The organism is Acidobacteriota bacterium (assembly GCA_019347945.1).
Classification (GTDB): domain Bacteria; phylum Acidobacteriota; class Thermoanaerobaculia; order Gp7-AA8; family JAHWKK01; genus JAHWKK01.
Genome location: JAHWKK010000026.1, coordinates 1 through 55,265 on the forward strand (window position 1 = coordinate 1; position 55,265 = coordinate 55,265).

At 60.6% G+C, this 55,265-nt stretch carries 47 protein-coding genes, 1 tRNA gene and 1 pseudogene; 12 read left to right on the plus strand and 37 right to left on the minus strand.

What is annotated here, in order from left to right:
• Positions 1–89: 89 nt before the first annotated feature.
• From KY459_14090 to pseB, 6 genes and pseudogenes are all read right to left on the minus strand, one after another.
• Positions 90–1,155: pseudogene (locus tag KY459_14090) on the minus strand (ATP-grasp domain-containing protein).
• Positions 1,137–2,192, minus strand: a complete 1,056-nt coding sequence (locus tag KY459_14095; protein MBW3565839.1) for an N-acetylneuraminate synthase family protein — start codon at positions 2,190–2,192, stop codon at positions 1,137–1,139. Before KY459_14095 ends, KY459_14090 begins: the two are co-directional and overlap by 19 nt.
• 51 nt (positions 2,193–2,243) lie before the next feature.
• The gene (gene pseG, locus KY459_14100) at positions 2,244–4,367 is read right to left on the minus strand and encodes a UDP-2,4-diacetamido-2,4,6-trideoxy-beta-L-altropyranose hydrolase (protein ID MBW3565840.1); all 2,124 of its coding nucleotides are present in this window, start codon (positions 4,365–4,367) and stop codon (positions 2,244–2,246) included.
• A complete protein-coding gene (locus KY459_14105; protein MBW3565841.1) occupies positions 4,301–4,984 on the minus strand; it encodes a PIG-L family deacetylase in 684 nt (227 codons plus the stop codon). Before KY459_14105 ends, pseG begins: the two co-directional genes overlap by 67 nt.
• A gap of 12 nt (positions 4,985–4,996) precedes the next feature.
• Entirely contained in the window at positions 4,997–6,181 is a 1,185-nt protein-coding gene (gene pseC / locus KY459_14110; GenBank protein MBW3565842.1) for a UDP-4-amino-4,6-dideoxy-N-acetyl-beta-L-altrosamine transaminase, read from the minus strand.
• Between the two features lie 11 nt (positions 6,182–6,192).
• The gene (pseB, locus tag KY459_14115) at positions 6,193–7,212 is read right to left on the minus strand and encodes a UDP-N-acetylglucosamine 4,6-dehydratase (inverting) (protein ID MBW3565843.1); all 1,020 of its coding nucleotides are present in this window, start codon (positions 7,210–7,212) and stop codon (positions 6,193–6,195) included.
• A 607-nt stretch (positions 7,213–7,819) separates the two neighbouring features.
• Here pseB and KY459_14120 point away from each other — a divergent pair.
• The gene (locus KY459_14120) at positions 7,820–8,746 is read left to right on the plus strand and encodes an NAD-dependent epimerase/dehydratase family protein (protein MBW3565844.1); all 927 of its coding nucleotides are present in this window, start codon (positions 7,820–7,822) and stop codon (positions 8,744–8,746) included.
• Here the strand turns inward: KY459_14120 and KY459_14125 are convergent.
• The 16 genes from KY459_14125 to KY459_14200 all read right to left on the minus strand — a co-directional run bounded on the left by KY459_14125 (position 8,733) and on the right by KY459_14200 (position 26,419).
• Complete coding sequence (locus KY459_14125; protein ID MBW3565845.1) at positions 8,733–9,263, minus strand: hypothetical protein; 531 nt, start codon at positions 9,261–9,263, stop codon at positions 8,733–8,735. The two genes, KY459_14120 and KY459_14125, sit on opposite strands and share 14 nt — an antisense overlap.
• The gene (locus tag KY459_14130; GenBank protein MBW3565846.1) at positions 9,235–10,608 is read right to left on the minus strand and encodes an O-antigen ligase family protein; all 1,374 of its coding nucleotides are present in this window, start codon (positions 10,606–10,608) and stop codon (positions 9,235–9,237) included. Before KY459_14130 ends, KY459_14125 begins: the two co-directional genes overlap by 29 nt.
• A gap of 213 nt (positions 10,609–10,821) precedes the next feature.
• The gene (locus KY459_14135; protein ID MBW3565847.1) at positions 10,822–11,364 is read right to left on the minus strand and encodes a KOW motif-containing protein; all 543 of its coding nucleotides are present in this window, start codon (positions 11,362–11,364) and stop codon (positions 10,822–10,824) included.
• A complete protein-coding gene (locus KY459_14140; protein ID MBW3565848.1) occupies positions 11,364–11,696 on the minus strand; it encodes a MarR family EPS-associated transcriptional regulator in 333 nt (110 codons plus the stop codon). The genes KY459_14135 and KY459_14140 overlap by 1 nt, the downstream gene beginning before the upstream one ends.
• 93 nt (positions 11,697–11,789) lie before the next feature.
• Entirely contained in the window at positions 11,790–12,836 is a 1,047-nt protein-coding gene (gene rfbB / locus KY459_14145) for a dTDP-glucose 4,6-dehydratase (GenBank protein MBW3565849.1), read from the minus strand.
• Positions 12,837–13,124: 288 nt separating this feature from the next.
• Positions 13,125–14,282 (minus strand): molybdopterin-synthase adenylyltransferase MoeB, encoded by a 1,158-nt coding sequence (gene moeB, locus KY459_14150; protein MBW3565850.1) that lies wholly within the window; start codon positions 14,280–14,282, stop codon positions 13,125–13,127.
• The gene (locus tag KY459_14155) at positions 14,279–14,713 is read right to left on the minus strand and encodes an acyl-CoA thioesterase (GenBank protein MBW3565851.1); all 435 of its coding nucleotides are present in this window, start codon (positions 14,711–14,713) and stop codon (positions 14,279–14,281) included. Before KY459_14155 ends, moeB begins: the two co-directional genes overlap by 4 nt.
• Positions 14,714–14,761: 48 nt before the next feature.
• On the minus strand, positions 14,762–15,331 hold the full coding sequence (locus tag KY459_14160; protein ID MBW3565852.1) for a hypothetical protein: 570 nt from the start codon (positions 15,329–15,331) through the stop codon (positions 14,762–14,764).
• 646 nt (positions 15,332–15,977) lie between these two features.
• Positions 15,978–16,481, minus strand: coding sequence for a hypothetical protein (locus KY459_14165; GenBank protein ID MBW3565853.1), 504 nt, complete (start codon positions 16,479–16,481; stop codon positions 15,978–15,980).
• Positions 16,478–17,443 (minus strand): SDR family oxidoreductase, encoded by a 966-nt coding sequence (locus KY459_14170; GenBank protein MBW3565854.1) that lies wholly within the window; start codon positions 17,441–17,443, stop codon positions 16,478–16,480. Before KY459_14170 ends, KY459_14165 begins: the two co-directional genes overlap by 4 nt.
• Positions 17,443–18,765, minus strand: a complete 1,323-nt coding sequence (locus KY459_14175; GenBank protein MBW3565855.1) for a UDP-glucose/GDP-mannose dehydrogenase family protein — start codon at positions 18,763–18,765, stop codon at positions 17,443–17,445. Before KY459_14175 ends, KY459_14170 begins: the two co-directional genes overlap by 1 nt.
• 1,091 nt (positions 18,766–19,856) lie before the next feature.
• The gene (locus tag KY459_14180) at positions 19,857–21,038 is read right to left on the minus strand and encodes an MCE family protein (protein ID MBW3565856.1); all 1,182 of its coding nucleotides are present in this window, start codon (positions 21,036–21,038) and stop codon (positions 19,857–19,859) included.
• A gap of 27 nt (positions 21,039–21,065) precedes the next feature.
• Positions 21,066–21,872, minus strand: coding sequence for an ABC transporter ATP-binding protein (locus tag KY459_14185; GenBank protein MBW3565857.1), 807 nt, complete (start codon positions 21,870–21,872; stop codon positions 21,066–21,068).
• Positions 21,872–22,648: an ABC transporter permease gene (locus KY459_14190; GenBank protein MBW3565858.1), complete on the minus strand. Its 777-nt coding sequence runs from the start codon at positions 22,646–22,648 to the stop codon at positions 21,872–21,874. Before KY459_14190 ends, KY459_14185 begins: the two co-directional genes overlap by 1 nt.
• Before the next feature lie 38 nt (positions 22,649–22,686).
• On the minus strand, positions 22,687–25,062 hold the full coding sequence (locus tag KY459_14195) for a PBP1A family penicillin-binding protein (protein ID MBW3565859.1): 2,376 nt from the start codon (positions 25,060–25,062) through the stop codon (positions 22,687–22,689).
• A 91-nt stretch (positions 25,063–25,153) separates the two neighbouring features.
• The gene (locus KY459_14200) at positions 25,154–26,419 is read right to left on the minus strand and encodes an amidohydrolase (GenBank protein ID MBW3565860.1); all 1,266 of its coding nucleotides are present in this window, start codon (positions 26,417–26,419) and stop codon (positions 25,154–25,156) included.
• A 374-nt stretch (positions 26,420–26,793) separates the two neighbouring features.
• Between KY459_14200 and cysS the strand changes: the two genes are divergently transcribed.
• Both cysS and KY459_14210 read left to right on the plus strand, forming a co-directional pair.
• Positions 26,794–28,188 carry a cysteine--tRNA ligase gene (gene cysS, locus KY459_14205; protein MBW3565861.1) on the plus strand — a complete coding sequence of 465 codons (1,395 nt, stop codon included), beginning with the start codon at positions 26,794–26,796 and terminating at the stop codon, positions 28,186–28,188.
• A 45-nt stretch (positions 28,189–28,233) separates the two neighbouring features.
• A complete protein-coding gene (locus KY459_14210; GenBank protein ID MBW3565862.1) occupies positions 28,234–28,824 on the plus strand; it encodes a hypothetical protein in 591 nt (196 codons plus the stop codon).
• Positions 28,825–28,856: 32 nt separating this feature from the next.
• Here KY459_14210 and KY459_14215 read toward each other — a convergent pair whose 3' ends face one another.
• From KY459_14215 to KY459_14240, 6 genes are all read right to left on the minus strand, one after another.
• Positions 28,857–29,192 (minus strand): STAS domain-containing protein, encoded by a 336-nt coding sequence (locus KY459_14215; protein MBW3565863.1) that lies wholly within the window; start codon positions 29,190–29,192, stop codon positions 28,857–28,859.
• Positions 29,189–29,659 carry an ATP-binding protein gene (locus KY459_14220; protein MBW3565864.1) on the minus strand — a complete coding sequence of 157 codons (471 nt, stop codon included), beginning with the start codon at positions 29,657–29,659 and terminating at the stop codon, positions 29,189–29,191. Before KY459_14220 ends, KY459_14215 begins: the two co-directional genes overlap by 4 nt.
• A gap of 61 nt (positions 29,660–29,720) precedes the next feature.
• A complete protein-coding gene (locus KY459_14225) occupies positions 29,721–31,700 on the minus strand; it encodes a DUF3488 and transglutaminase-like domain-containing protein (GenBank protein MBW3565865.1) in 1,980 nt (659 codons plus the stop codon).
• A complete protein-coding gene (locus KY459_14230) occupies positions 31,687–32,658 on the minus strand; it encodes a DUF58 domain-containing protein (GenBank protein ID MBW3565866.1) in 972 nt (323 codons plus the stop codon). Before KY459_14230 ends, KY459_14225 begins: the two co-directional genes overlap by 14 nt.
• A complete protein-coding gene (locus KY459_14235) occupies positions 32,655–33,620 on the minus strand; it encodes a MoxR family ATPase (protein MBW3565867.1) in 966 nt (321 codons plus the stop codon). Before KY459_14235 ends, KY459_14230 begins: the two co-directional genes overlap by 4 nt.
• Positions 33,621–33,666: 46 nt before the next feature.
• Entirely contained in the window at positions 33,667–35,361 is a 1,695-nt protein-coding gene (locus tag KY459_14240; protein MBW3565868.1) for an electron transfer flavoprotein-ubiquinone oxidoreductase, read from the minus strand.
• 208 nt (positions 35,362–35,569) lie between these two features.
• Here KY459_14240 and KY459_14245 point away from each other — a divergent pair, with 208 nt between their 5' ends.
• Both KY459_14245 and KY459_14250 read left to right on the plus strand, forming a co-directional pair.
• Positions 35,570–36,703 carry an EAL domain-containing response regulator gene (locus KY459_14245; protein MBW3565869.1) on the plus strand — a complete coding sequence of 378 codons (1,134 nt, stop codon included), beginning with the start codon at positions 35,570–35,572 and terminating at the stop codon, positions 36,701–36,703.
• Between the two features lie 11 nt (positions 36,704–36,714).
• A complete protein-coding gene (locus tag KY459_14250) occupies positions 36,715–37,146 on the plus strand; it encodes a response regulator (GenBank protein ID MBW3565870.1) in 432 nt (143 codons plus the stop codon).
• A gap of 3 nt (positions 37,147–37,149) precedes the next feature.
• Here KY459_14250 and KY459_14255 read toward each other — a convergent pair whose 3' ends face one another.
• The 4 genes from KY459_14255 to moaA form a co-directional block, all read right to left on the minus strand.
• Positions 37,150–37,587, minus strand: coding sequence for a CoA-binding protein (locus KY459_14255; protein ID MBW3565871.1), 438 nt, complete (start codon positions 37,585–37,587; stop codon positions 37,150–37,152).
• Between the two features lie 448 nt (positions 37,588–38,035).
• Complete coding sequence (ald, locus tag KY459_14260; protein MBW3565872.1) at positions 38,036–39,148, minus strand: alanine dehydrogenase; 1,113 nt, start codon at positions 39,146–39,148, stop codon at positions 38,036–38,038.
• Between the two features lie 73 nt (positions 39,149–39,221).
• Positions 39,222–40,871 carry a S8 family serine peptidase gene (locus KY459_14265; GenBank protein MBW3565873.1) on the minus strand — a complete coding sequence of 550 codons (1,650 nt, stop codon included), beginning with the start codon at positions 40,869–40,871 and terminating at the stop codon, positions 39,222–39,224.
• A gap of 107 nt (positions 40,872–40,978) precedes the next feature.
• The gene (gene moaA / locus KY459_14270; protein MBW3565874.1) at positions 40,979–41,977 is read right to left on the minus strand and encodes a GTP 3',8-cyclase MoaA; all 999 of its coding nucleotides are present in this window, start codon (positions 41,975–41,977) and stop codon (positions 40,979–40,981) included.
• Between the two features lie 153 nt (positions 41,978–42,130).
• Here moaA and KY459_14275 point away from each other — a divergent pair, with 153 nt between their 5' ends.
• The 5 genes from KY459_14275 (at position 42,131) to KY459_14295 (ending at position 46,130) form a co-directional block, all read left to right on the plus strand.
• Positions 42,131–44,014, plus strand: a complete 1,884-nt coding sequence (locus KY459_14275) for a M1 family metallopeptidase (GenBank protein MBW3565875.1) — start codon at positions 42,131–42,133, stop codon at positions 44,012–44,014.
• Between the two features lie 250 nt (positions 44,015–44,264).
• Positions 44,265–44,543, plus strand: coding sequence for a hypothetical protein (locus tag KY459_14280; protein ID MBW3565876.1), 279 nt, complete (start codon positions 44,265–44,267; stop codon positions 44,541–44,543).
• Positions 44,536–45,708 carry a patatin-like phospholipase family protein gene (locus KY459_14285; protein ID MBW3565877.1) on the plus strand — a complete coding sequence of 391 codons (1,173 nt, stop codon included), beginning with the start codon at positions 44,536–44,538 and terminating at the stop codon, positions 45,706–45,708. Before KY459_14280 ends, KY459_14285 begins: the two co-directional genes overlap by 8 nt.
• A gap of 13 nt (positions 45,709–45,721) precedes the next feature.
• Positions 45,722–45,796: transfer RNA gene (locus KY459_14290), tRNA-Gln, on the plus strand.
• Positions 45,797–45,944: 148 nt separating this feature from the next.
• Positions 45,945–46,130 carry a hypothetical protein gene (locus tag KY459_14295; GenBank protein MBW3565878.1) on the plus strand — a complete coding sequence of 62 codons (186 nt, stop codon included), beginning with the start codon at positions 45,945–45,947 and terminating at the stop codon, positions 46,128–46,130.
• Between the two features lie 26 nt (positions 46,131–46,156).
• Here KY459_14295 and KY459_14300 read toward each other — a convergent pair whose 3' ends face one another.
• A complete protein-coding gene (locus KY459_14300) occupies positions 46,157–48,853 on the minus strand; it encodes a DUF4214 domain-containing protein (protein ID MBW3565879.1) in 2,697 nt (898 codons plus the stop codon).
• Positions 48,854–49,043: 190 nt separating this feature from the next.
• Between KY459_14300 and KY459_14305 the strand changes: the two genes are divergently transcribed.
• A complete protein-coding gene (locus KY459_14305) occupies positions 49,044–49,265 on the plus strand; it encodes a type II toxin-antitoxin system Phd/YefM family antitoxin (protein ID MBW3565880.1) in 222 nt (73 codons plus the stop codon).
• Between the two features lie 4 nt (positions 49,266–49,269).
• A complete protein-coding gene (locus tag KY459_14310; GenBank protein MBW3565881.1) occupies positions 49,270–49,677 on the plus strand; it encodes a type II toxin-antitoxin system VapC family toxin in 408 nt (135 codons plus the stop codon).
• Positions 49,678–49,714: 37 nt separating this feature from the next.
• On the opposite strand, the gene KY459_14315 is transcribed toward KY459_14310, so the two are convergent.
• From KY459_14315 to KY459_14330, 4 genes are all read right to left on the minus strand, one after another.
• Positions 49,715–51,865 carry an enoyl-CoA hydratase/isomerase family protein gene (locus KY459_14315; GenBank protein ID MBW3565882.1) on the minus strand — a complete coding sequence of 717 codons (2,151 nt, stop codon included), beginning with the start codon at positions 51,863–51,865 and terminating at the stop codon, positions 49,715–49,717.
• 14 nt (positions 51,866–51,879) lie between these two features.
• The gene (locus tag KY459_14320) at positions 51,880–53,682 is read right to left on the minus strand and encodes a long-chain fatty acid--CoA ligase (protein ID MBW3565883.1); all 1,803 of its coding nucleotides are present in this window, start codon (positions 53,680–53,682) and stop codon (positions 51,880–51,882) included.
• A gap of 292 nt (positions 53,683–53,974) precedes the next feature.
• A complete protein-coding gene (locus tag KY459_14325) occupies positions 53,975–54,463 on the minus strand; it encodes a thioredoxin family protein (GenBank protein MBW3565884.1) in 489 nt (162 codons plus the stop codon).
• Positions 54,464–54,612: 149 nt separating this feature from the next.
• Positions 54,613–55,173, minus strand: a complete 561-nt coding sequence (locus KY459_14330) for a YqgE/AlgH family protein (GenBank protein MBW3565885.1) — start codon at positions 55,171–55,173, stop codon at positions 54,613–54,615.
• Between the last annotated feature and the right edge of the window lie 92 nt (positions 55,174–55,265).

Below are 55,265 nucleotides of genomic sequence, written 5' to 3' on the forward strand. Positions count from 1 at the left end.
CCGCTCCACGCACACTGGCACACCCGTGACGCGGCCCCTCCCCTCCCCGCGAAGCAGTCGCAACGCAACCTCCGTCCGCAGTAAGGCGTTCAACGAGAGCGCTGCCCAGAAGCCCGCTCTCTCCAGTCACAAGAATCATATCGACCCCCGCAGGGATGTACGCCGATAGTTGAACTCCTCCTCGTCCACGAATACGTCCAGATTACGACGGCTCAGAACTACTCCCTCGCGCCAGTCCCCAAACTGCCACGACCCCCGGCCCCAAATCGCCTGGCGCACAAGACCACCGATTTCATCAATTCCTGCAGCGATCGTCAGAGAGGCTGTGGTGGAAAATCGGGGGTTGATCTCGAAAACCATGGGACTCTTCGTTTTCACGTCGATCTTCAACTGCACGTTGAATGGCCCGTCAGCTCGCAATTCCTTCTGTATCCGGTGGCACAACTCCCTGATACCTTCATGATGGCGAGTGACGGCAAGCTGAGTGATTCCCTTCTTTCTAATGATCTCCTTCGGCACGACCGCCTGAACCTCTCCGTCCCGCCACACCACTACCGAGACGGTGAACTCCGTTCCGTCAATATAGTCCTGCACGAGTAACTGATCAGGCTCATAGTCACTGGATTCGAGGATTCGGTCGAGCGTACTGGCGTCCTCAGCGGTCGCGATACCTCGACTTCCGCGACCGCGGCGCGGCTTCACGAACGCCGGGTATTGCACGTCGACGAGCGTATCACTTGCCAGCCGAGTTGCTGGGCAAGGGATCCCTGCGCTGGAAAGACGATGCATCAGCTCGAGTTTATCCAATGCGACCTCTACGAAAGCCGTGTCTGGCATCATTACTTGCAAATTTCCATCGTCAAGTGATCTAGCCGTGATCAGCTCTTCATCCACCAAAGGAATTAGCACGTCCACCTTCTCCCGCTGACATATCTCGAAAACACGAGCACGGAAATCGCTTGCCGTACCGGCGGGAAGAACAAACCCTCGATCCGCGAAGTAAAGACCGGGTGCCAACTCGTCCATATCTCCTGCGATAACTCGAAACCCCTGCGCTCGTATATGCTCAATCAGCCCCGGAACCGCCACCCCACCAGCTCCTGTCACGAAAACCGTACCGGAGACTCTCTCGCTACTCACTTTAGGGCGTCCCATCTCACCCAGTGATCAGCCGGAAGATCTTTCTTTAGAGTCAATCCAACAATAGAATCGATGAAACGTGGGGCGATGCCATAACCCGGGCGCTTTACGCAGAGTGCATCATGCGTGATGACCTCCCCCGCCCTAAGATCTCGCGTCGTATGAATACTTCGTCGTCCCTTCTCGAACATTTCCTGTTCTGCCGGGCGCGGCCCATCCTTCATCCCGTCCCCAAATGAGGACTCAACGTCTCTGATGCGACGGATCATGAGTTCCAGATCCTGTGGCTCAATTGCAAAAGAGTGATCGGGGCCAACCATTCGTCTGTCGAGCGTAAAGTGCTTCTCGACTATACTGGCGCCAAGTGCTACAGCCGCCAAGCAAATATGATCTCCCTCGGTATGATCGGAGTAACCCACCGGACCGCCAAAAGCGCGCTTCATAGTGTCCATTGCACGCAGATTCGATAACTCCGGTGGAGCCGGGTATAGCGAGGTGCACTGCAGAAGAATCACCTGATCGTTACCTTCCTCTGCCGCAGCGCGAACGGCTGATTGGATATCGACGAAATCCGCCAGGCCAGTAGACATGATGATCGGCCTTCCGTACCGAGCTATACTGCGAATCAAACCTAGATCTGGAAGATCGAACGAGGCCACTTTAAAGGCGGGCATCCCGAGTCCCGCCAACTGATCGACGGCGTCCTTGTCGCAAGGAGAAGAGAGGAAGGTAATTCCCTTCTGCCTGCAGTACTCAACCAGTTCTGGATGCCATTCCCGATCTATCTCAAGCGATCGAATCAGATCAAAAGTTGTCTGATCAGAGCCCGCCTCCTCGAGATATGTGAAGTTCGGGGTGAACTTCGAGTAATGCTGCGATGCCTTGAAAGCCTGAAACTTGATAGCATCAGCTCTGGCCTCTACGGCTCGATCGACCAACTCTTTCGCCGTATCGAGACTTCCATTGTGATTCGAGCCCGCCTCGGCGATCACGTAACAAGGATTACCAGGACCAATTTGTCGTCCGGCGATTTCCAGCGTTTTCAAAGACAAGATCTCCTCCCACCAATATTCATCCCGCCGAACCAGAACTGGCGGGTGAAGCTATTCAATCTTGTTGATCCTTAGCGTATATCTGAATCCGTTCAGTTCGAAGAAGGCCGGATATCGCTCGTTGTCCACCACACGCAGGAGACTAAATTGCTGCTGCAAAGTTTGATCCGCGTGCAACCTGCTGTCCCGTGGGCGACGCCGCGGATAAAAACTCTCTTCGCCACTTTGTTCGCACGCATTACGAACAATAGAGGGGTAATCATTGAGAAACGTCTTGCACAATTCAAAGGTAGCGGCAGCCTGAACTTCACGAAGCTCGTGCACAAGCTCATGTCCTTCGAAATCGATCCACCGCTGCGCATATATGACGCCGCTATCGACCTTATCGGCAGCCTCGATCAATGTGACGGCGACCTTATCCCTGCCCTCCAGAATACTCCACGTCAGGGGCGACCATCCCTTACCGTGGGGGAGATCACTCTCATGAACGACCAGGGTGTGGGAAAAGAGATCCCGCACACCGATGGGAACAATCTGGCTAAAGCTCAAACAGAAGCAGACATCTGCACTCCGCACCCTCTGAACATCATGGACCCACAGAACCCGATGTCCTTCATCGATCCATGAACGGATCAGGCGTGGCAACATTTTGTTGATCCAACTATTGTTGTCGGAAAGTATGACTATGGAAAACTGCCGCTCAGACTTCTGGTTCCATACAGAAAGTGACCGCAAAAAGGGCGGAGCCGCCTGAATAAGGCCATCCTTTGTCTCAGGATCCAGAACGATAGGCTGCCGCGCATTGAAGGCTCGAATCCCTAGCTCCAGCAAGCGATCGGACCAGCTTTGCTCTTGAACCAGCGCATCGATTGCGCAATCTACCTCTACCTCTTCATTCCCGGTCTTTTGAGTGAACGAAATCTGACCAACTGCGAGATTTCCGGCCTCCAGCTCGAACGTCGAAACGTCGGAGCAAAACAATTGCGTCTTATGCTCCTCCCTTTCCACTGCCGGACGTATTCGCAAGTCAACAACCGAACTGGGGAAAAGGGCTTCTGCCATGCGCATCGTTCCCAGGCCGTCCACGAGTAGTCGGGATCGTTCACTCTGCTTCTCCCGACCCTCAGGATTTCCGCACATCCTCCTGAGACTCTCCGCCAGACTCGTATCAGTCACGCTCTCTGCGGACCCTAGGTACTCGATGAGCCCGTCGGTTGCTAGCGCTTCACAAGATCGCTCTTGGTTCTCGGCCAGACTGATAACTATAGAAGGCACGCCGAGGCACATCCGCTCCCAAGTCGTGGCTCCGCCAGCTCCAATCGCAATATCAGCGGTCGCCATTAAATCTGCGAGATGCGGACGTGGCCCATGAAGTCGAACGTTTGGTCTCCGTGCAATGAGTCGCCGAGTCTGATCGAAAAAGGCATAATTCGCACCTACCACGACATCGACGTCAAGATGCCTGAATTCTTCACTGTCAAGGGCATTCAACGCCATTGCTGTGAAATCTGCGATGTCGGACCCTCCGAAATACACAAGTACGCGGCGAACCTCTTCTTGTCGATGCTGAGCCGAAAAGCGGCATGCCGAATACTGTGACTGCAGCAAGGCGTAGCGAGGCCCCAGAAACAGCCTGCATTCTGAGGAAACGAGATCTGCGTAACGTGCGGAGCCATCCGCTGAATAGTTTTGATCTAAAAGAATGTCGGATGTGTGCTGCCGGTTAGCCAAATCGTCGATCGCCATGATCCTGTTCGCACTCGACCGTACGGCATTTTCCCATTCGGAATCGATCCCGTAATGGTCCACGACCAGCCAATCGAGCTTTTGCCGTCCTATGGCAGCGATAGTCTCTGTCGCGTCCTGCTGCTGCGACACACCAAGCCAATCTGCATAGTCGTCACCCACATCGCTTCGAGAGCTCGGTGGAGGCAGCAACGTCACCGGGATGCCGTCGCGGGCTACGAGTTCCGGAAGCGCTCCCGGGTGTGCACGACAGATGAACTGCACCTCGGCACCCCGCCGTCGCAGCTGCTGCGCCAGTGTGCGGCAGCGTACGAGGTGTCCAGTTCCCATCCCGATAGATGCATCGACCCGAAAACCTATCCTCACGCCTTGAGCCTTCCCAGCATCAGAGCTTCCGCCGCCTCTACTCCGACCGTTGCTCCGCGCCATCGGGCGAGCATCTCAACGGCCTGCAATGAGCGGGGATGGGGCCACTCGCGCAACTCGGCCCCATACTCCTGAAGCGCGCGCAGCTTCCTCTCAAGAGTACTCGAGATATCTTCGAACCAGTTCGGCAGAAAGGGAGGCGCCGTCCCGGCTGTCTGCCACTCCGTACTCGACGGTACTTCGAAGAAGAGCAGCGTCTTCACCGGATGGTCCGACTGAGGCCTACATGCCGTGACTACCGCCTGATGGACGACCCTGTGATCGATATTAAGATCTCCGGCATGGTGGGTCAATACCGTCTCAGGCTCGTGCTCTTTGATCAGCCGCTCAATGATCTTGGTCACTTGAAGGAGTGGAACTCGATCCAGTTGGTTGTCAGGTAAGTCGCTGAACGTCGGCCGTTCAGTGCCCAGGATGGCGCATGCGGCCTCAGCGGCCTCGTGCCTGGCCTGTCGCTCGTCCTCCATTAGTACGCCATCGTCAGCCCGCGCGCTGACTCCATCGGCAAGAAAGGAAACTCGGACCTCCATACCGCTATCCACGTACTTCGCCATGGCCCCTCCACAACCCAGAATGTCATCGTCGGGATGTGCGGCTACAACTAGCACACTTCCTGCTATCAATCCCATGGATCACCGAACCTCGATTGAATTGATGCTTCGACCATCTCCTGTTCCGATCGAGCTCTGCGACAGTACGTCTTCGACGGTGTCGATGACCCTTTGGACCTCCTCATCTTTCATAGTCGGGAATAGTGGCAAAGTGAGAAGCTTGTGGTACGAGTCTTCTGTGACTGGACAGTAGACCTGCTGATTACAAAGCTTCTCATAGTACGGATGCCAATATACAGGAATGTAGTGGACATTTACGCCGAGGCCAGCCTCGCGGAGGCGAGAAAATATTGCAGACCTGTCCACGCTCAGAGTGTCGAGCTGGAGTTGAACTACGTACAGATGCCAGGCACTCTCACGGTCATGAAGCATTGTCAGAGGCTTTAAATGAGGGCTTTCGCTGAACGCCGACGTATATCTCGCGGCGATCTCCCGTCGGCGGGTTAGCCATTCCGGCAGCCGTTCCATTTGAGCCAGCCCCAAGGCGCACTGGAAGTCTGTGATCCGGTAATTGAATCCAAGCTCGATCATTTCATAAAAAAACGAGCCCTGCTCCTCGCGTTGACGGTGATCGGTCGTGATCCCGTGGTTTCGGAACAACCGAAGCTTCGAATCAAGTCGCAGATCATTCGTCGTGACCATTCCTCCTTCGCCGGTGGTCATCTGCTTCACTGGATGAAAACTGAAGGTTGTCATATCGGCAATCGAACCGACTGGTCGGCCGCGATACTCAGCACCAACAGAGTGAGCCGCGTCTTCGACAATTATGAGGTCATACTGCCTCGCGAGACTCAGGATTTCGTCCAAATCCGCTGGCTGCCCAGCGTAATCCACGACTACGATCGCACGTGTCCGGCCGCTAATCTTCCGGGCAACGTCCTCCACATCAATAGTGAGCGTGTCCGAGCGTACGTCAGCAAATACCACGTCTCCACCGACATAGCGTACGCAGTTGGCGCTTGCGACGAAGGTAAGCGCGGGAACAATCACTTCGTCGCCCGCACCCACGCCGGCAGCGAGCATTGCCAAATGAAGCGCTGCAGTTCCGCTGGAAACAGCCACCGCTTGCCCGGCCCCCGTTGATTGAGCGAACTTCTGCTCGAACTCGCTCACCATAGGGCCGGTCGTCAGCCAATCTGAACGCAACACCTTCACCACGGCCTCAATATCGCCGTCGCCGATAGTTTGGCGGCCATAGGGTAGCATCTTCGCCGGCGTCATGACGAGAAGCTCTCTACTGAATCGTCCCCTGAATACTCCTCGGCAAGCTTCTGCAGGTCCGAGATTGACAACCATTCAGTATTGGTATCGCTACTGTAGCAGAAGCCATCGGGACAGGGGCGCCCGCCGTTCTTTTCGCCGTAACCTCTGCTCTCCCACTCCTGGACTACAGGTAGTATCGCGTAGTAGCTGTCGTACTCGTACGTATGCCTCGCGTCGTCCTCCGATACCATGACTTCATGAAGCTTCTCTCCTGGCCGAATCCCCACATGCTCATGTCGACATTCCGGAGCGATCGCTTCCGCAAGATCCATAATATTCATGCTCGGTATCTTCGGTACGAAAATCTCTCCACCTTCCATTCGCTCAAGAGATTCCAGTACGAACGCGACACCCCGTTGAAGGGTGATCCAGAACCGAGTCATACGCTTGTCTGTGATAGGAAGAACACCAGTCTTGCGCTGCTGGCAGAAGAATGGGATTACGCTGCCGCGGCTTCCGACGACGTTGCCGTATCTCACGACGCTGAATCTGGTGTCGTGGTAACCGGAGTAATGATTCGCAGCCACGAATAACTTATCGGAGCATAGCTTCGTAGCTCCATAAAGATTCACCGGGTTAGCTGCCTTGTCCGTACTAAGCGCGATGACCTGTTTCACGTTCTTGTCAATGGCAGCGTCGATGGTGTTTGCAGCGCCTATTACATTCGTCTTTACCGCCTCGAGCGGATTGTATTCGGCTGCCGGCACCTGCTTCAACGCCGCGGCATGAACAACCACGTCGACCCCGTCGAATGCGCGATATAGACGGTCACGATCCCGCACGTCACCCAGAAAGTACCTAATGCAGGGAAAATCCTTCTCGCTGAAACGCTGACGCATCTCGAACTGCTTCAGCTCATCACGACTGAAAATAATAAGCCTATGCGGTGTAAACTGCCTCAAAACTGTTTCAGTCAGTTTCTGGCCGAAGGAACCAGTCCCGCCGGTAATCAGGATCGTTTTGTCATTTAACATAGCTCGTAATCTCCACCGAAGAAGGAACTCGGTCACCTTAACGCCAACAATTTTACGAACTGCCACAAAACACTGCAGTCACAAATTTTTAAATCAAGAAGCCACCAACATCTTTTGACCGTGATTCCATCGGAAATTCAACCGTTCAGCTGGAACGGCTCAGGCAGAAGTTGTCCGAGAAACATCTCACACGACCACCAGCGGGCAGCAGAGAAAATGACCGAGGAAAAGGCCTATTTGACACGTCAGCATCGAACAGTACTGCAGGCTCCGCTATTTCGCGACCAATCCTCATTTCGATAAACCAGCGACAGCGCGGAGCTCGTGCTAGACTGTACACGAACGCAGTCGGGGCGAGGCCAATCGTTCCGACTGCAGCAAGCCGTTCCTGACTTCACAAGTCTCTATGCCCATACCTGGTGAATCACTGCAGTCGGCAGCGGAAAGCCATGCCGCATTTCACCATCCAAATCAATCGTAGTGAGATACCTGAGACCGTGAGACGGCATGAGATGACCAGACGGTGGTTCGGGCTGCTGCGAGAGGGCCGCGTTGGGACAGTCGCGAGTAATTCGCCGTCTCCGACACAGGCGGCCGGACCGCCACGATGAATGTCGCCGTCACAGGCTATTCCGGTTTCGTCGGACAACATCTGATGAGGGTCCTCACCGCCGCCGGCCATCACACGCGTGCGATCGGTCGATCGAAGCCTTCGCCGATTGCTGATTGGCATCAGATCGATGATCTGAGGAACGCGCCGTGGGATCGTCATCTCAGAGGCACCGACATCCTTTTTCATCTCGCTGCCAAAGCTCACGCGGCTGACACCACCGAATCGGAAGTTCGAAGCATTAACGTAGAGGCTACGGAATTCATCGTTCGTGAAGCTGTCAGGCAGGGTGTGGAAAAGGTCATCTTCCTGAGCTCTGTGAAGGCGCAGGCCAGGGTCTCACGCGAGAACTGCCTGCGGGAATCCGACACTCCGAAGCCAGACGGCATCTACGGGAAGGCCAAGAAAGACGCTGAGGAGAGGATAACCAAGCTCTGCAGAGGCAGTTCCACGTCCTACACGATCATTCGTTCTCCAGTGGTCTACGGCCCCGGGGTAAAAGGGAATCTGCTGAGCTTGTTGAAACTGATCGACAGAGGACTTCCGCTCCCATTCCAGTCCGTAAGCAACCAGCGTAGCCTGATTTCCGTAGATAATCTCGTAGATGTACTAGTGCGTTGCATTACCGGCGGAGATGATCAAACATATCTGGTTTCGGACGGGGACGACCTTTCTACTCCAGAATTGATTCGTGAGATGGCCTTTGCCCTCGGGAAAAAGCCGTTGTTACTGCCAATTAACGCCGGCATTCTACGCAATACTCTCAGAATCCTCGGGCTGCGGTTCCACGCTGATCGCCTCATCGGAAATCTATGCGTCAACATCCAAAAAGTACAAACTGACCTCTCGTGGAGTCCGCGCTTCAACAGACATGATGTACTTCAGAGCACCGCACAATGGTACAAAGAGACTACCAGTTCATAGCCTCCAGAAAGCCCGGTTGCTCTCCCGGCTGGGAAAGCGCCTCTCTTGACCATTCGGCCGCCCTTTGCTCAGCTCTCTCACGCAGTGGGCCGTAAGGAATCGCTGCGCGAAGACCGTACGAATAAGCAATGGCAATCGCCAGGTGGATCTCGCCCTCTTCCTGACGGCCTACCTGGAGCTCATATGTTCCCAGTTCCAGAAGTACTTCCATGTCAGGGGCGTAAGCCAGAGACCGACGGTAAGCGGCCACCGCCGCATCCTCCGCTCCGACAGCTCTCAGATTTCTGGCCAGGTACAGCCTCCGCTTACCCTCAAAGTAAGAATCCCATGGGCCACCGGAGAGTATTTCGATATTTCCTCGGGCACGGGACGGCATGAGGGTCTGTGCATCTGTCGATTCCATCGCGACCCTCAGGGCCCGATTCGCCAAAGCAGGCTGTATAACCAGACTGTACACGAGGGCAGCGGCGACGAATACTATGGCGATGCTAGCGATGATGTCCAGTAGACGCTTCATGGTCTCCGAGAGCCAAACCAGATGTTATGGCGAGGATTCCGTAGGTACCGGCGATCTGCAACGGAAACAGGAGAAGCGCACATATGACCATTGCAGCTAACTGGCTGAGCCCGAGAAGAGATCCTGCTGTGGCACCCACAGGTCGAAGGCGACTACAGTAGATGCCAACGAAGAGCAGGCTCGTCAACAGGCCTATCGTTCCCGTTTCTGCGAAAATCTCCAGGAAGTCATTATGTACCATGTCGAAGTACAACGGCACTCTCGGCTCAGTTGTTTGCCCCGAGAGTCGTTGTTTCAAGGCGAATTCCAGGTATTCCTCCTCAAAGCGCCCGGGCCCTACTCCGGTAACAGGATTCTCAGCTCCCATCATGAGGGCAGTAGAAGAAACACCGAGACGGCCTCCCGTCGCTGTGTCCATCTGCCCCGACTGCACAAACGAGTGGTAATTCGCCAGCCTCGGCCATGCTGGTATCAGCGCCAGGAAAATGGCCAACACTGTTGCGGCGGCAATCCCCATCAGTCGTTGCTTCGCATTTCCCCGCACGGGCCGGTAACTCATTAGGAGCCACAGCAGGACTAAAACTCCGGCTGCGATGATTGCCGTGATCGTCGTTGTGAGCAGCAGCCCCACAGCGGCGGCAGCAACAGTGATCCCGCCCGTTCTTTTTTTCGCCCGAGAGATCAGAAAAAGTCCCGTCGCGAGAGCGAGTACGAAGTACATTCCGAGGTCGTTGCGATTTCCCATCAAACCCGCCGCGGACAAAAGACGCTGGTCTACGGGATCCGCCCGCTGCCACGTCTCTTCAGTCAGGACGACGAACCACGTTCCGGTGCGCTGGCTGACGAGAGCCAGTAGATTCAGAAGCACTGGCACCACCATCCACTGGAGGATTCCTGGAGCGGAGTTAACACGCCCGTACGTTCGAGCCGCAAAAAAAAGAACCAACCCTGCGTACGCATTTGCCACTGCCCACCTGGCGCCCCAGGGATCGGGAGACGCAAGGGCAGCAACCAGCAGCCAAATGCCCACGAGCAGACTGCTCCGGCCAAGGGAGTCCAGCGCCCGCCAGCTGAGATGAAATTGTTCCCTCGAAAATGATGAAATCCAGCAAAGTCCTGCAACACAGACTATCGATATCGCTATCGCTCGAACCCACAGGGTCTTAGGAAATCGAAAAGAATCCCACGCTCCAGGATCGACGATGATCGGCAGTACGACTAATGTCAGGCCAAGAAGAATGCCGAAGCTCTTGTGAGGGCACTTTCCGGCCCGGCCGTCCACCAGCTCCATGATAGCTGGCTGCGGCATTTTGCCTTTCATCTTTCCTTCTTCTTGTCTCACCAACGCCCAACGTCCTGTGTGCGAGCTCGATCTTCTTCCTGTCACTATTACTGAGGATCTGCGGACTTCTCGCTGCCTTCTCGTCGCTGACCGCCGGGCGGGCTCCGCCCCCTTCGGTGCATTCGGGCACCGACGGGGCGGGGTCAGTTTTCGGCCTCACGATGGAGGATCGCGCTCAAGCTACGTCAATGAGAATGCGACAACGTCGACACTTTTTTACTTCTTCGGCCTCACCGCTTCCCGGTCGAGGTCAACCGAAACGGCCTGATTCAGAGCCGTCACCGAGATGATCATTCGCCGTCCGCCGTTGATCTTTTTCACGACGCCACGGTAACCGGCAAACGCTCCTTCCGATATGGTCACCTCGTCTCCAACGACCGGCTCCGGCCAGGGACGTAGGTAGCCCCCCTGCTCCTTGAGGGCGTGCAGCTGACTCAGCTCCTTCTGCAGGCGATCCTGATCCTCGATCGGCAGGAACGCGACGAGAAGATTCGACTGCTGCGCGGCGAGCTTCTCCTCGCGATGACCGCGGAAGAATACATAACCAGGAAAGACAGGGAGCCAGGCGGAGCCACGCGCAGAGCGCCGGTTACGGTTCTCCCACTGCGGAAGGTAGACCGGGGCGCGGCCGCGAAGCAGGCGCGCCAGGTTCTTCTCCTGGCGACTGCGAACGTAGACCACCTGCCACGGCATCTCCTCGGTGGGCATCTCGAAAATGTTTTCCGGCCAGCAGTCCGGCTCGCGCTCCAGAATCGGCATCAGGCTTTCACTTCCTGCGCGGCCAGTCGCGCCTCGAGACGGTCGATCTCGGCCCGGATCTCGTCGAACTCCGCCGACTTCACTCTCAGGAAAGCGATCGTGACGCGAGTGCGTTCTGCCACGCCCTGCGGCGTCAGCTTGTAGACGTACTGGCGTTTCCGGCTGCTGTTCTTGAAGTTTTTTGCTTTGACGAAACCCTTCCGGATCAGCGCGGCGAGACAGTAATTGGCCTTTCCGACGCTCACGCCGAGTCGCGAAGCCAGCTCGCGCTGCGTGATCTCGGGGTCATCTTCGACCGCCTTGAGGATCCGATATCTGATTTCCGCGTTCATGTGTTCAAATGTTGAACAAATGATAGCGGAGCCGGCAGATAAGTCAAGGGGTATCGTTCAGAAGACGACAAGTCGAATGATGAGCCTCCCGGCTCATCGTTTGACGGCGGTGTCCGACAGACTCGCGTACTGTTTCGCATACCACGCCTTGAAGTCGGTGCTCTTCTCCCGGATGGCTCGCCACCAGTTCTGATTCTGCTCGTACCATCGCACGGTCGACTCGAGCGCTTCATCGAACGGGGTCCACTGGTCGAATCCGAGCGAGCGGAGCTTGTTGGTGTCGACCGAGTAGCGGCGATCGTGACCGATCCTATCCGGCACCTGCCGGATCAGACTCTCCGGCTTACCGAGGAGCTCGAGCACCCGCCCGGTGATCGAGCGGTTCTCCATCTCGTTGCCGCCGCCGACGTTGTAGACCTCTCCGTTCGAGCCGTGCTCGATCAGAAAGTCGATCGCCGCACAGTGGTCGCGTACATACAACCAGTCCCGAACGTTCTTTCCATCGCCGTAGAGCGGCAGCGGCTGATCGTCAATCGCGTTCGTCACGAAGAGCGGAATGAGCTTTTCCGGATACTGGTACGGCCCGAAGTTGTTCGAGGCTCGGGTGATGATCACCGGCATCTCGAAGGTCTCGGCGTAGGCGTGCGCCATCCGGTCGCCGCCCGCCTTCGACGCCGCGTAGGGGTTCCGGGCGTTGAGCAGATCATCCTCTGAAAAGGACCCCTCATCGATTGAGCCGTACACTTCATCGGTCGAAATCTGCACGAATCGCTTCAGCCTGCCCCGCCGCTTCGCCTCTTCGAGAAGCACCAGCACGCCCTTGACGTCGGTGTCGATGAACGACGCCGCATCAACCAGCGAACGGTCGACGTGCGTCTCGGCAGCAAAGTTTACGACCACATCGATGCCGGCATCGTCGATTCCACGATACGCCTCGCTGACCGCGCTTCCGTCGGCGATGTCGCCCTCGAGAAAGCGGTAGTTCGCCTCCCCCTCGTAGTCGGAGAGATTCTCGCGGTTGCCCGCGTAGGTGAGCTTGTCGAGATTCACGACGTTCGTGTCCTCTCCATACTTTTCGAAGAGGTAGCGGATGAAGTTGGATCCGATGAACCCGGCGCCGCCGGTGACGAGATATTTCATGCTGGGTTGAGGTACGTCATTCGGGGAGAGAATATTTCATGAATGAAGAGTGAAGAGTGAGGAGTGAAGAGTGAAAGAAAAGCGGTTGCTGGTTGCAGGTGCCGGTTGCAGGTGTGCCGCCGGTGGCCGGTGGACGGTTGACGAAATCGCATTGCGGAGTGCGTGGGACGGTGATTCACGACCCCCCGGTCGGCGCTTCGCTGGGCCCAGGATGACGAGCGCAGAATGGAGGTGACGATTCACAACGCTGTGTTCTTTCACTCTTCACTCTTCACTCTTCACTCTTCATCAATACTTCGGCTGGCTCGGATCGATCTCGTCGGACCAGGCGAGAACGCCCCCTTCGAGGTTGGTCGCGCGGAATCCCTGGTTCCGGAGAAAGTTCGCCGCCATCGCGCTCCGTTTGCCGCTTCGGCAATGAACGATGATCTCCTTCGAGCTGTCCAGCTCGCCGACACGGTCGCGAAGCTCTCCGAGAGGGATTGGGACGGCGTCGGGGATGCGGCTGATCTCCCGCTCGTGCGGCTCGCGGACGTCGACCAGTACGAAGCTCTCGTCCTCCCTCTCCATCCTCTCTTTCAGCCCGCGTACATCGATAGAATCGGTCATCTTTTCCTCACCTTCGGGAGACGGCTCCCGCTGCGTTCCGCAAAAGGCATCGTAGTCGATCGGCTCCAGAATCGTGGGAGCGTCGCCACAGAGCGGACAGCCGGGGTCGCGTCGCAGCAGGATCTGCCGGGTCGTCATTGAGCGGCCGTCGACGATCAGCAGCCGGCCCGCCAGAGTTTCGCCCAGCTTCAGGATCCACTTGATCGCTTCGAGTGCCTGAATCGTTCCAATCAGCCCAGGAATCACACCGAGAACGCCGGCCTCCTCGCAGTCGGGCACCGACCCCGGAGGCGGAGGCTCCAGATGGAGGCATCGGTAGCAGCCGGTTCCGGGAGAATGAAAAACGCTGACCTGCCCCTCGAACCGATGAATGCTCCCGTAGATATCGGGAATGCCGGTGAGAAAGGCGCAATCGTTGACTAGATAGCGCGCCGGAAAGTTGTCTGTTCCGTCCAGCACCAGATCGTAGTCCGCGAAGATCTCCATCGCGTTCGCCGATTCGAGAAGGACATCGTGGCGATTGATCACGACGTGGGGATTGAGCTCGGCGAGCCGCCCGGCCGCGCTCTCCACCTTCGAGGTGCCGATCCCGCCGGTCCCATGGACGATCTGCCGCTGCAGATTGCTCGCGTCGACGCGGTCGAAATCGACGATGCCGATCGTTCCGACGCCTGCGGCGGCGAGATAAAGCAGCGCCGGTGAACCGAGGCCTCCCGTTCCGACGCAGAGAACACGAGCGTTCTTCAGCTTCCGCTGCCCCTCGAGTCCGACCTCCGGCAATACGAGATGCCGGGCATACCGGGCGATCTCCTCGTGCGTCAGCCCGGCGTCGTTCATTCGAGCCCTTCCCCCTCCTCGACGTACGGCGCGATCTTCTCTCTGACGGCATCGGGCACTGGAGTCGAGGTGAATGCTCCCTGCTTCACCGCGACGAGCACATACTTGCCACGGGCAACGACCGTCTTCGGATCCCGCTTTGCGGTCACCTCGAAATCGATGTGAATCGAGCTCTTCCCGACGTGGCCGAACCAGCTGTGGACCACAAGCAGCTCATCGAGCCGGACCGGGACATAGAACTCGCAGACGACGCGAGCACGGGGGAGCCAGATGCCGATCTCCTCGACGAGCTCCGCGTAGCTCAGGCCGCACGAGCGGAGCATTTCGGCCTCGGCGAGTCCGAAGAACCGGAGATAAGCCTGATAGTTGATGATTCCGGCGGCGTCGATGTCTTCCCATCGGACGTATTCTTCGATTGCGTAACGAGCCATGAGCAGGATTGTAGCGGAGCGAACCCGGCCACGAGGCCGGGGAAAGGCTCACTCCTCAGGGGGTTTCTTCGCTATCTGGCCGAGAACGTCGGCGGTTCCGTCCGGGTAGACGATGGCGACCTCGACACTCGACAGATCGTAACGGATGGTGAAGCGGGTTCCGTCGGGATGCCGGACGATCGTCTGGAAGCGTCCATCCGGAATTCGTCCCTCGCTCACCGGAGTCGCGAGCGATTTCGCCTCTTCGACGGTCCCGTTCGCGGCGGGACAGTGTGGGCCGGTCGTGGTGATCCGCTCCGACTCCCCGGTCTCAGGAACGGCGGGGGCGGGGCACTTTTTCACGAGTCGCGCGGTGGTCACGTAGTAATACCTGAAGCAATCCTCCTCCGGCTTTTCGCGCTCGACGCGATGGCGGCCGATCCGCGTTTCGGCGTTCAGCTCCCACGTACAGCCGTCCGAAAGTTCTCCCTCTCCGAAGGTCCGGTTTTTCGGGTCGGCCTCTCCGAGGATCAGACCCTCGGGGATGAAGCTCTCGCCGGCGACTTTGACGTCGGAGGCACCCAGGGGGATCGCGAGCGTGAGAAGCAATGCGAACAAGAGGGGTCGGGATCGCTTCATGACGGAGTCAACGAGGGGGCGGGAGCGGTCATTCTCGGAGATGCGGGGTCTTTCGATTCTGTCGCCCGCTGAAGCGGGCTTCACACAGAGGAGCACCCGCGTTTCTGTCCCCCGGCTGAAGCCGGGGGCTAATCTCTGACGCCGCCTTTGGCGGCTTTTTCAGTTGGGTTCGCCGAAGGGTGGGAGGGCGAATCTGTCGCCCCTCCGGGGCTCGAATCTGTTACGTCTTTGGACCCGGGGTTTCGCGGCTTCGCCGCTCCACCCCGCGCTACTTTCTGTCGCGCCTCCGGCGCTGGATACGCGCTCGCGATCCTGTCTGCTCAATACAAAAGGATCGATCTGCCCCGGCAGGCGCGACATAAGATCGATCCGCCCCGGCAGGGGCGGTCAGAGAGTAGCGCGGGGCAAGGCCGGCGCCGCAGGCGACGGGCCGCAGCCCCGGGACTGACGTCATGCGCACATCGAGCCCCGGAGGGGCGACAGAGCGCCGAATATTCGAAGAAGCGCTAAGGCTCGCGTGATATCCAGCTCCGGTACAGCCCGCGCCAGCGGGCGAAAGATCTTAGCCCCCGGCTTCAGCCGGGGGACAGGGGCGTGCTCCAAAATGGTGTCGAGCCCGCTTCAGCGGGCGACACCCCCGGTTACATCACCACTCGGTCGCTACGGGCTCCGAGGACATGATGATGAGATACCAGCCGAGCATCACGAGAAGCGGGGTCTGTCCGTGGGTCGCGGCGTCATTGACGATCTCGACCGAGCCCTCGCGCTTTTCCTCCACATCGAAGCTGCGCCGGAACCGGATCGCGTCGTTCTCACCGACGTCGAGCCATCCCCACTCCGCTCTCCACGAATTGCTGTACCAGCGGAAATGCCGGCCGATGATGAGCGTCAGCACACCACCAGTCCCGCCAGCCGGGTCGAATCGCGCCACCTGTTTCCCCTCTCCATCCCGGACCACGACGTGCGGATCGAGAAACCCGAACCTTTGGAAGAGGAACGTCTCCTCCCCGTATGCACCCCGGGCTCTCGACCCCTCCTCCCCCCACTCGAGAAGTCCCGCAGGCTCGCCGGCGACCCGTAATTCGTAACGCCGAACCGTGGTCTCCGGATGAACCCACTGCATCGCGGCGCCTTCAACCGATCTGTTCACTCTGATCCTCCCTCGTTTCCGTTGCCCGAAACCTTTTCCCGGAACCATACGAGGGTCCGCGCCAGACCATCTTCGAGCGTGACTTTCGGCTCCCAGCCGAGGATCCGAGTCGCCTTCGTGATGTCCGGCCGCCGTATCTTCGGGTCGTCGACGGGAAGCGGCTTGTAGACGATCTCGGAGCTCGAGCCGGTGAGCTCGATGATCTTCCTGGCAAAGTCCTCCACGGTGAGCTCGGCAGGATTCCCGATGTTCACCGGATCGGTTTCGTCCGAGAACAGAAGGCGGACGATCCCTTCGATGAGGTCGCTCACGTAGCAGAAGGAGCGGGTCTGCGAGCCGTCCCCGAACACCGTCAGCGGTTCGCCCCGCAGCGCCTGAGAGGCGAACGCCGGAACGACCCGGCCGTCGCGCATCCTCATCCGCTCGCCATAGGTGTTGAAGATCCGGACGATCCGCGTCTCCACCCCATGGAACCGGTAGTAGGCCATCGTCATCGACTCGGCGAACCGCTTCGCTTCGTCATAGACACCGCGGGGGCCGATCGGATTGACGTTGCCCCAGTAGGTTTCCTTCTGCGGATGCTCGAGAGGATCGCCATAGACCTCCGAGGTCGATGCCAGAAGAAATCGTGCGTTCTTCTCCTTCGCTAGACCCACCGCTTTGTGCGTCCCGAGCGAACCCACCTTCAGCGTCTGGATCGGCATCTCCAGATAGTCGATCGGGCTCGCGGGCGAGGCGAAATGGAGCACGTATTCGACCGCCCCTTCGACGTCGATGTAATTGGTGACGTCGTGATGAACGAACTGGAACGCCGGGTTCGCTCGAAACGGGGCGATGTTGTCGAGCGAACCGGTGATGAGGTTGTCGAGACAGAGGACTTCGAAGCCATCGGCGAGGAACCGCTCGCAGAGATGCGAGCCCAGAAATCCGGCGCCTCCGGTGATGACGATCCGGCGCGCCATCAGCTTCGCCTCCGGCGAAACGTCCCCGCTCTCCCGACCGAGTGATACTCGATTCCCGCCTGCTTCATCCGCTCAGGATCATAAATGTTCCGGAGATCCACGAGAACCGGTGCTTTCAGAAGACGCGCGATCCGGGCGAGGTCGAGAGCTCGGAACTCGTTCCACTCGGTCGCGATCACGAGGGCCTCGGCTCCATCGGCAGCGTTGTAGGGGTCGTCGACGAACTCCACGTCATCGAGCAGAGACCGGGCGGCCTCGATCGCCTCCGGGTCGTATGCCCGGATTCGGGCTCCCCTCTTCTGCAGACCCTGGATCAGCGGGATCGCCGGACTCTCGCGCATGTCGTCGGTCTCCGGCTTGAATGCGAGCCCAAGGATGGCGATCGTCTTCCCTTTGACGTCGCCGACCGATTCCATGACCTTCTCCACCATCCGCTCCTTGACGGCCTGGTTTACTTCGACCACCGCTTCCAGGATTCGGAGCGGTGCGGATCGCTCCCTTGCGATCTGCACGATCGCTGAAACGTCCTTCGGGAAACAGGAGCCGCCGAACCCTGGCCCCGCTTGGAGAAACTTCGAGCCGATCCGGGTGTCGAGCCCCATCCCCCGGGCAACGTCCTGAACGTCGGCACCCGACTTCTCGCAGAGCGCCGCGATCTCGTTGATGAACGAGATCTTGGTCGCGAGGAAGCCGTTCGATGCGTACTTGATCATCTCGGCGGACTCGACGTTTGTGACCACGAAGGGGAATTCCAGCGAGTGGAGCGGGGCATAGATCTGCTTCATGAGTGCGATCGCCTCCTCGTCGGAAGCTCCGATCACCACGCGATCCGGCTTCATGAAGTCATCGATCGCCGATCCTTCGCGGAGAAACTCCGGGTTCGACAGGACCGAGATCTGATCGCTGACGCCCCGCTCGGCGAAAATCTCCTCGAGGATCCTGCCCGTCCCGATCGGTACCGTCGATTTCGTGATCACGAGGGTCGGTCCGTCGACATGCTCGGCGATCGATTCGGCGACCTGCCTCACATACCGGAGATCGGCGGAACCGTCTTCTCCCGGCGGCGTTCCGACGGCGATGAAGATCGCGCGGCTCTCCCTAACGGTCGGCTCGATCTCGGTCGTGAATTTCAGCCGTCCCTCCGAGGCGTTCCGCTCGACGAGATGATCGAGACCAGGCTCGTAGATGGGTATGACCCCCTTGCGAAGGCCCTCGATCTTCGCCTCGTCGACGTCGACGCAGACGACCTCGTTGCCGAAATCCGCGAGGCAAGCGCCCGTGACGAGACCGACGTAGCCAGTACCAACGACACCGATTTTCATCGGCAGGTCTCAATCGGGTTGAAGGTGCTCAGCATTCCCGCGTTTGATCCTGTCGCCCGCTGAAGCGGGCTTAACACAGAGAGGCGCCGCGTTTCTTTCCCCCGGCTGAAGCCGGGGGCTAATCCCTGACGCCGCCTTTGGCGGCTCTGTCGGCTTCATCCATCGATCGAACCTGGGGAGATCAATCAGTCGCATTCGATTCTGTCGCCCCTCCGGGGCTCGATGTTTGCGCTGACGTCAGTCCCCGGGGCTGCGGCCGTCGCCTGCGGCGCCGGCCTTGCCCCGCGCTACTGTCTGACCGCCCCTGCCGGGGCGGATCGATCTCTATGACCTCTGCCCGGGCTATCCGATCTCATGTCGCCCTCCCGAGGCGGGTCGATCTCTGTTCATTGAGAGACGTTTCGCCTTCTCGACGGATGTGCGGCGCTGTGGGAAGGGGCACGTTCCAGCGCCGGAGGCGCGACATAAAGTAGCGCGGGGTGGAGCGGCGAAGCCGCGGAACCCCGGGTCCAAAGACGTACCAAAATCGAGCCCCGAAGGGGCGACAGAATGCTGGCATTCCGGGATTGCGGCGCTCGCCAAAACGTCCGCCGCCGCTCAGCCCGCACCGCGGGCGACAGATCTTAGCCCCCGGGTTCAGCCGGGGGCTAGGGTAATCCACAAGAATGTCGAGCCCGCTTCAGCGGGCGACAGAATCAAACGCGACGAACGCATCGACCTCAGCTTCGAACGTGGTCGCTGTTCTGTCGCCCGCTGAAGCGGGCTCACACGTTTCGAAACGAGGCATCTGTCCCCCGGCTGAAGCCGGGGGCTGAGAACTGTCGCCGCCTTCGGCGGCTTTGCCGGTTGCGTTAGTTTGAGCGCGCCTGCAACGATCAACGCATTTGGCCTGGGTTCTTTCGCCTGCGCTTCGCCGGGCTCAGAATGACCAGTGTCGGTTTTGCGCGAGAGCGGGCCAAGACAGAATGGCTTTCAGGTAACATTTCGGTGGAACGCAACGGGGCGGCTCAGCAGGAGCTTCGCCCTCCCGGTGATGCTGGACATCACGCAAGCTCGTCACGGTGCCGGTAACCGGCAACCGGTAACCGTCTTCACTGTTCCGGCGGTGTTTCTTCCATCGACTCGAGTGCTTCGTCGTAGCGCTTCTCGATTCCGGCTTCCTGCCGGTTCCGGATCAGCCATCGAAGGACTCTCGACTCGTTGATGCCGATGAGGATGTCGTTGATCGCCTCGTACGCGGAGGGATCCGCGATGAGACGGCCGGCGGTCCCCTCCCCTTCCTGGAGCATGCGTGCGGTCTCGGCGAGGCGCGTGAGCAGCAGGTTCAGCTGTTCGAGCGTATCGTCGCCATAGGCCTTGTCGTCGAGGAGTCTCGGGACGATCCCCTCCCCCTCGCTGAGCGTCACGCTGAAGGCGGAGAGGTTCGCCGAGGCCGTTTCGAGGTTCGCCAGGAGAGTGTCGACGCGCTCGCGGGAGGCCGGATCATTCAGCAGGGCAGGGATTGCGCCCTCTCCGGTCTCGAACGAGGAACGGACGCTGTTCGCGACGCCCGTCAGAGCCGATGCTGCCGTCTGCACCGAGTCGGCCAGCTCATCGCCGAACTCCTCGTCGTAGATCACCTTGCCCGCGAGACCCTCACCGCTCTGGATCTGAAGAAGAACCTGGTCCGCGCGGTCGAGTGTGCGGACGACAGTATCGGTGACTCGCACTTTGTTGTCGGGCGAGGTCGTCAACTCCCCGATCAGCCCTTCGCCGGCATCGACGCGCTGGAGAACGTTCTTGAGCGAATAGGAGATCTGGACGAAGTTGTCGACCAGATCTTCACCGGATGCGATCAGGGCATCGACGTCGGTCGGCTTCGATGAAGGGATGACCGACCCGGGAGGAAGAACCGGCTGGTCCGGGCTGCCGGGAGTGATGTCGATGTAGCTGTCGGCAGCAATCAGCCCGAGCTTTCGGACTCTCGCTCGCGAGTCCATCCGGATGCGGTTCGCGAATTTCCGGTCGACACTGATCTCGATCTCGACCAGATCACTCGCAGGGTCGCGAGGGAGCCAGATGTCGCGGACCGAACCGATGGTGACACCCGAAAGCTGAACGGGGTTCCCCTGGGCAAGTCCGGTGACGGATTCGAGCTGGATCTCGTAAGTCGCTTTCCGGGCGAATATCCGCCTTTCGGAGCCGATGAAGAAGATGAAGGCCATCAGCGCGCCCAGCGCCAGCGCTACGACAAATCCCACCCTCATCGTCCGACTCGTCTGCTCGTTGCTCATCCGGATTCTGAACCTCCTGGCCGGTTCCTAAATTGCCACCGGCTTCGCACTCGCAATGTTGGCACTCTCGAGAAATTCACGCAGCTTCGGGTGATCCGCGCGGGGCGCATCCCGGACGCTTCCGACCCATTCGAAGGTACCGTCCGAGAGAAAGGCAATTCGATCGCCGACGTGGAACGCCGAATTGATGTCGTGGGTCACCACGATCGACGTCACTTTTAGTTTCTGCTGCAGGCTCACGATCAGCTGGTTGATCGTGTCGCAGGTGATCGGATCGAGTCCCGTCGTCGGTTCATCGTAGAGAATGATCTGCGGGTCGAGCACGATCGAACGCGCGAGACTGACGCGCTTCCTCATGCCCCCCGACAGGTCAACCGGCATGACCTCCTGAGTCCCCGGCAGATCGACGAGATCCAGCTTTTCGGCGACCAGTTTCGCAATCTCATCGTCCGTCATCTCGGTATGTTCCCGGAGCGGAAACGCGACGTTCTCGCCGACGTTCATCGAGTCGAAGAGCGCACCGCTTTGAAAAAGCATTCCGAACTTCTTGCGGACGGGATAGAAATCCTCTTCGGCGAGATCGGTGACATCTTCCCCGTCGACGAAAACCCTCCCCTCGTCAGGCCGAATCAACCCGAGGATGTGCTTCAGCGTGACGGACTTACCCGACCCGGATCCTCCCAGGATGACGAGAACTTCCCCGCGAATGATCGACAGATCGATCCCTTTGAGAATGTGCTTTTCGCCGAAGGACTTCTCCACGCCCTCGAACCTCACGATCTCGTCGCGAGGATGACCCCGTCTGTCGCCACCCTGATAGTCGTGAACGGACATTAGAAGAAGAGCAGAAAGAGCTTCGTCAGGAAGAAATCGAGAATGAGAACGGAGATCGATGCCGTGACCACAGTCGCCGTGGTTGCCCGCCCGACCCCGTCCGCTCCCCCCTCCGTAGTCAGGCCGTTGTAGCACGCGATCAGCGCAATCGCGGCCCCGAAGAAGAAGGTCTTCCCGATGCCGGACGCGAGATCACCGTAGCTGAGCGTGGTGATGACGCTGCGAAAATAAAAGTTGGCGCTGAGGTTGAGCGTGAAGATGGCGATGATCGCCCCGCCGATGATCCCGACCGCACAGGCGATCGTCGTCAGCAACGGGAGCATCAGCGTCGTCGCGAGAACCTTCGGGACGACGAGCTTTCTGACGGGATTGGTCGCAAACGCGCGCAGAGCATCGATCTGCTCGGTGACCTGCATCGTCCCGATCTCGGCCGTCATACCCGCCCCGACGCGGCCACCGACCATCAGGGCCATCAGAACCGGCGCAAGCTCACGCACGAGCGAAAGACTCACGACCTTGCCGATGAACAGCTTCCCGCCGAATTCCTGGAGCGAATACGCCGTCTGGAGCGCGAGGACCATTCCGATGAACAGCGCCGTCACGATGACGATCGACATCGACCGAACGCCCACCTGGTCGAACTGGATCATCAGCGCCCGCTTCTCGAGCGGACCGCGCACCGCCTGCACCGCGGTCTGCCACGTCAGCTGCGACAACCCGCCCACGTACTCGAAGAACCCGTCGAGGCGAATCCGAGTCCTCTCCACGATCTCCATCGCGCGACATTAGCCCAGCCCGTCAGTTCTGCACAAGATCAGAAGATCTCGCGCAGAAGCCGGCGCAGCGGGTTGTCCTCCATCTCCTCGCGGCGGCGTCGCCAGTCCTCGTCCTCCCGCCACACATCCCAGCTGTCGTAGCTGTGCGCCGGGCAGACCTCGACCGGCTGTGTACCCGCCACGAAGTACTCTTCGCGGCTCTCCGGACACCACGACGTATAGAGAAAGCCCGTCGAAGGATCGACCTCCCGGCTCACGACGTTGTCCGGCCTCGAGAAATCCTCGTCCGCCACGAGATCTCCGACGACCTTCATGTACCGACCCCAGACCGGAGCGGCCGCCGTTCCCCCCGAAAGGCCCATTCCCCGGCCATCGTCGTAACCCACCCAGACCAGCGAGAGGATTCTCGGCGTATAGCCGACGAACCATGCGTCGCGATAGTCGTTCGTCGTGCCGGTCTTGCCGGCGTAAGGGCCTCGGATTCCCATCCGGCGTACCCGGGCTCCCGTCCCTTCATCGATCACATCCTGGAGGATGCCGTTCATGATCCAGGTCACTCCCGCATCCGCGACTCGCTCCATCTCGACCACCCGGTTTTCGAGCACTTCCCCCTCCCGGCTGACGACCGAAAGGATCGTGACCGGTTTCGCCCTGACGCCCTGGTTGGCGAAGACCGAGTAGGCGTAGGCGAGCTCGAGAGGAGTCACCTCGAACGAGCCGAGCGAGATCGAGGGATAAGGCTCGAGCCGGCTCTCGACGCCGATGCGCTCGGCGAGCTTCACCACGTTCCCAACACCGGCGTCGATCGCGGCACGAACCGCCGGAATGTTGTACGACTTCACCAGCGCCTCCCGAACCGACACCGAGCCATGAAACTCGTTGTCGTAGTTCTGCGGCTTCCACTCCGAGGTGCCGGTGCGAACCGTAATCGCCGAGTCCTGGAGGATCGTGGCTGCGGTGAGTGCTTCGCGTCCGCGCGCCGGATCCATCGCGGCGGTGTAGACGAAGGGCTTGAACAGCGAGCCCGGCTGACGCCGAGCCTGGACCGCCCGGTTGAACTCGCTCGCCGAGCTCTCGCGACCCCCGACCAGCGCCTTCACGTATCCCGTGCCCGGCTGGATCGTCACCAGCGCACCTTCCGGCGGCTCGCCGTAGTTTCGGATCCGCGGATAATCCTTTTCGAGCTGATCCAGTCCTTTTTTGAGAGCAGCTTCCGCTTCCCGCTGCATCGCCGCGTCGAGAGTCGTGAAGATCCGGAAGCCCTCGGACGTCAGCTGTGTCCGCGGATAGGTCTCGCGCAACTCCGAAAGCACGAGTCCGACGAATGCCGGGGCCGTCCGTACGCTGCGAGGATAGGGATTGACGACCAGCTCTGCCTTCTTTGCTCGCGCAAGCTGAACCTCGTCGATCTTTCCCACCGCGTACATTCCGTCGAGGATGACGTTTCGGCGCTCGACCGCCCTCTCGGGATGCTTGAGAGGGTTGTAGTAATTCGGCGATCTGATGACACCGGCGATCGTCGCAGCCTCGGGCAGAGTGAGATTGATCGCTCGCTTTCCAAAGAAGGTCTGGCTGGCCTGTTCGACTCCGACCACCTGAACCGCGCCATGCTGACCGAGATAGATCTCGTTCACATACGCCTCGAGAATCTGGGGTTTGGTGTAGCGGGCGTCGAGGATGATCGCCATCACCGCTTCCCACGCCTTCCTCCGGAATGTCCGTTCCGGCGTGAGATAGAGGTTCTTGATCAGCTGCTGCGTGAGGGTCGATCCGCCCGACGCGAGGTTTCTGTTGCGGATATCCGCCCAGGCGGCCCGCGCGATCCCGCGCAGCGAGATCCCCTCATGATCAAAAAACGTACGGTCTTCCGTCGCGACGATGGCGTCGATCAGATGCTGTGGAACCCGCTCGAGAGGAATCGGGATCCGGTCTTCCATCACCTCGTCGAAGATCGACGTGATGAGCTCCGGCTCGAGACGAATCCCCCTGACCTCGCTGTCGGTGTCGGTACGTCGAATCGTCCGGACCGTGTCCCCGGACATTGAAATGCGAACCGGCATCCCGTGGAACTCGACGTCCGGGTAACGGAAATCCTGCAGGAAGATCTCGAGATCGGAGCCGTCGTAACGATATTCGCCCGAGCGATCGACCTCACCGTCGGCGTCGTAGTAACCCAGCGTTCTGAGCTTCCGCTCGAGAAGACTCTTCGGGTATCGCTGGCCTGTCACGATCGGCGTCGAATCCGAGTAGATCCGACTCGGAAGATCCCACATCCGGGCCGAATCGAACTTCGAGGTGACCACGTGATACGTGTAGGCGAAAAATCCGACGACACCCACGAACAGGACAGCGACCATGATCGCAATCGCCGTCGCGTGTTTCCAGAGGAAGCCGGGTATTTTCGATTTCGCCATCATTCTTTCAACAGGCCCTCAGGATGAAAGGTTCCTGCCTATCTGACGCCATTCTCGCGGTCAGGTGTCGGAGAATGGTGACCATCGAGCCTCAATCCGCCAACCGGACGGCACTCAGCGCCAGGGCCGACATCGCCCGGACTCCGAGCTCGAGCCCCGATTCATCGACGAAAAACTTCGGCGAGTGATTGGAAGCTTCGGCGTCCTCGTCCGTTCCGGGAGGCCTCACACCGAGATAGAAGAACACTCCCGGGACCTTCTGCTGATAAAAGGCGAAATCCTCCGCGCCGAGAACGGGTGAAGGGGAGACGATGCTCTGTTCGCCTGCCACCCGGGCCAGCACTTCGCCGGCCATGATCGCCAGCGCTTGATCATTCGACGTCACCGGATAGCCCCGTTCGATCTCGACCTCGGCCTCGGCTCCGGACGCTTCGGCGATCCGCTCGGCGGTCCTCTTCACCCTCCTGTGGAGCTCGGTCCTGTTCTTCGCGTCGAGGGAACGGAGCGTCCCCCACAGCTCGACCTCCGATGGAATGATGTTGTTCCGAATGCCTCCACGAATTCTTCCGATGGTGACCACCGTCGGAGCAGCCAGCGAGTCCAGCTGCCGGGAGGGGATCGTCTGGAGGGCGAGGATGATCTGCGCCGACACCGTGATCGGATCGACACCCTTCCACGGATATGCTCCGTGCGTCTGCTTTCCCTTCACCCGGATTCTGAGAGCATCGTTTGCCGCGAGCATGGGGCCCGGTTTGACCGCGATCGTCCCGGTCTCGAATCGGGAAGTCACATGCAGACCGAAGATCGCGTCGACGTCGGGGTTCTCGAGAACACCTTCGCGGATCATCAGCTCGGCTCCCCCTTCCTCCCCACGAGGCGCCCCTTCCTCGGCAGGCTGAAAGACGAACTTGACGGTACCGGCGAGCTGATCTCTCATTCCGGAGAGAACCGAAGCGACGCCCATCAGGATCGCGGTGTGCGCGTCGTGCCCGCACGCATGCATCACCCCGACCCGCTCCCCCTCGTACTCGGTCACCACCCGTGACGCGAAAGGAAGATCGACTTCCTCGGTGACCGGCAGCGCGTCCATGTCCGCGCGGAGCGCCACGACCTTCCCCGGCCGCGTGCCGGTGAGAGTACCGACCACGCCGGTGTGAGCGATTCCTTCCTTCGTCTCGATGCCGAGACCCCGCAGGTGCTCCGCAACGATCGCCGCCGTTCGCACTTCCCTGTTCGAAAGCTCGGGGTTCTGATGAATGTCGCGCCGCCAGTCGATGACCGAGCTCGCCACGCGTGCGGCTTCCGATGCAATCGTCTCGAGATTCAACTCCACGGTTCTCCTCCTGGCCGTCATCATCCTAATAGAGAAGAGTGAAGAGTGAAGAGTGAAGAGTGAAACAGAGGCAGGCCCGTGAAAAAGTGACAGGGCGCAGAATCAAACCTCCCTGACCGGGAGGGCGAGGCTCCTGCCGAGCCGCCCTGTTGCATTCCACCGAAATGTCACCTGAAACCATTCTGTCTCGGCCAGCCCTCGATTTTCGCCTGAACGAACTTTCTGCCATTTCGTGTGGGGGCGGCTCGGCAGGAGCCTCGCCCTCCCAGTGATGGGGGGAATCGCGCAAGCTCGTGACGGGGCGCGGGCGCCTCGCTCTCTGGCTGGATGAATGCTTCTCTTCACTCTTCACTCTTCACTCTTCACTCTTCACTCTTCACTCTTCGTATACTTTGCCGATGGCACCGCTCCGGTTTTTCAATACGCTGACCCGTACCACCGAAGACTTCGTCCCGCTCCGGGAAGGAAAGGTCGGGATCTACAGCTGCGGCCCGACCGTCTACAGCGAGGTTCACATCGGTAACCTCCGTACCTTTCTCTGGAACGATCTTCTGCGACGGTACCTCGTGTGGAAGGGCTTCGATGTGACGTTCGTCATGAACATCACCGACATCGACGACAAGATCATCCGCGATTCCGCCGCCGCCGGCGAGTCGCTCGAGACATTCACCGAGCGCTACACCGAAGGCTTTTTCCGCAACCTCGACGCTCTCAGAATCCGTCGAGCCGACATTCATCCGAAGGCTACGGATCACATCGATGAGATGGTTGGAATCATCACCAGGCTCGGAGAGAACGGTCATACGTATCAGTCCGAGGGCTCGACCTATTTCGAGATCGCGACATGGAAGGAGTACGGCAGGCTGTCCCGTCTCGACCTCGGGAACGCTTCCTCGCAATCGCGCCTCGACAGCGACGAGTACGACAAGGACGACGCGCGGGATTTCGCACTGTGGAAGGCGAAGAAAGCAGGAGAGCCATCATGGGAGACGCCAATTGGCGCGGGCAGGCCGGGATGGCATATCGAGTGCTCGGCGATGGCGATGAAGTACCTCGGCAGTACGTTCGACATCCATACCGGCGCGGTCGACCTGATCTTTCCGCACCATGAGAACGAGATCGCGCAGAGTGAGGGGGCGACGGGTGTGCCGTTCGTCCGCTACTGGCTCCACGGCGAGCACCTGATCATGCAGGATCAGAAGATGTCGAAATCGCTCGGAAACGTCTACCGACTCTCGGAGCTGCTCGACGAAGGCTACACCCCGCTCCAGGTTCGTCATGCCCTCCTCAGCGTTCCCTACCGGACGCGGCTGAACTTCACGACCAAGTCTCTCGAGGATTCCGCTCAGGCTCTCGAACGGCTCGAGCTCTTCCTGTTGCGCATGGACGAGATCGCCGACGGAAGCTCGGGGGATGACGGGAACGACGATCTCGCCAGACGGCTCCGCGCAGGCTTCGAGGACGCGATGGACGACGACCTCAACACCGCCGCTGCCCTCGGTGCGATCTTCACCATCCTTCGGGAAGTGAACAGTCTCGCGGATCAGGGAAGGCTCGCCGCTTCGGATGCCCGCAGCATTGCCGGGATGCTCCGCTCGATCGACGAGGTTCTCGACCTTCTCCCTCGCCGGGAGGCCCTCGACGACGAGATTCAGGCGCTCGTCGACGCACGGGACCAGGCACGACGAAGCCGGAACTTCGCGGAGTCGGACCGCCTTCGCGACGAGCTCGCTTCACGGGGCATCATTCTCGAAGATACGCCCTCCGGGACGCGGTGGCGGCGCAAGAGCTGAGTCCGGCAAAGGAAGCTGGCGCCCGTCCGAAACGTTGAAGCGAGCATGCGTCGACTTCTCCAACCAGTCGTTCTTTTGATCCTCGCCTCGAGCTGCGCCACGCCGGACGCCGTCGACAAGACGGAACTGGCGCGCCTGGTCGGGCGCGAAGGCGACGTCCGAATCGACGCCCAGATTCTCGGATCGAATCTCAACCTCGGCTCGAACATCGGCATCGTCTGGGAAGTCGAGAATCTCCGACCCGACCCGATCGCCATCGCCGACATCGTCCCCGAAGCTTCCTACGACCCGGACACCGGAGTCGTCTCGATCCTCCTCGGTTCGGAGGTCCCGGGCAACCAGCTACTGCCCAGGCTCGACCAGATTCTCTCCGGGGAAACCAGGACCTTCACCACTTCGGCAAGACTCGGCGTTCGACCGGCCCGGATGGGAGCGGCCGGTTATGTTCGCATCCGGCTCGCCTACCTCGCCAACACCGAGCCGTTCGCCGAGCTGATCGCCCTCGAACAGAAGGCGCTCCGCAACCCCGAGCTCGCCGAGCAGTTCTTCATGCCGTGGGTCGAGAGCATCCGGTTCGTCACGACCAACGAGGTTCCACTTCAGTGGAGCCGTCGTGAAGCGCTTCGCCACAACTGATGCGCGTCCCCGCCCACGACGACCCTGAGACATCAGAAAGAAGCGATCGCTTCCTCTTCGGTGTCGTAGACCTCGAATACCGTGATGAGCTGGGTGACCTGCAGAAGGTCCGAGATCTTGGATGGCAGATGAAGCAGCTTCAGCTTGCCACCTCGATTCGTGACCGAGTGATAGGCGCCGACCAGCTCGCCGATCCCGGACGAATCGAGCGTGGTGACCTTCCCCATATCCAGCAGAATCTTGTTGCTCCCGCTCTCGAGTGCTTCGACGATCGAGCTCTTGAGCTGGGTATCGCCTGAACCGATCGTGATCTTTCCTTCCGGCGCAATCACGTAAACGCCGTCCCGCTCCCTCGTGGCAACCTTCATTGTTCGAAACTCCTTTCGTTCCCGGAACCGCCCGCTTCCGCGGCCTCCAGATCGAGAACCTTCGACATCTCGATCGTCGTGCCACCGGATTCGGCGAACAGGTATCTTACTTCGTCCATGAACGTGTTCATATAGAAGAGACCGCGCCCGCTGGTTTTCAGCAGATTCGCGGGGTCGAGTGGATCCGCGACCTCATCGGGAATGAAGCCCTCCCCCTGATCGGTGATCGTCACCCGGAGCCGTCCGCCGACCATCTCGAAGGTGGCATCCACTCGTTTTGCGAGGTCGAGCCGGTTGCCATGCTTGATGGCGTTCGCCACAGCCTCCCGCACCGCCATACCGATCCAGTGGGCGCCGTCCTCCGTGGCGCCACCGAGCGAGCACATCTGTTCGGCGACCACCTGCACGAGCTCGATGTTCTCGTAGCGGCTGCTGACACTGACTTCGACTCGTTCGACTCCACTCATTGGCGATCGTTTGCGCGCAGATTCTACCGGGGCTTTCGGCCCGAGAGCAATCGACATCTCCTCAGCTCACCGTACTCAGACGCCGCAACTGTGCCAGAGCCCGGCGCGCTGAAGCGGCCGCCTCCGCGTCCGCCGCCCGGCCGGAATAGCGGTCAATCTGCTGGAACCTGACGATGGACCGAAGCATGGGAGAGAGTCCCGAAGCGGAACCTTCCACAAGGGCGAGCACCTCTCCTTCCGTAGCCGAATCCTCGACGTCGACTCCCATCCGGTCCAGCTCGACGAGAGTCTGCTCCCACAGGCTTCCCCGCCGCCGTCGCGACAGCATCAGACCGATCAGAATGGCGACACCGAGTCCCACGACCAGGAACGGAATCCAGCTCCTGATCAGCGCACCGGGGAAGTCCTGCCGGATCGAGCTCAGCCATCCGCGAGCGGTCTCGGCCACGAGCTCGGCGAGGCTCAACTGATCGGAAGCTCCATAGGTCAGGATCCAGCGATCCCAGAAGTACGAGAACGATTCCGCGGCCATCGCCACCAGCGCAAACAGGCTGTTTTGGCCGGCGTTGCCGGGCCGAAGATCCGCCGGTGTCGGATCGAAAGTATTCCATCGTCCGTCCGCTTCGACCTCCACCCAGGCGTGGGCGTTCCTGACCCTGATGATCCAGTACCCGCTCAGCCGGTTCAGATCCCCGCCGTAAAAGCCTCCGACGATCCGGGATGGGATTCCGATACTCTCGAGCAGAACCACCATTCCGGCCGCGAAGTACTCGCAGTGACCTTTCCTCACACGCAACAGAAAGTCGTCGACCGTCATGGTGCCGATCTCGGGCGACGAGGCAGAAAGGTAGGTGAAGGTGTTTGCAAGGTGTCTCTCGATGAGCCGGCTTGCCCGGATCGGGTCTCGCTCGGTGCCGACGATCTCCTCCGCGAGCGCGCGGATGGCCGGAGACTGCGGATAACCGGGATAACCGCTCATGACACCGGCAAGGGGCTGCGTTCGCTCGCTGAGCTCGGCCGTGAATGTCAGGGGGCCTCGATCGAGATCGACGCTCACCGGGACGCCGTCGAACTTCGAGAAGATCACCTCGTCGAGGCCCGAAACCGCCCATGTTCCCGCGGGGAGAAAAATACGACGGTCATTCGATCGCCGCTGCTGCACCTCGATCGACCCCGTTCTTCCCCCGGGGGCGGCCAGAACGTAGCTCCCACGCCGGGCGCGGATCTGATAGGTGTGATTCTTCGAGCTGATCCACCGTCCGTCGAGCCACGTGTCGTAGACGGCCGCTCTCAGACGAATCGGGAGAAACAGAGCATCTTCGCTGCCGGCCCAGACCCGTGCCACCACCTCGGGATCTTCCGAACCGACGCTTCCGTCCTCGAAATCGATGACGTCGCTGATGCCGGTCGACCGTGCCGCGGAAAGGCTCGGAACCCCCCGGACGAACGGATCGCGCAGGCGTGGAAGGAAGGGAAACATCGCCAGGGCGACGAGCATCGTCACGATCGTGAGAATGAGCGCGAGTCGTGTCCGCGGCAACGGGACGATCTCCTCCTCGAGGCTTCCTCTGACCAGCTCGTGGGTCGTTTCACGACTCAGACGCATGAGCTCGCGATAAGTCAGGATCAGGAATCCGATCATGTAGATCATGATGGTGGAGTGGGTCGAGGTCGCCGATACGGTGACGAAGATCAGAAAGGTCACGAACAGCCGCTGTCCCCCGTTCGATCTCCATTCGGATTCGATCGCCTGATAAAGAGCGATGAAAAACAGCAGATGGCTCGACGGCGCAATCAATCCCCGCGAAAACACCAGAACGTCGAACGGAAAAAAGAGCAGATAGAGGACCCCGCTCGCAGCGAGAACCGGAGCGGGTATCCGCACAGGCCTTCCCATCAGAGTGGCGGCCGCCAGGAACAGGAGGGCCAGGTGAAAGCCGGCCACGGAAGCCATCGACACGACATAGGAAAAATAGAACGGCAACGCCGCGAGCGCGGCGAGCGCAAGCTGCTCCAGTCGTGCCGAGTCAGTTCGTTTCATGACGAAGAGAAAACACAGCCGAGCCCGTCGGTCCGGGTGGCAGAGCCCCCTCGGTGCGCCGTTCCACGAGCGCGAGCGCAGTGAAAATGCCGGCCAGGCCGGTATCCGAGGCAAACGTCTGATTTCCGATGTGCAGAACGACGCCCTGTCCCCCCTCGACCGCCTCGGCGATGTAGCCGGTTGCTCCGCTGACGAGGTCCTCGAACTCCGAATCCGAGGCTGCCGTGGTCACCGCATCGAAGATCACATGCAGCCGGTCGCTCGACTCCGCCGAGCCCTGCCACACGACCCATCTTCCGGAACCGGCGGAACGCTTCCAGTGAATGTGGCGGATCGACTCTCCCTCGCGATAGTCGCGCATCGCGAACAGATCCTGTCCTTCCCCGGCACGGCTGGCCACCCTTGTGTCCCCCGTATCGGGCGCCCATCTCCGTGAACGCGAGGATGAGCGCCGGTTCGGGTACACGATCCCGCGCGTATCGATGCGCACCTGTCGTTTCTTCGTGAAAAATCCGAACGGAAACATCGTGTAGATATCGAGCTGCCTGAGCTCCACGCGTCCTCGCCTGCGAAAGATGAAGCGGACGACGACGTCTTCCGTATGGCGCGGAGGCAGCCGATCGATGATCGCAGTTCCATCGAGATCAGGGGACCGGACCACCAGATCGCGGACCTCGATCCATCGCGAGCCGTTTCTCACTCGGACGATCGCGTGCGCCGGCTCCTCCGCCCAGACGTCGCCGAGCTCCTCCACCTCGGGAGAAATCGCCTTGAGTCCGAATCGGGAGACGATCCCCGAAAAAATCAGACAGGAGAGCATCATCGCGAAGACCACGTAGAGAGAATTGTTGCCGGTGTTGAGCGCCGCGAAACCGATGCAGAAAGCAAAAAGGAGGAATCCCGCACCCGCGCGGGTGAGACGGACGACACCGTCGAACTGGAGGGCCCGAGCGCTCACCGCGGTGCAGCGACCGTGGTCAGGATCGTTCGAATCATCCGGTCGGCTTCGCCGTCTCTCGGAGAAAGCACGCTTTCCCCGCGGAGCACGATCCGGTGCGCCAGAACTGGCACCGCCATTTCCTTCACGTCGTCGGGCACAACGTAGTCCCTCTCGCGAACCAGGGCGAGCGCCTGGACCGCGCGATGAAGCGTCAGAGTCCCTCGGGTCGACACACCCAGCCGGACATCCGGATGATGACGAGTTGCCTCGACGATCGAGAGCATGTAGTCCACCACGCCCTCGCTCACGTGAATCCTCGCGGCGTGCTCCTGAAGCTCCCGCAGATCGTTCGAGGACATGACAGGTTCCAGCCTCGCCAGAGCGCGTTGCCCCCCGCCGGAACGAAGGATGTTCTTCTCATCCTCTCGCGAGGGATACCCGATCGTCAGCCGCATCATGAAACGGTCACGCTGAGACTCCGGCAGCGGGTAGGTTCCACTGTGCTCGACCGGGTTCTGCGTGGCGATGACGAGAAACGGATGCGGCAGCTCGATCCTCTCCTGCTCGATCGACACCGTCCCCTCGCTCATCGCTTCGAGCAGGGCGGACTGCGTCTTGGGCGTGGCCCGATTGATCTCGTCTGCCAGGAGAACATTGGTGAAGAGCGGACCCTTCACAAACTCGAATTCCTGCCTGTCCTGGCTGAAGATCGTCACGCCGATGATGTCGGACGGCATCAGATCGGAGGTGAACTGGACCCTCTGGAACTCCGAATCGATCGAACGCGCCAGAGCATGCGCCAGAGTCGTCTTTCCGACTCCGGGTACGTCCTCGAGCAGCAAATGTCCCCTTGCCAGAAGCGCCGCGATCGAAAGCTCGACGACTTCGGGTTTCCCCTGCAGCACCTGCTCGACATTCTCGCGCAGAGCTTCGACCCTTTCGATCGACGAGCGCGGTATGGGTATTGGTTCGCTGGCCATCGCTTTACTCAACGGTCCGGACTCCCGGATGGTTTCGCGGCGAGCATCAGGCCTTCTCGTAGTCCGGACCTCCGCCTCCTTCAGGCGGCACCCACGTGATGACCTGATACGGATCCATGATGTCGCAGGTCTTGCAGTGGTAACAATTGGTGAAGTTCAAGAAAGGTACCTTGCCGCGGCCATCAGCCGTCTCTTTCGGTTCGTAGACGTTCGCCGGACAAAAGTTGAGGCATGGATTTCCATATTCCTCGGTGCACCGCGTGATGCAGACTTCAGTATCCGCGATCAGGAGGTGCGCGGGCTGGTTCTCCTCGTGCTTGACACCACCGTGATACACGTTCGTAACCTTGTCGAATGTGTATTCGTTGTCGTATGGGATTCGGGAGGACGGTCCCGAACCCTCCGGATCGTGATCCCGGATCTTCTTCATCCGGCGATGGCCCGCCTCTCCCTCCAGGCGATTCTTCACGCCGAAGCCGCGGCCTCCGGTCAGGAGCGACAGACCGGCGTTCAGAAGTCCCGCGAGGCGGCCGTGCTCGAAACCCTGATGGAAGTTCCGCTGCTTGTAGAGCTCTTCGTGAGCCCACGATTTTCGAAACAGCGTTTCATAATGTGAGAGCTTCTTCTCGGAGTGGTCACCCGAAAGGATCGCCTCGAAGGCTGCCTCGGCCGCCAGAATCCCCGACTTGATCGCCAGATGAATTCCCTTCAGACGCGCTCCGTTGAGAAACCCCGCCGAGTCGCCCGTGATCAGAAATCCGTCGCCGTACATTCTCGGCATCGAGAAAAAGCCTCCCTCGGGAATCGCCTTGGCTCCGGCCTCGATCATCTTCCCTCCCTCGAGCAGTCGCTTCACCGAGGGATGAAGCTTGAATCGCTGAAATTCATTGTGCGGATCGAGGGAAGGATCGAAGTAGTCCAGGCCGACGACGAAACCGACGTCGATGACGTCGCCCTTCATCCCGTAAATGAATCCGCCGCCGAATGTGCGGGAATCGAGCGGCCAGCCGAGCGTATGGATGACGTCGCCCGGCGCCATCCTTCCTTCGGGAACTTTCCACAGCTCCTTCAAGCCGAGGGCGAACACGGGTGGGTTCTTTTCCGAATAGAGGTCCTTTTCGATCGCCAACTGTTTGGTCAGGGTTCCGCGTGGTCCTTCCGCGATGATCGTGACCTTCGCCCTGATGTCGACGCCCGGCTCGAAATTGCCCTTCGGCTGGCCGAGCTTGTCGACGCCCTTGTCCGCGGTTCTCACTCCCACGACTCGTCCGTCCTCGAGGAGCACCTGCGCCGCAGGGAACTCGGGGAAGATCTCGACCCCGGCGCCGGAGGCCTGCGCCGCCATCCAACGGGTGAAGGCGGCGAGAGAGATCACGTACTTTCCCTCATTCCTGAGCGGAGGCGGGAGGATCGGCGCTTTGAACGATCTCTTCTCCGTCAGGTACAGGAACTCGTCATCCGCGACCTCGGCTTCGACCGGCGCGCCCCGTTCCATCCAGTCGGGGATCAGCTCGGTGATTCCACGCGGATCCATGACGGCGCCCGAGATCCCGTGCGAGCCTACCTCGCGCCCCTTCTCGAGCACGGCAATCATCGTTTCCCCGAGATCACCGCCGCCGTCCCCATGGTCACGAATCAGCTTCGCCAGGTGGATCGCGGCAGCCAGCCCCGCGGGCCCGCCCCCTACGATGACGACGTCGACCTCGAGGTCTTCCCTTTCGATGTTCTGAAGCACGACCATCAACCCGGACTCTCCTCTCCCCGCGCGGGACGGGGATTCTATCGCACCCTTCATTTCACATACCGTCCGTCCGACTTTCGAACGAGCGTATGCTTCCACTACGCCTGGGCGACGGGCCCTGTCGGCCTAACCCCGGGCGCCGTTGAGTGTTATCGTGTGCACAGCCAGGGCAGCCGAATTGCTCTTGAATGGACCGGAACATCACCGAATGCAAACTCTCCTCATCGTCGAAGACAACCCTGTCGTTGCAGAAGGCCTGTCGCTGCTGCTTTCGCAGACCTCCCGGCGCGTGATCGCGGCGCCCGACATCGCTTCGGCCGGACTGCTCCTCGACCACATGCACGTCGATGCGGTCCTCAGCGACATCCGGCTGAGCAGCGACTTCCGGTTCGAAGGCCTCGAATTCATCGATGAGATCCGGAAAAAGGCGCCGAACGCCCGGATCGTCCTGATGACGGGCTCCCACATCAACGCGCTCGAGGAAGCCGCAATCACCCGCGGAGCTCACGGGCTGCTTCGAAAGCCTTTCAGTCTGGACGCGGTTCTCGCCCTCCTCGAGGATCCCGGGCCGATCACCGCGAATGTCGCGGCGATGATTCTCCCGACGATCGACGACATGATCTCCCGCAAGTCGATCCGGATGGCGTTTCAGCCGATCGTCCGATTCGAGGATCATTCGGTCATCGGTTATGAAGCCCTGGCCCGGCCGAACGTGGAGATCCTCTACGACCGTCCCGACGTGACGTTCCGCTATGCGTCGCTGATCAACCGGACGTCCGATCTGGAGATTCACTGCATCGAAGCCGCGATCGATCACTGGAGCAGAACGACCGGCGCGCCGAGTCTCTTCATGAACGTCCATCCGTCTTCACTCGCCTCTGCCGGTTTCTCTCGTCGCGTTCTGAGGCTCGTGGAACGAGCCGCTGTCGATCCAGGCAACCTCACCCTCGAGATCACCGAACAGGGCCCCCTCGACTTCAAGGCCTCGCTCGCGAACATCGAGGATTTCCGAGCTGCCGGGATCCTGCTCGCGCTCGACGACGTCGGAGTCGCTTTCTCGCACCTCCCTTATCTCGAGCAGATCCGCCCCGCCTGGATGAAGATCAGTCAGGTGTTCGGTTCCAACTTCGAACAAAGCGACACGCGGCGCCAGATCGTCCGCAACATCTCGGCTCTCGCGGACGGAATCGGCTGCGATCTGATTCTCGAGGGGATCGAAACCACCGAAACGCTCGACGCCGCCCGCGAAGAGAACATTCGATACGGCCAGGGTTATCTTCTGGGCCGGCCCCTCCTGGCCGAGACGATCGTGCCCAATGTGCTGGCACGTGATTCTCATTGAGTTATTTGGCTATGCGGGAGAAGTGTACCCAGGCGGGACCCGTCCTCGTAGTCGACGACGATCCTCACATCCGGCAATTGATCGCGGTGGTTCTCCGCCGGGCGGGAATCGAAGCCGAAACCGCTCCTGACGGCGCCGAGGCCCTCGAGCGGCTTCGCCACAAGGATTACTCGGTCATTCTGCTCGATCTGATGATGCCCCTGGTCGACGGGTTCGAGGTCATCGATCAGATCGCTTCCTGGGACGAAGATACGTACAGGCCGATGGTTCTGGTGATGTCCGCAAACATCGAAGGTTCCGCAGCAAGAATGAATCACCGCGTCGTTTCAGGCTTCGTCGAAAAGCCGTTCGACATTACATTCCTCACTTCGGTCGTTCGCAATGCAATCGAGCGGCTGGTCGGCGGATCCGGCCCGGCGCGCATCCTTCCATTCCCCGCCTGACGATCAGACGTGCCGGTGCTCCACCATGATGCACCGGTCCTGCACGACCTTGATTCCCGCCTCGGCCAGCGCCTTCGCCGCTCCGTCATTCCGAATCCCAAGCTGAAACCAGACGTATTTCGGCTTCACGCGAATGATGTCGTCGACATGCTGCGGGATGTCCTCCGACTTGCGGAAAACATTGACCATGTCGATCGGACCATCGATCGACGGCAGCGACCGATGGACCGGCTTACCGAGTATTTCCTCGACCTCCGGGTAGTAAACCGGTACGGGGATCACATCGTAGCCGACACTCGCCATGTACTTCGGTACGTAATGAGCCGGCTGGTTTGATTTGCTGGAGGGCTTGATTCCGAGAACTGCGATCGTTTTCGTATCTCGGAGCATTTCGGCAATGGACTCGTCGTCATCGATCAGGTTCGAGCTCGCGTCGGTCATGGACCGGTCCCTTTGCGAACGGCAGACCAGGAGGAAGAGTGAGGAGTGAGGAGTGAAGAGTGAAGAGTGAAGAGTGAAGAGTGAAGAGTGAAAGAGAAGAGTGAAGAGTGAAAGAAGGGCCGGGGCGGGTCGTGAATTGACGTGATGCCCTTTCCGCGTCAAATCAGTCACGAGCCCCCAACCAGATCCTTCGCCGTCCTTCGGCGGCTCAGGATGACGAGGAGGTGGGTTTCGCGAGAGCAAACATTCGTTCATGACCGTCGCTTCGCGCGAACAGAGCATTCGTCATTCTGAGCCCGGCGCAGCGCTGGCGAAGAATCCGGGCGGTGGCTCGTGGTCAAGGGTGAGAGTTTGGAGATGTTACCTTCGCGGCGTCTCTTCTTCACTCTTCACTCTTCACTCTTCACTCTTCTCTTTCACTCTTCACCCTTCACTCTTCACTCTTCTTTCAGCTCATCGCTGTTGCCAGGGGAACGAACTCCTTCTTCTGGCTGTCGGCGACTGCCTTGTAGGTCAGCTTGCCGTTCCACGTATTCACCCCGTCGGCGAGACCGGTGTGCTGCCGCACCGCGTCCTCCACACCTTCGGCGAGCATTCTGAGATATGGAAGCGTGGCGTTCGTGAGGGCGATGGTGGAAGTCCGCGGAACCGCACCCGGCATGTTCGCGACGCAGTAGTGGACCACTCCGTCCACGTCGTAGGTCGGTTTCGAATGTGTCGTCGCTTTGGTCGTTTCGAAGCATCCGCCCTGATCGACCGCGACGTCGACGGCGACTGCCCCTTTTTTCATTCGGGAGATCATCTCTCGGGTCACGAGCTTCGGCGCCGATGCCCCGGGGATCAGGACAGCACCCACGAGCAGGTCAGCGTGCTCGCAGGCGCGCTCGATATGGAGCGTATTCGAAGCCAGAGTCATGATCTGACCGTGAAAGACATCGTCGAGATAACGGAGCCGGTCGATGTTCGTGTCGAGGATCGTCACTCGCGCACCCAGACCGAGCGCCATCTTCGCCGCGTTGATCCCGACGATCCCTCCACCGATGATCACCACGTCCCCCGGGAGGACTCCCGGCACACCACCGAGGAGTACTCCGCGGCCGCCGTTCGGCTTCTGGAGGTAGTACGCCCCGACCTGAACCGACATCCGGCCGGCAACCTCGGACATCGGAGCCAGCAGCGGGAGCGAGCCCCCGCGTCCGGTGATCGTTTCGTATGCGATCCCGGCGATCTTCCGCTCGAGTAGTACGTCGGTCAGCTCCGGGATCGGTGCGAGATGGAGATAGGTAAAGAGATACTGACCGGGCCGCATCCGTGGATACTCTTCCGCGATCGGCTCCTTGACCTTGACCACGAGATCGGCAGCGCCCCACACCGCATCGGCATCGGGCAGCATCTCGGCGCCGGCCGCGACGTACTCCTCGTCGGCGAAACCGCTCGAATCCCCTCCACCCTTCTCGACATAAACCGTGTGGCCCGCGTCGACCACCTCCCGCACTCCGGAGGGGACCATGCCAATCCGCGACTCGTTGTCCTTGACTTCCTTCGGCACACCGATCTTCATTTCAATCTCTCCTGAACGGATGACTAACGATCCGAACCGAGATTGTATGCCTCAGCGGCGAAGGTTTTGCGAATCAGCCTCGATGGGAGGTCGAGCGGCGACGCGATGGTGGCGCGGCCCCGTCCGGTTCTCCGGTACCTTCGAAGAGCTCGGGGGCGAGCTCCTGCAGCGATCGGAAGCCATCGACCGCTCCGGCTCCGAACACCGCGTCGGGTCCCGGATCGCCCAGATCATCGGCGGCCGCGCGAACGATCCCGACCAGAGTTTCGGCGTCGACCCACGGCTTGATCCCCTTCATGAGAGCAAAGACTCCGGCTACGTGGGGCGTCGCCATCGACGTCCCCTGCAGCGCGGCGTATCCGACGACGTTGGTTTCCTTCATCGTCACCGGGCCCAGACCGTGCCGCAGCATGCTCTCACCAGACTCGCGGGAGATCCCGATCGTCGGAATCCAGTTCCCCGGCTGTCCCAGGGTTCCGATGATCACTCCTCCATTTTCCTGCCCGGCCACCGTGTGATTGAAGATCAGCGCCCCGATCGCGCCGGCAGCCTGCGCATTCGCGGACTTCTCCGCAAATGTGCTTCCTCCACGCCGGATCAGCGCGATGTTCCCTTTCACCGTTGCGGGAAACTCTCCCCTGTTCCCCAGCCCGCAATCGACGAGAGAGCCCACAACGGGAGTTCTGGGAGAGAACGCCATCCAGTGGCCGAAGTGGCCCGCTCCGGAAGCTTCGGTGATCAGAAGGCGAGTTTCCGAGTACGACGAATCGACGCCCACACCCGGGGCGGAAAGATCGAGATCCGCCGCACGCTGCGAGAATCCGGCGAGCGAGTCCTCTCGAGTCAGCGCCGCAACGCTCACGACCGACCGGTACGCCGCCGGATAGTCCAGCGTCGTATGAAGCGGCCAGGCATTCCCCGCCGCAGCGACAGCCACGACTCCCGACCGTCGGGCTTTCTCGAAGACCTCGTTCTCGAATTTAGAATGTTCTCCGCCTCCGAGTGAGAGGTTGATCACATCCAGATCGTTATCGACCGCCCACTCGACCGCGCGGATGATGTTGAGCGAGCTTCCCGAGCCGGACGAATCGAGAACCTTCAGCCCATAGAGCTCGGCTTCGGGCGCGACGCCGACTACACCGGCGAGGTCGTCCGCCGCTCCGATCGTCCCCGCCACATGAGTACCGTGGCCCCGGTCATCCATCGGGTCGTCGTCCCCGTTCACGAAATCCTTGCCACCGCGATATGCGTGAGCCAGATCCGGGTGCGTGTAGTCGATCCCCGTATCGATGACTCCGACCCGTACCCGTTTCCCCCGGCCGTAGTGCCAGACCTCGGGGGCGCGAACGCGGAGAATTCCCCATGGCGTCTCCTGCGATCCGGCGAGAGTCGAGGGGGGCGCGCTGTCGAGCTCGAGAGCTCGGCGCTCGTAGACCGGCTCGACGTAGCGGACCAGCGAGCTCTTCCGGAGCTCGCTCGCCTCGCTCTCGGTCAGCTCTGCAGCGAATCCATCGACGACCTCGATGCGGGCGATGACGCGATCTCTGATTCCCTCGAGCTCGGGAGCTCTGCGATCCGGATCGATCAGCGTGATCGCCGGAGGAGCGAACAGCTCCGCCGCCGGAACCGTCGTTGCGACCAGCCACTGCCTGCGCTGCGGTTCATCGGCGAACAGCGTGACGCCGGTACCGAGCACCAGCGCGAGGGCGAGCATACGCTTCATGAATGGCCTCCCGATTTCAACTTGGGTGATCTTCGACTCTGGACATTCCGAAAAAGGATGGTCAGGCCGCTCGAAATTCCAATCCGGACATCCCCGCGATTTCCGGGTCATCCGCCGATCCGGGACATTTCGATCCGATCGGCGCCCCCCGTAGCCTCGCCGCGGAGCTCCGAGTAGCGGTCGCTCCTCACGGTCCAGATCGCGCCGATCCGCTCCGAGATCCCGGCGTCATCGAGCCCGCTTCTCACGAGCGTGCGAAGGTCGTGACCTTCCGAGGCGAAGAGGCAGGTGTAGAGCCTGCCATCCGCCGAGATCCTCGCTCGAACACAGTCGCTGCAGAACGGTTTCGAGACGGAAGAGACGAAGCCGATCGTTCCTCCGCCATCACGAAATTTCCAGCTCCTCGCCACTCCATCCGAGTCGGCGACCGGCTCGATCGGAAACGCTGCATTGATCATCCGGACGAGCTCCGCGGTCGGGACGACCTCCTCGAGACGCCACCGGTTGGTGGTCCCGACGTCCATGTACTCGATGAAGCGGAGAACGACGCCATTCTCCCTGGCGAACCGGACGAGGTCCATGATCTCGCCGTCGTTGATCCCACGCCGGATGACCGAGTTGATCTTGATCGGTCCCAGTCCGGCATTCCGCGCCGCACCGATCCCTTCGAGAACGCGTTCAATCGACGTCGACGAATCGGTGAGTTTACGGAAGGTGTGCGGGTCGAGCGAGTCGAGGCTCACCGTGACCCTCTTCAATCCGGCGCGGGCGAGCGGCGGAGCGAGCTCGGCGAGCCGTGTCCCATTCGTGGTGAGGCTCAGGTCTTCGACTCCACGAATCGCCGCGAGCATCTCCACGAGCACCGGAAGGTCCTTCCGGAGGAGCGGCTCGCCGCCGGTCAACCGAAGCTTCCGGACGCCGAGGCGGACGAAGATGCGAGCGAGTCGCGCGATCTCTTCGAAATCGAGGATCTCGGAACGTTTCAGGTACTCGAAATTCTCGAAGGCCTCCCTCGGCATGCAGTAGCTGCATCGAAAATTGCAACGGTCCGTGACCGAGATCCTGAGATCACGGACTGGACGACCCAGGCGGTCCTCGGTTCGCATCAAGGTTCTGAACGAGCGGGGTGGACCCAAAGTTCCCCGAGCGTGAGGACTCACCGCGAGCATGATGGAATCGCCATTCCGTGAGGAGCGCAAATACGGAGGAACCCCATGACTCGAACCATCAAACCTTCCATTCTCATCCTGGCGATCACGATGCTGGCGGGATGCGGCTCACTCATTCGCTCGGACGACGCCACGCTCTACGAGGCCACTCGCTCCGAGGCGACTCGCGACTGGAGAGTCGTGAATCTCGTGAGTCCGGGCGCCGATCCTCATTCCTTCTCGCGACCCGATCAGGTCTCCGTGGATCATCTGACGCTCGAACTCGACGTCGACTTTGCGCGGGAGGTCCTCAGCGGCACGGCTACGCTGTCGATTGCGAACCACACCGGAGCAGATCGTCTCATTCTCGACACCCGCGATCTGACGATCCGTGACGTCACCTGGGGCGATGGCCGCGACGCTCGCTGGTTCCTCACCCAGCCGACCGAATTGCTCGGGCGAGCGCTCGTGATCGAGCTGGTCCCCGGCGTCGAGAAAGTCGTGATCGATTACGAGACGTCCCCCAAGGCCGCTGCGGTGCAGTGGCTCGGCCCCGAACAGACCGCGAGCGGCAAGCCGTTTCTCTTCACACAGAGCCAGGCGATTCTCGCCAGGACCTGGGTCCCCATTCAGGACACTCCGGGTGTGCGGTTCACCTACGATGCGACTGTCCGCGTCCCGCAGGGGATGCTGGCGCTGATGAGCGCGGAGAATCCGACCTCGATCAACGGCACGGGGGTGTACAGCTTCCGGATGCCGCAGCCGATCCCGTCCTATCTTCTGGCTCTGGCAGCCGGTGATCTCCGGTTCCGTTCGCTCGGCCCGCGCTCGGGCGTATATGCGGAGCCGAGCGTGGTCGAAGCAGCAGCCTCCGAGTTTTCCGACACCCCGAAGATGATCACGGCCGCCGAGGAGATGTACGGACCGTACCGGTGGGGTCGGTACGACATTCTCGTCCTCCCCGCCAGCTTCCCCTTCGGAGGGATGGAGAATCCGCGCCTGACGTTCGCGACGCCCACGATCATCGCGGGAGACCGCTCGCTGGTATCGCTGGTCGCTCACGAGCTCGCCCATTCCTGGTCCGGCAATCTCGTCACCAACGCGACATGGAACGACTTCTGGCTCAACGAAGGCTTCACCAACTATTTCACCGAACGGATCATGGAGGAGCTTTACGGACGCGACTATTCGGAGATGCTCGCCGTCCTCGATCTTCAGGATCTCCGCGAGGAGATCGACGATCTCGGGCCGACCTCCGCCGACACACACCTCTATCTCGATCTGGCAGGCCGCGATCCGGACGAAGGAATGACGAACGTTGCATACGTCAAGGGACATTTCTTCCTTCGGTGGCTCGAGCAGCAGTTCGGCAGGGAGAGGTTCGACCGCTTCCTCCGCGAGTGGTTCGACGAGAACGCGTTCGAGTCGAGAACGACCGCCGAGTTCGTCGAGTTTCTCGACGATCGACTTCTGTCTGGTTCGGAGATCGATGTGACGGACGTCCAGCGATGGATCTACAGTCCTGCTCTGCCGTCGTCGCTCCGCGAGCCGCAATCCGACCGTTTCTCGGAAGTCGAAAGGGAGATCGATCGGTTCATGACCGGCACGCCGGCAACGCAGCTCGAAGTCGATGGCTGGTCGACACATGAATGGCTGCATTTCATCCGAAATCTCCCGACGCTCGATGAATCGCAGATGGCGCGGCTCGACGCGGCCTTCAATCTCTCGGAGACCGGGAACAGCGAGATCAAGTTCGCCTGGCTGACCGCGGCAATCCGGGCGGATTACGACCCGGCCTACCCGGTCCTCGAACAATTCCTCACCGAGATGGGACGGCGCAAGTTCGTCCTTCCTCTGTTCGAGGATCTCGCAAAAACCGAGAAGGGGATGATCATCGCCCGGAGGATCTACTCGAAGACCCGCCCGATGTACCACACGATCACCCGCGATTCCGTCGACGAGGCGCTGGGCTGGAACGAGTGGAGAGAAGAGTGAAGAGTGAAAAGTGAAGAGTGAAGAGTGAAGAGTGAAAGGAGAGACGCCGCGAAGGTAACCTCTCCTATCTCACCCTAGAGTCACAAGCCTGCCCCAGATCCTTCGCCCGCGCTGCGCCAGGCTCAGAATGACGAATGTTGCGTTTGCGCGAAGCGACGATCATGGACGAATGTTTGCTCTCGCGAACCCCCGGTTCGTTATCCTGAGCCGCCGAAGGACGGCGTGAATCCGCATTGAGAGGTCAGGACAAGTGATCACGCGCCCGCCTCTCCTTTCACTCTTCACTCTTCACTCTTCACTCTTCACTCTTCACTCTTCACTCTTCACTCTTCACTCTTCACTCTTCTTCTTGAGGTTACCCTTCGCGCCGCCTCTTCTTTCACTCTTCACTCTTCACTCTTCACTCTTCTTCTTGAGGTTACCCTTCGCGCCGCCTCTTCTTTCACTCTTCACTCTTCACTCTTCACTCTTCTTCTGTATCCCCGGACACATGGTACGGGCACCCAGCGTACAATCCCCGCATGGGTAGCGACATCGCGGTGGTGCTCGGAGGAGGCGGCGCGCGTGCGGCCTATCAGGTCGGCGTCCTGCGTGCGATCGCGCGAGAGCGTCCGGAGTTCCGCTTTCCGATCATCACGGGCGTCTCGGCGGGCGGCATCAACGCCGCGTTTCTCGGGGCCGTCGGCGCCGATTGCTCTCTTCACCCCGTCGATCAGCTCACCGAGCTCTGGATGACGCTCCGGATGAAGGACGTCTTCGAGACGGACTCGCTCACCGCGAGTCGAATCGCGATGAGCTGGCTCAAGCGTCTCGCTTCGGGTGGCCGGGGGGCGCGAAACGCGAGCCCCGCCCTTCTCGACACGAGCCCGCTCCGGGAGTTTCTCGGGAAGGCGTTCAATGCCCGGGCGGACGGGTCCATTCCAGGCGTGGAGGAAAATATCCAGCATGGCGCGCTCGACGCGCTCGCGCTCACGACGCTCAACTACACGACTGGGCAGACGATCACCTGGGTGCAGGGGCGCGAGATCGAGACGTGGGAGCGCCCGAACCGTCGCAGCATCCAGACTCCGATCACCATCGAGCACGTCATGGCTTCAGCCGCCCTCCCGATACTCTTTCCTGCTGTGCAGATCGGCGCCTCCTGGTACGGTGACGGCGGCGTCCGTCTCTCGGCGCCGCTCTCGCCGGCCCTCCATCTCGGCGCACGCCGCATGCTCGTGATCTCGACCCGTTACAATCGCAGCTTCGAGGAAGCGGATATCGCCGAAACTCCCGGGTATCCCCCGCCGGCCCAGATTCTCGGCCAGCTCGTGAAGGCGATCTTTCTCGACGTCATCGATCAGGACGTCCTTCGCGTCGAATTGATCAATTCTCTTCTCGAGAACCTCGAGCCGGATGCGCGCCTCGGTCTTTCTCCGATTCGACTTGTCGTCGTCCGCCCCTCCGAGGATCTCGGTGTCCTCGCGGCTGGCTACGAAAAAACCCTCCCTCCCGCTTTCCGCTACATGACACGGGGCCTCGGTTCACGCGAAACGAGGAGCGCCGATTTCCTCAGCATGCTGATGTTCGAGCCGGAGTTCATGATGAAGCTCATCGATCTCGGCGAGAACGATGCGGACGCTCAGATGGAGGAGATCCTCGGCGTTCTGGATGAAGAGCGACCGGCGGAACAATCGCGAATGACGGGTGGTTGACCCGATTCGGTGCTGGGGAGTCGCCAAGTGGTAAGGCAGCGGCCTTTGGAGCCGCCATTCGTAGGTTCGAATCCTACCTCCCCAGCCAGTTGCCTCCTCTGAAGCAGTCTCCACGTTTGCCACCCGGACACGGACTCCCGCCAAGTCCGAACGTCATCCAGACTCTTAGCTCATCCCGCCGGCCGATTCGCCTCCCTGCGTAGAGACTCCATGCTACGCTCTTCTCGATGCGAGGCGTGTCCAAACGAGCACCCGGCGAGAACGCCCTCCGCGACGCGGCAATCATGCAGCGTACGATGAACCGCCTGCGTGGCGAAGCTCTCGTCCCGCGTGGCGTCTATCGCTTCGCTACCCACGAGGAGGCAGACGAGTGGATGATGAGGATGATGGCCGCTACTCAACAATCACGGCGAACGAAGTGAGCCCTCCTTCCCTCGCCCTTCGCCCCTCACTCCGAGTAGCGTGTCCGAAACTCCTCGGAGGCGAGCATCGTGCGGAGGATCACTTCCCGGCTGGCCCCCGCTCTGAGCCTTTCCTCGTAGAGCTGAAGCCCCGGCGGATCCGGCTCGCGAAGAAGAAGGACGCGATAGAGCGTCTCCACGAGCTCCCGATCGCTCTGTTCCTCGAGCCCCTCGAGCCGCGCGATCGCGAGATCCTCGATCGTCCTCTCGTCTGCGATGACCTCCTCCGCAATTGCCGGCGGGTAGCCCATCCTGGCGAGCAGCCCTTCGAGCGCAGCGACGTCCCACTCGAAGACCTCCATCACGGCTCCCGCCCCGAGGCGGTGCCAACGGAAAAATCGCTGCCGCAGTCGAGATCTTTCCCCCTTCCCGTCGACGATCTCCACGATGAGGTCGGTATTCAACCGGATGCCCTTCGGACGGTCCTCGAACAGGGCGACGAAGCGGGGCTTCTCGAACCCGTAATCCGGATGTGCGACGGCGACCATCGGATCCGGCTCGAGTCTGGCGGGAAGACGAACCGCTTCGTTCTGGAAGAGAAGATCGACCGAGGAAATCCCGCGCGGCGAGAGAGCCCATCCTTCGACGGTGAGCCTGCCGTGAACCTCCCCCTGCTCGCGCGGACGATAGAGATGACCGAAGGTCGCATCGATCCAGGTGATCCCGTTCCTGTCGAGAAACACCTCGAGGTTCTCGCGCTCGCTTCGCCCGGCCGGGTCGACTCCATCGAGCGCTGCCATCTCTCCGGCTCGTGGCTCATTGGAAACGACCGCAAAGACGTAGTCGTGACCCGAGACGTGAGGAAATCGGCGGAGATAGCGAAGCCTCCCGCCGGCGAGCTGGTCCTCGAGCCAGCTCCGAATCGCTGGTGGCGCGTCGCGCCGGTCGTTGTGAACGATCACGAGCGATGCATCGTTCGACTCGAGCTTCGCCATCGCCCCCGGACGCACCGGGTCGGCTCCGAAGACGTCCCGGAGCTCGTCATGAAGCGGCGTCATGAAACCGGACGTCCCGTTCATGATCGGCTTGTTGTGGATCGTCGACGCGAAGACATACCGATATTCATGATCTCCTCCGATCGGCAGCTCGAGCGTTCCACCCGACACCGGCGCATCGCGCAACCACTCGTAGACCGCTGCACGCTCGGTTGAAACGACCCACCAGTGAATCGGCGCCGACCAGAGCTCAGCGAGCATCAGGAGCGGAACCGTCACCGCGATCAGGATCCGCCGCCACCCCTTCGTCCACCGGAGAAGGACGCCGAAGCCGGCTGCTGCCAACACCGACAGGCCGCAGTAAGCGATCATCGCCCATCGCGCCGGCACTCTGAGGCTTCGGAAGGGCTCGAGTGCTGTGAACAGTGCCGTGTGGAAGGCGGCATTCAGCCCGAGCGACCCGAAGAATCCGATGACGACGAGCGCGAGTCCGATCCAGATGACATCGTTTCGATCCGCCCTCGCGATCGTTTCCCCGAGGCTGCCTCGGTCTGCCATCCATCGCGGATAGCGGAACCAGAGCCGGACGATGGCGATGCAGATGAAGGCGAGCAACGGAATGGAATCGAGAAGGCCTGCAACCCTGGAGAATGAATCACTCGTGTGAAGGAGGCCCGCAATCACCCCGACCGCGGCGATGAGAAGAGCCAGATCGAGCCGACGGACCAGCGACGAAGCCGCAGATTCCCCATCCTTCCGGACTTCCGCTTTCCTGACGCTTCCGCTGCGGCCGAGCAGGGCAACGCCGGTAAGGAGCAGCACGAACGCTCCGGGAAAGAGTGTCCTCTCGGATCTCCGGATCTCACGTCCGAGCTTGCCCCAGGTCCGGCTCGACTCCGCGCCGACCGTCCAGTCCGCCACGGTTGCCGAATAGAACGAGGCCTCCCCCGAATCACGCACCATTCCGTACTCCTCCGACGCAATCCGGTAGGGAACGAGGATCGGTACGAGCAACAGATTGGCGATCACGAAAGCCGTCGCGAAGAAACCCCACGTGCGAATGTTCCCGACTTCTCCTTCGAGTGCGAGCACAACGAGGGCGAGCAATGGGATGGTGACTGCTGCAAAGAGGAGCCAGTGAATGTTCGACAGGCCGTTGAAGACGTAGGCGACGATGAAAACGAGGGCCGCCATCCGCCCGGGCCGTCGCATGAGGGAAACGAGCGCCGCGAAGCTCAGCGGAAGCCACACGGCCCAGACATGCTGCAGATGCGCGAAGTGCTCGAACCGGTACGGGAGGAGCGCGAAATAGATCCCGGCGACGAGCGAGACCAGCTCGACCCACCATCCCGTGACCAGATCCGACAGCAGCGTCCGAGCGAGGACGTGCGCGCCGTAACCGGAGAGCGCGATCCCGGCGATCATCGCCACGTTGTATGCCGTCAGCGGCGAAGCGCCCGCGAAGCGGAGCGGAAACGTGAAGATCGCAATGCCGTAGAGGTTCTCGCTGAACGCGAGACTCCACGGATCGGGATGAAAAATGTTCGCATGGAAAAGCGGCCGGCTCGAGAACGTCGCAAGCCAGTCCCAGTGGAGTATCCACGCATTCAGCAGCGGGTCGCCGGGATCGTTGACGGCGCGATCGAGGAGCCGGGCCAGCGGCCAGCTCGCGCCGATCGCGAGCAGTGAGTAGGCGGCGAGCCAGCCGATCTCTCGAACCACCAGTCGCGCTCTCGGAATGCGGCTCATCGGCGAGATCCTATCCGGGAAGTGGGGCTGGGAGGAATTCGGGCCTGGCTCGTCGAAACGACCCTGGGCATTCTCGCACGCTACGCACGCCTCCCGAGGCCGGGTCCCCCCGGTTGCCACTCCGTTTCGAGGACAGCTGGATCGAGAGGGGAGGCGGGAATATCGCCTGACTAACATGGTTGGCTAAGCCATGATCGAGGTCAACATTCACGAAGCCAAGACTCATCTTTCCAGACTTCTGGCAAAGGTAGGAGAAGGCGAAGAAGTGATCATCGCCCGCGCGGGCGAGCCGGTGGCGAAAATCGTTCCCTTTGCGCGGTTGTCTCGCAAGCGGATCGCAGGAACCGAGAAGGGTCGCATTACGATCGACCGGGATTTCGACGCCCCTGCCGATCCCCTCACCTTCGCATGAATCGATGAGAGTTCTGTTGGACACACACGTTCTCTTGTGGTGGCTCGCTGAGCCAGAGCGTCTGAACAAGAGAACGCGCGGGATTCTCCAGTCTCAGGACAACGAGGTTCTTCTCTCTTCGATCAGTGTGCTGGAGATCGTGATCAAGAGCGACCTCGGAAAACTGCAACTTTCCGAGCCTCCGGAGCAGTTGATCAAAAGAGTGATCGTCGAGCAGGCTCTCGTACCGCTGTCGGTGAAGCACGATCATGCGCTGGCGGTGGCCTCGCTCCCGAGGGTTCACGCCGACCCATTCGATCGCGTGCTGATCGCTCAGAGCATCACCGAGTCCATACCTCTGCTGACTGCAGATGCTACCTTTCGCTCCTACGAGGGCCTCGACGTCATATGGGCGGGCGGCCGGCAGCAGTGACCTAGAGAAGAGTGAAGAGGCTGTTACTCAAAGCCCTTCACTCTTCACTCTTCACTCTTCGTTCACTCCACTCCTGATAGAAGGTGCCGCCCTTCTCCGCGACGCGGCGAATCGCCTGCGAGGGCTCGAACCGTTTGCCGTGCTCCTTCGCCAGCGCTTCGAGTCGTGCAAGAACGCGGTTGGAACCGAGAGTATCCCCGTACCGGAGGAGCCCGCCGCGGAATGGCGGAAAACCGGTTCCCATGATCATTGCGAGGTCGACGTCTGCTGCACTCGCCGCGATTCCTTCGTCGAGAATCCTCGTCGCTTCATTGATCATCGCCAGGATCATCCGCTCGGACATCGCCTTCCGGTCGCCGGCCACGGGATCGTCGACTTCGAGAAGCCGGTAGACGTCCTCGTCGGGCTCGTCCCTCTTCCCGTTGTCCCATACGTAGATGCCACGGCCGTTCTTCTTTCCATAGCGCTCGTCCGCGACCAGCGTCTCGACCAGAGGCGAAGCCTCCATCCGGTCCCCGAACGCCTCCATCATGATCTGCCCCGACTTTGCTGCGATGTCGATCCCGACCTCGTCGAGAAGTGCGAGGGGTCCGAGCGGCATCCCGAAATCGGTCATCGCTCCGTCGATCGACCCGATTGAATTTTCCTCGATCAGGAGGAAACCCGCCTCGTTGATGTAGGGAGCGAGGATCCGGTTGACGATGAACCCCGGGCCGTCCTTGCAGATGACCACGGTCTTCCCCATCCGCTTGCCGAGCTGATGGATCGTCGAGACCGTCTCGGGGGAGGTCTTCTCGCCGACGATCACCTCGACGAGCGGCATCTTGTCCACCGGACTGAAAAAGTGCATGCCGATCACATTTTCGGGATGGCTCGCAGCCTCGGCGATCCGCGTGATCGGAATGGTCGATGTGTTGGTGGCAAAGATGACGCCGGGCTTGCCGACCGATTCGACTTCGCGAAGGACTGACTGTTTGATCTCGAGCTTTTCGACGACGGCCTCGATGACGACGTCGACGGAGCGGAAGCCGGTCCAGTCGGTCGTCATCGTGATCTTCGCGAGACTCGCCTGCATCTCCCGGCGGCTCAGCCTTCGCTTTTCCACCTTCTTCTTCCAGATCTTCGACGCGGCGCGCATTCCGCCGGCGAGCGCATCCCACGAGATGTCGCGGACTCGGACCGGAAGATTCGCCTTCTCGACCAGCGTCTGAGCGATGCCGCCGCCCATCAGGCCCGCCCCGAGAACGCCGACCGAGTCGACCTTTGCGGGATCAGGCCCTTCGTGGCGCTTCGCCGCCTCCATCATGAAGAAGAGCCGCACGAGATGCGGTGCGACGTCACCCGTGATCAGCTCGGACGCCGCCCGCGCCTCCGCTTCGAGTCCCGCTTCGTAATCATCCTCGAAGCCCTTCTTCATCACCTCGATGGCTCTCAACGGCGCCGGATAGTTTCCGAGCGTCTGCTTCATCACACCCGACCGCGCCTTGTCGAAGATCACTTTTCGCGAGAGCGGATTGCCTTCGACATAGATGCGTGACTTGTCCGCCTCCTTCTTCGAGGACTGCCGCCTGGCGAACGTCCGGGCTGCATCCATCCGGATCGACGCGGGGATCACATCGTCGACGAGTCCGATCCCCTTTGCTTTCTTCGCCCGGATGTTCTTCCCGGTCAGGATCATGTCGAGCGCGGCGGGAAGTCCGACGATCCTCGGAAGCCTCGTCGTGCCGGTCCAGGCGGGGATGATGCCGAGCTTCACCTCCGGAAGGGCGATCATCGACTTTTCCCAGTCGGTGATCAGCCGGTAGTCGCAGTTGAGCGCCATCTCGGTGCCGCCCCCCATGCAGACCCCATGAATCACGGCGAAGGTCATCTGGGGAAGGCGGGACAGCTTCGTGAAGACGCTCTGTCCGTACCGGACGAACTCCGCCGCTTCGCTGGCATTCGGCACGTCCTGAAATCGGGAGATGTCGGCGCCCGCGATGAATCCGCTTTCCTTGCCCGATGCGATCAGGACCCGGGTGATCGAGCTGCGCGCCGCGATCTCGCCGAGGATGCGGTCGAGCTCCTCGACGCTTTCGGGAGTGAACTTGTTGAGCTTCTCATCGGGGAGATCGAACCAGAGGATACCGATGTCGTCCTCTTCGTCCAGCCTCCAGGCGTGGCGAACCACGGGTTCGGCAACCGTCATCTCAGACAATCTCCTTATCGGCTGTCGGCGAGGTCTTCCTCGGCGTAGAGATCATCGATCAGAGAAGCGTACTTTTTCTCGACGACGCGCCGTTTCACCTTCATCGACGGGGTGATCTCCCCATCCTCGATCGAAAAATCGCGAGGAAGAAGAGTGTATTTTCGGATCTGTTCCTGCCGGTCGATTCCGGCGTTGTAGCGTGCGATCTCCTCGTCGAAGATTTTCCGCACCCAGTCCTTCTGGATGAGCTCTTCGAATTCGGTGCCGGACTCCCCTCGCTTCTCCCGCTCCTTGTCGAGCCGCTCGAAGTTCGGGACGATCAAAGCGACGAGAAACCTTCGTCGATCACCGATGATTACCGGGGTCGCGATCCAGGGAGAGGTCTTGAGCTGATTCTCGAGCGGCTGCGGGGCGATGTTCTTGCCGTACGCGTTGACGATGATGTCCTTCTTGCGATCCGTGATGACCAGGAATCCGTCCGAATCGATCTTCCCGATGTCCCCGGTGTGGAACCATCCCTGCGGGTCGATCGCCTGGGCCGTCGCCTCCGGCTTCTCCCAGTAACCCTTCATGACGTGCGGTCCTCGGGTCAGGATCTCTCCATCTTCGGCGATCCTCACTTCGATCCCTTCGATCGGCTTCCCGACGGTCCCGAGCTTTCTCGCCTCGGGCGTATTGACCGAGATCACGGGGGAGGTCTCGGTCAGTCCGTAGCCTTCGTAAATCTCGAGTCCGGCACCGATGAAAAACGCCGCGAGATCCGCCGAGAGCGGCGCACCTCCCGACATGGTGAATCGGACGTTGCCGCCGAGCCGCCCGAGAATTTTCCTGAAGACGATGGCATGAGCAACCGCGGCCTTGATTTTCATTCCGAGCGGCATCGGCTTTCCTTCGACCGCGTAGGGAAGCTTTTCCTGCGCGACGCCGAGCGCCCAGTTGAACAGCTTGAGCGAGATCCCCCCCTTCGCCGTGACGGTGTCGAGAATCTTCGCCTGCATCTTCTCGAAAAGCCGCGGGACGGAGGCGAAGAGATTCGGCTTGATCACCTGAAGGTTCTCGCCGGTTCGGGTCAGATCGTCGTTGTAGGCGATCACCACACCTCTGGCGAGGAGAACGAAGTCGAACATCCTCTCCAGAATGTGGGTCAGCGGAAGAATGCAGAGTGCGACGTCTCCCGGTTTGACCGGAATGAGATCGAGCGACGCCTTAACGTTGCTGGCGATATTTCCGTGCGTGAGCACCGCACCTTTCGGCTCTCCGGTGGTGCCGGAAGTGTAGACGATCGTCGCGATGTCCTCGGGCGTTACACGCCTGACGGATTGGTCGAACGCCGCGCGACCCTTCTCCGCTTCGGTGCTTCGGCCACGCTCCACGATCGATTGAAAGGTGTAGTCGCCCTGATCGGCGGCGCCGTCACAGAGGATCACATGCCTCAGCGAAGGAAGGCCGCCTCGTATGGAGCGGATCTTTTCCATCTGCTCCGCGTCGGAGACGATCACGGCGACCGAACCGGAATCGCGCATGATGTACTCGATCTGGCGATCGATCAGCGTGGCGTAGACCGGCACCGAGATCGCTCCGGCGGTCAGAATCGCGAGATCCGACATCGTCCATTCCGGCCGGTTCTCCGACAGGATCGCCACCCGATCACCGCGGCGGACTCCGAGCTCGGTGAGTCCCATCGAAAAATGACGAACCGTGTCGCCAAACTCCGTCAGCCCGATGTCCTTCCACTCCTCGCCGTCCTTGTACTTCATCGCAACGGCGCGATCGATCTCGAGGGTTCGGAGATAGATTTGCGTGAGTGTCTCAATCATCGTCGCGCTCCTGCCGTCTGATTCAGGGACAAGGCCATCATATTCGATGATTTCAGGTCAAACGGGAGGGAAGCGGAAGAGTGAAGAGTGAAGAGTGAAGAGTGAAAGGAATGCTTGACTGGGAGGGCGAGCCTCCGGTGAGCCGCGATCCTGGAAACCGAACCTGAAACCCGCAACGATCTGGGCGGTGTTTGGCGCCCGCTATCCAATCCCGCCAGATCGCGGCTCGCCAGAGGCTCGCCCTCCCGCTGGTACGTGGCGAAAGGCTGTTCTTTCTTTCACTCTTCACTCTTCACTCTTCTTTTCTCTCTTCTTTCTCTTTCATGTCGAGGACGTCGGCGCTCGTCGCCCAGCGGGAACCGTGGTGGCGGACTGCGAGCTCTTTCCAGATTTTCGACAGCGCATCGAAGCCTTCGCGTTTGTAAGCCACCGCCCCCTGCCAGTACATCACCTCAGCGTGAACCTCGTCGATGCTCGTGAGGCTCGCGGCGATGTCGAGCGCGGCGGCCGCCGCGTCCGGCTCGTTCCCCACGAGCCGATCGAGGGCGAGTGCCATGTGAAGCCGGGCGCGAAACTCTTCAGGCGGAAGCCAGCCGGTCCACCGCGCCACCTCCGAGCCTCGGCCATTCAGAACGACGAACATCGGTGCCCAGATCGGTTTCGCCGAGCGGAAGAGATGACGAAGCTCGGGTTGGGGCTCGCGAATGTTCACCTGAACGCTGATGAAACGCGCGGCGAGGAGCTCCTGGACAGCGGCGTCGGGGTACGTCACGGCACCCATCTTCCGGCATCCGAGTCAGCCGGGGGACCACATTTCCAGCAGGATCGGACGACCCGTTTCAGCGCTCAGCGCGGACGCTTCAGCCCACGGAATCCACTCGACCGCCATCGTGTGATCGTAGCAAAAACGACCGCGCGACGACCTGATGGTCAGTTCGGCTTCTCGGAGCCGGGAACCCACGCGACGGATCGCGCCTGGCTCCGTTCGGTCGCGGTGGCCCACAACTCCTTCGGGTCGGAGAAGAGAAGGTCTTCATGAGGGGGCATGACGGTCCAGACCTCGTTCGCGATCTCGCTCGCGAGCTGTCCGGGCCCCCAGCCGGCATACCCGAGGATCAGCCGCAGCTCCTCTGGCGGATTTGCGGAGATCCGCCCGAGGACGTCGAGTGAGAGGGTCATGCGAAGGTCGTCCATCTCGAAGATCGATTCTCCGATCGGCTCGGCGGAACGGTAGAGGATCAACCCGGAGGTCGGTTCGACCGGGCCACCGAACCAGGCCGTCGCATCCGGCCGGCCGGCCCATTCGATGTCGAAGCGCTCGAGGACCCGCGCCAGCGGGATCTCGGTTGGGCGATTGAGGATCACTCCCGCGCTGTACTCCTCCTCGTGACCAGTCAGCAGAATCACGCTCTCGAAAAAAAAGGGATCGAGCACGTGGCCGGTGGCCACGAGCAGACATGGAGCTCTCAGAAACTGGATCGTCTCCCCCACGGATCCGATTGTACCTTCCCGAGACGGGGTCGGGTCTGAACATGGAACTTAACCGGTGAAGCCACGGCAGATTTGTCCGTTCTCGAGGTTAA

Excerpts from the sequence above, each read along its gene's own strand:
- rfbB (MBW3565849.1), bottom strand. The coding sequence starts at position 12,836 with ATGAAATATCTCGTCACCGGCGGCGCCGGGTTCATCGGATCCAACTTC.
- KY459_14215 (MBW3565863.1), bottom strand. The coding sequence starts at position 29,192 with ATGAAGGTTGCCACGAGGGAGCGGGACGGCGTTTACGTGATTGCGCCG.
- KY459_14180 (MBW3565856.1), bottom strand. The coding sequence starts at position 21,038 with ATGAGCAACGAGCAGACGAGTCGGACGATGAGGGTGGGATTTGTCGTA.
- moaA (MBW3565874.1), bottom strand. The coding sequence starts at position 41,977 with ATGCGAACCGAGGACCGCCTGGGTCGTCCAGTCCGTGATCTCAGGATC.
- pseG (MBW3565840.1), bottom strand. The coding sequence starts at position 4,367 with ATGGCGCGGAGCAACGGTCGGAGTAGAGGCGGCGGAAGCTCTGATGCT.
- pseB (MBW3565843.1), bottom strand. The coding sequence starts at position 7,212 with ATGTTAAATGACAAAACGATCCTGATTACCGGCGGGACTGGTTCCTTC.
- KY459_14210 (MBW3565862.1), top strand. The coding sequence starts at position 28,234 with ATGCGTCGACTTCTCCAACCAGTCGTTCTTTTGATCCTCGCCTCGAGC.
- KY459_14190 (MBW3565858.1), bottom strand. The coding sequence starts at position 22,648 with ATGGAGATCGTGGAGAGGACTCGGATTCGCCTCGACGGGTTCTTCGAG.
- KY459_14140 (MBW3565848.1), bottom strand. The coding sequence starts at position 11,696 with ATGAACGCGGAAATCAGATATCGGATCCTCAAGGCGGTCGAAGATGAC.
- KY459_14325 (MBW3565884.1), bottom strand. The coding sequence starts at position 54,463 with ATGGGTGCCGTGACGTACCCCGACGCCGCTGTCCAGGAGCTCCTCGCC.
- KY459_14120 (MBW3565844.1), top strand. The coding sequence starts at position 7,820 with ATGAATGTCGCCGTCACAGGCTATTCCGGTTTCGTCGGACAACATCTG.
- KY459_14195 (MBW3565859.1), bottom strand. The coding sequence starts at position 25,062 with ATGGCGAAATCGAAAATACCCGGCTTCCTCTGGAAACACGCGACGGCG.
- KY459_14155 (MBW3565851.1), bottom strand. The coding sequence starts at position 14,713 with ATGGCTCGTTACGCAATCGAAGAATACGTCCGATGGGAAGACATCGAC.
- KY459_14185 (MBW3565857.1), bottom strand. The coding sequence starts at position 21,872 with ATGTCCGTTCACGACTATCAGGGTGGCGACAGACGGGGTCATCCTCGC.
- KY459_14275 (MBW3565875.1), top strand. The coding sequence starts at position 42,131 with ATGCTGGCGGGATGCGGCTCACTCATTCGCTCGGACGACGCCACGCTC.
- KY459_14125 (MBW3565845.1), bottom strand. The coding sequence starts at position 9,263 with ATGAAGCGTCTACTGGACATCATCGCTAGCATCGCCATAGTATTCGTC.
- KY459_14310 (MBW3565881.1), top strand. The coding sequence starts at position 49,270 with ATGAGAGTTCTGTTGGACACACACGTTCTCTTGTGGTGGCTCGCTGAG.
- moeB (MBW3565850.1), bottom strand. The coding sequence starts at position 14,282 with ATGAACGACGCCGGGCTGACGCACGAGGAGATCGCCCGGTATGCCCGG.
- KY459_14305 (MBW3565880.1), top strand. The coding sequence starts at position 49,044 with ATGATCGAGGTCAACATTCACGAAGCCAAGACTCATCTTTCCAGACTT.
- KY459_14225 (MBW3565865.1), bottom strand. The coding sequence starts at position 31,700 with ATGAAACGAACTGACTCGGCACGACTGGAGCAGCTTGCGCTCGCCGCG.
- pseC (MBW3565842.1), bottom strand. The coding sequence starts at position 6,181 with ATGCTACCCTATGGCCGCCAAACTATCGGCGACGGCGATATTGAGGCC.
- KY459_14285 (MBW3565877.1), top strand. The coding sequence starts at position 44,536 with ATGGGTAGCGACATCGCGGTGGTGCTCGGAGGAGGCGGCGCGCGTGCG.
- cysS (MBW3565861.1), top strand. The coding sequence starts at position 26,794 with ATGGCACCGCTCCGGTTTTTCAATACGCTGACCCGTACCACCGAAGAC.
- ald (MBW3565872.1), bottom strand. The coding sequence starts at position 39,148 with ATGAAGATCGGTGTGCCGAAGGAAGTCAAGGACAACGAGTCGCGGATT.
- KY459_14200 (MBW3565860.1), bottom strand. The coding sequence starts at position 26,419 with ATGATGACGGCCAGGAGGAGAACCGTGGAGTTGAATCTCGAGACGATT.
- KY459_14170 (MBW3565854.1), bottom strand. The coding sequence starts at position 17,443 with ATGGCGCGCCGGATCGTCATCACCGGAGGCGCCGGATTTCTGGGCTCG.
- KY459_14315 (MBW3565882.1), bottom strand. The coding sequence starts at position 51,865 with ATGACGGTTGCCGAACCCGTGGTTCGCCACGCCTGGAGGCTGGACGAA.
- KY459_14300 (MBW3565879.1), bottom strand. The coding sequence starts at position 48,853 with ATGAGCCGCATTCCGAGAGCGCGACTGGTGGTTCGAGAGATCGGCTGG.
- KY459_14220 (MBW3565864.1), bottom strand. The coding sequence starts at position 29,659 with ATGAGTGGAGTCGAACGAGTCGAAGTCAGTGTCAGCAGCCGCTACGAG.
- KY459_14175 (MBW3565855.1), bottom strand. The coding sequence starts at position 18,765 with ATGAAAATCGGTGTCGTTGGTACTGGCTACGTCGGTCTCGTCACGGGC.
- KY459_14250 (MBW3565870.1), top strand. The coding sequence starts at position 36,715 with ATGCGGGAGAAGTGTACCCAGGCGGGACCCGTCCTCGTAGTCGACGAC.
- KY459_14235 (MBW3565867.1), bottom strand. The coding sequence starts at position 33,620 with ATGGCCAGCGAACCAATACCCATACCGCGCTCGTCGATCGAAAGGGTC.
- KY459_14265 (MBW3565873.1), bottom strand. The coding sequence starts at position 40,871 with ATGAAGCGTATGCTCGCCCTCGCGCTGGTGCTCGGTACCGGCGTCACG.
- KY459_14320 (MBW3565883.1), bottom strand. The coding sequence starts at position 53,682 with ATGATTGAGACACTCACGCAAATCTATCTCCGAACCCTCGAGATCGAT.
- KY459_14255 (MBW3565871.1), bottom strand. The coding sequence starts at position 37,587 with ATGACCGACGCGAGCTCGAACCTGATCGATGACGACGAGTCCATTGCC.
- KY459_14135 (MBW3565847.1), bottom strand. The coding sequence starts at position 11,364 with ATGCCGATTCTGGAGCGCGAGCCGGACTGCTGGCCGGAAAACATTTTC.
- KY459_14245 (MBW3565869.1), top strand. The coding sequence starts at position 35,570 with ATGCAAACTCTCCTCATCGTCGAAGACAACCCTGTCGTTGCAGAAGGC.
- KY459_14160 (MBW3565852.1), bottom strand. The coding sequence starts at position 15,331 with ATGAAGCGATCCCGACCCCTCTTGTTCGCATTGCTTCTCACGCTCGCG.
- KY459_14240 (MBW3565868.1), bottom strand. The coding sequence starts at position 35,361 with ATGGTCGTGCTTCAGAACATCGAAAGGGAAGACCTCGAGGTCGACGTC.